General features: G+C 57.6%; 51 protein-coding genes and 1 pseudogene (1 of these 52 running past the window's edge). 9 read left to right on the top strand and 43 right to left on the bottom strand.

Going from position 1 to position 57,671, the window contains the following annotated elements:
• From HMPREF2751_RS01075 to HMPREF2751_RS10560, 4 genes are all read right to left on the bottom strand, one after another.
• Positions 1-560, bottom strand: the 5' end (the start) of a protein-coding gene (locus HMPREF2751_RS01075) for a uracil-xanthine permease family protein (RefSeq protein WP_224433128.1). It extends 784 nt beyond the left edge of the window; the window shows 560 of its 1,344 coding nt (coding positions 1-560); the start codon lies at positions 558-560; its stop codon lies beyond the left edge, outside the window.
• A gap of 116 nt (positions 561-676) precedes the next feature.
• Positions 677-2,284 carry a GTPase HflX gene (gene hflX / locus HMPREF2751_RS01070; protein WP_070595184.1) on the bottom strand — a complete coding sequence of 536 codons (1,608 nt, stop codon included), beginning with the start codon at positions 2,282-2,284 and terminating at the stop codon, positions 677-679.
• Positions 2,285-2,779: 495 nt separating this feature from the next.
• On the bottom strand, positions 2,780-4,765 hold the full coding sequence (feoB, locus tag HMPREF2751_RS01065; protein WP_049189639.1) for a ferrous iron transport protein B: 1,986 nt from the start codon (positions 4,763-4,765) through the stop codon (positions 2,780-2,782).
• 43 nt (positions 4,766-4,808) lie between these two features.
• Positions 4,809-5,066, bottom strand: coding sequence for a FeoA family protein (locus HMPREF2751_RS10560; protein ID WP_080969561.1), 258 nt, complete (start codon positions 5,064-5,066; stop codon positions 4,809-4,811).
• 280 nt (positions 5,067-5,346) lie between these two features.
• Between HMPREF2751_RS10560 and HMPREF2751_RS01060 the strand changes: the two genes are divergently transcribed.
• Positions 5,347-6,126, top strand: a complete 780-nt coding sequence (locus HMPREF2751_RS01060) for a hypothetical protein (RefSeq protein ID WP_049189638.1) — start codon at positions 5,347-5,349, stop codon at positions 6,124-6,126.
• A 60-nt stretch (positions 6,127-6,186) separates the two neighbouring features.
• Here the strand turns inward: HMPREF2751_RS01060 and dapF are convergent, their stop codons facing one another.
• The 3 genes from dapF to HMPREF2751_RS01045 form a co-directional block, all read right to left on the bottom strand.
• Positions 6,187-7,110, bottom strand: a complete 924-nt coding sequence (gene dapF, locus HMPREF2751_RS01055) for a diaminopimelate epimerase (RefSeq protein WP_049189637.1) — start codon at positions 7,108-7,110, stop codon at positions 6,187-6,189.
• Between the two features lie 31 nt (positions 7,111-7,141).
• Positions 7,142-8,044, bottom strand: coding sequence for a tRNA (adenosine(37)-N6)-dimethylallyltransferase MiaA (gene miaA / locus HMPREF2751_RS01050; RefSeq protein ID WP_049189646.1), 903 nt, complete (start codon positions 8,042-8,044; stop codon positions 7,142-7,144).
• 67 nt (positions 8,045-8,111) lie between these two features.
• Positions 8,112-8,816 carry a class III extradiol ring-cleavage dioxygenase family protein gene (locus HMPREF2751_RS01045; RefSeq protein ID WP_070595182.1) on the bottom strand — a complete coding sequence of 235 codons (705 nt, stop codon included), beginning with the start codon at positions 8,814-8,816 and terminating at the stop codon, positions 8,112-8,114.
• Positions 8,817-8,977: 161 nt separating this feature from the next.
• On the opposite strand from HMPREF2751_RS01045, the gene HMPREF2751_RS01040 reads away from it, so the two are divergent.
• Entirely contained in the window at positions 8,978-10,342 is a 1,365-nt protein-coding gene (locus tag HMPREF2751_RS01040) for a DUF349 domain-containing protein (RefSeq protein WP_049189635.1), read from the top strand.
• A gap of 164 nt (positions 10,343-10,506) precedes the next feature.
• Here HMPREF2751_RS01040 and HMPREF2751_RS01035 read toward each other — a convergent pair whose 3' ends face one another.
• The 5 genes from HMPREF2751_RS01035 to HMPREF2751_RS01015 form a co-directional block, all read right to left on the bottom strand.
• Complete coding sequence (locus HMPREF2751_RS01035; RefSeq protein WP_241482392.1) at positions 10,507-11,256, bottom strand: Rv2732c family membrane protein; 750 nt, start codon at positions 11,254-11,256, stop codon at positions 10,507-10,509.
• On the bottom strand, positions 11,249-12,796 hold the full coding sequence (gene miaB / locus HMPREF2751_RS01030; RefSeq protein WP_070595180.1) for a tRNA (N6-isopentenyl adenosine(37)-C2)-methylthiotransferase MiaB: 1,548 nt from the start codon (positions 12,794-12,796) through the stop codon (positions 11,249-11,251). The genes HMPREF2751_RS01035 and miaB overlap by 8 nt, the downstream gene beginning before the upstream one ends.
• A 106-nt stretch (positions 12,797-12,902) precedes the next feature.
• Positions 12,903-13,511: a regulatory protein RecX gene (locus HMPREF2751_RS01025; protein ID WP_070595178.1), complete on the bottom strand. Its 609-nt coding sequence runs from the start codon at positions 13,509-13,511 to the stop codon at positions 12,903-12,905.
• Between the two features lie 43 nt (positions 13,512-13,554).
• Positions 13,555-14,658, bottom strand: a complete 1,104-nt coding sequence (recA, locus tag HMPREF2751_RS01020) for a recombinase RecA (RefSeq protein WP_049170952.1) — start codon at positions 14,656-14,658, stop codon at positions 13,555-13,557.
• 316 nt (positions 14,659-14,974) lie between these two features.
• Entirely contained in the window at positions 14,975-15,208 is a 234-nt protein-coding gene (locus HMPREF2751_RS01015; protein WP_005509697.1) for a DUF3046 domain-containing protein, read from the bottom strand.
• Between the two features lie 79 nt (positions 15,209-15,287).
• Between HMPREF2751_RS01015 and HMPREF2751_RS01010 the strand changes: the two genes are divergently transcribed.
• From HMPREF2751_RS01010 to HMPREF2751_RS01000, 3 genes are read left to right on the top strand one after another with little or no spacing between them, the layout of a single operon-like run.
• The gene (locus HMPREF2751_RS01010; RefSeq protein WP_016422610.1) at positions 15,288-15,905 is read left to right on the top strand and encodes a biotin transporter BioY; all 618 of its coding nucleotides are present in this window, start codon (positions 15,288-15,290) and stop codon (positions 15,903-15,905) included.
• 34 nt (positions 15,906-15,939) lie between these two features.
• Positions 15,940-16,641 (top strand): energy-coupling factor ABC transporter ATP-binding protein, encoded by a 702-nt coding sequence (locus tag HMPREF2751_RS01005; protein WP_016422609.1) that lies wholly within the window; start codon positions 15,940-15,942, stop codon positions 16,639-16,641.
• A complete protein-coding gene (locus HMPREF2751_RS01000; protein WP_049170855.1) occupies positions 16,638-17,258 on the top strand; it encodes an energy-coupling factor transporter transmembrane component T family protein in 621 nt (206 codons plus the stop codon). The genes HMPREF2751_RS01005 and HMPREF2751_RS01000 overlap by 4 nt, the downstream gene beginning before the upstream one ends.
• Before the next feature lie 5 nt (positions 17,259-17,263).
• Here HMPREF2751_RS01000 and HMPREF2751_RS00995 read toward each other — a convergent pair whose 3' ends face one another.
• The 11 genes from HMPREF2751_RS00995 to dapB all read right to left on the bottom strand — a co-directional run bounded on the left by HMPREF2751_RS00995 (position 17,264) and on the right by dapB (position 29,933).
• Entirely contained in the window at positions 17,264-18,091 is an 828-nt protein-coding gene (locus HMPREF2751_RS00995) for a PspA/IM30 family protein (RefSeq protein WP_005509356.1), read from the bottom strand.
• Between the two features lie 141 nt (positions 18,092-18,232).
• Positions 18,233-18,667, bottom strand: a complete 435-nt coding sequence (locus tag HMPREF2751_RS00990; protein ID WP_070595175.1) for a helix-turn-helix domain-containing protein — start codon at positions 18,665-18,667, stop codon at positions 18,233-18,235.
• 51 nt (positions 18,668-18,718) lie between these two features.
• Positions 18,719-19,261, bottom strand: a complete 543-nt coding sequence (locus HMPREF2751_RS00985; protein WP_070595196.1) for a CinA family protein — start codon at positions 19,259-19,261, stop codon at positions 18,719-18,721.
• 24 nt (positions 19,262-19,285) lie between these two features.
• Positions 19,286-19,852, bottom strand: coding sequence for a CDP-diacylglycerol--glycerol-3-phosphate 3-phosphatidyltransferase (gene pgsA, locus HMPREF2751_RS00980; protein WP_016422605.1), 567 nt, complete (start codon positions 19,850-19,852; stop codon positions 19,286-19,288).
• A 31-nt stretch (positions 19,853-19,883) separates the two neighbouring features.
• Entirely contained in the window at positions 19,884-21,017 is a 1,134-nt protein-coding gene (locus HMPREF2751_RS00975; RefSeq protein WP_016422604.1) for a TerC family protein, read from the bottom strand.
• Positions 21,018-21,253: 236 nt separating this feature from the next.
• Positions 21,254-24,550 (bottom strand): DNA translocase FtsK, encoded by a 3,297-nt coding sequence (locus HMPREF2751_RS00970; protein ID WP_070595173.1) that lies wholly within the window; start codon positions 24,548-24,550, stop codon positions 21,254-21,256.
• Positions 24,551-24,655: 105 nt separating this feature from the next.
• Entirely contained in the window at positions 24,656-25,273 is a 618-nt protein-coding gene (locus HMPREF2751_RS00965; RefSeq protein WP_049170848.1) for a TIGR03085 family metal-binding protein, read from the bottom strand.
• Positions 25,274-25,362: 89 nt separating this feature from the next.
• Positions 25,363-27,444: a ribonuclease J gene (locus tag HMPREF2751_RS00960; RefSeq protein ID WP_070595171.1), complete on the bottom strand. Its 2,082-nt coding sequence runs from the start codon at positions 27,442-27,444 to the stop codon at positions 25,363-25,365.
• Complete coding sequence (gene dapA, locus HMPREF2751_RS00955) at positions 27,444-28,349, bottom strand: 4-hydroxy-tetrahydrodipicolinate synthase (RefSeq protein ID WP_070595169.1); 906 nt, start codon at positions 28,347-28,349, stop codon at positions 27,444-27,446. Before dapA ends, HMPREF2751_RS00960 begins: the two co-directional genes overlap by 1 nt.
• A 58-nt stretch (positions 28,350-28,407) precedes the next feature.
• Complete coding sequence (gene thyX / locus HMPREF2751_RS00950; protein ID WP_016422599.1) at positions 28,408-29,160, bottom strand: FAD-dependent thymidylate synthase; 753 nt, start codon at positions 29,158-29,160, stop codon at positions 28,408-28,410.
• A 20-nt stretch (positions 29,161-29,180) separates the two neighbouring features.
• A complete protein-coding gene (gene dapB, locus HMPREF2751_RS00945; RefSeq protein ID WP_070595167.1) occupies positions 29,181-29,933 on the bottom strand; it encodes a 4-hydroxy-tetrahydrodipicolinate reductase in 753 nt (250 codons plus the stop codon).
• Positions 29,934-30,197: 264 nt separating this feature from the next.
• Between dapB and HMPREF2751_RS00940 the strand changes: the two genes are divergently transcribed.
• Positions 30,198-31,586, top strand: a complete 1,389-nt coding sequence (locus tag HMPREF2751_RS00940) for an MDR family MFS transporter (protein WP_246823122.1) — start codon at positions 30,198-30,200, stop codon at positions 31,584-31,586.
• A gap of 32 nt (positions 31,587-31,618) precedes the next feature.
• Here the strand turns inward: HMPREF2751_RS00940 and galK are convergent, their stop codons facing one another.
• The 7 genes from galK to HMPREF2751_RS00905 all read right to left on the bottom strand — a co-directional run bounded on the left by galK (position 31,619) and on the right by HMPREF2751_RS00905 (position 41,575).
• Positions 31,619-34,030 carry a galactokinase gene (galK, locus tag HMPREF2751_RS11015; protein WP_083280582.1) on the bottom strand — a complete coding sequence of 804 codons (2,412 nt, stop codon included), beginning with the start codon at positions 34,028-34,030 and terminating at the stop codon, positions 31,619-31,621.
• A 9-nt stretch (positions 34,031-34,039) separates the two neighbouring features.
• Complete coding sequence (locus HMPREF2751_RS00930; RefSeq protein WP_049170832.1) at positions 34,040-34,321, bottom strand: hypothetical protein; 282 nt, start codon at positions 34,319-34,321, stop codon at positions 34,040-34,042.
• A gap of 16 nt (positions 34,322-34,337) precedes the next feature.
• Positions 34,338-35,999: a sodium:solute symporter family protein gene (locus HMPREF2751_RS00925; protein ID WP_172954607.1), complete on the bottom strand. Its 1,662-nt coding sequence runs from the start codon at positions 35,997-35,999 to the stop codon at positions 34,338-34,340.
• A gap of 278 nt (positions 36,000-36,277) precedes the next feature.
• Complete coding sequence (locus HMPREF2751_RS00920; RefSeq protein ID WP_049170826.1) at positions 36,278-37,234, bottom strand: aldose 1-epimerase family protein; 957 nt, start codon at positions 37,232-37,234, stop codon at positions 36,278-36,280.
• A gap of 157 nt (positions 37,235-37,391) precedes the next feature.
• The gene (locus HMPREF2751_RS00915; RefSeq protein WP_048733516.1) at positions 37,392-39,659 is read right to left on the bottom strand and encodes a polyribonucleotide nucleotidyltransferase; all 2,268 of its coding nucleotides are present in this window, start codon (positions 39,657-39,659) and stop codon (positions 37,392-37,394) included.
• Positions 39,660-40,168: 509 nt separating this feature from the next.
• Positions 40,169-40,438 (bottom strand): 30S ribosomal protein S15, encoded by a 270-nt coding sequence (gene rpsO, locus HMPREF2751_RS00910; protein ID WP_016422594.1) that lies wholly within the window; start codon positions 40,436-40,438, stop codon positions 40,169-40,171.
• Positions 40,439-40,579: 141 nt separating this feature from the next.
• Positions 40,580-41,575, bottom strand: a complete 996-nt coding sequence (locus tag HMPREF2751_RS00905) for a bifunctional riboflavin kinase/FAD synthetase (RefSeq protein ID WP_042388641.1) — start codon at positions 41,573-41,575, stop codon at positions 40,580-40,582.
• 64 nt (positions 41,576-41,639) lie between these two features.
• Here HMPREF2751_RS00905 and truB point away from each other — a divergent pair, with 64 nt between their 5' ends.
• Positions 41,640-42,626 (top strand): tRNA pseudouridine(55) synthase TruB, encoded by a 987-nt coding sequence (gene truB / locus HMPREF2751_RS00900; protein ID WP_016422592.1) that lies wholly within the window; start codon positions 41,640-41,642, stop codon positions 42,624-42,626.
• A gap of 16 nt (positions 42,627-42,642) precedes the next feature.
• On the opposite strand, the gene HMPREF2751_RS00895 is transcribed toward truB, so the two are convergent.
• The 9 genes from HMPREF2751_RS00895 to rimP form a co-directional block, all read right to left on the bottom strand.
• The gene (locus HMPREF2751_RS00895; protein ID WP_049170823.1) at positions 42,643-43,356 is read right to left on the bottom strand and encodes a 4'-phosphopantetheinyl transferase family protein; all 714 of its coding nucleotides are present in this window, start codon (positions 43,354-43,356) and stop codon (positions 42,643-42,645) included.
• Positions 43,335-44,711, bottom strand: coding sequence for an MATE family efflux transporter (locus HMPREF2751_RS00890; RefSeq protein WP_080969546.1), 1,377 nt, complete (start codon positions 44,709-44,711; stop codon positions 43,335-43,337). The genes HMPREF2751_RS00895 and HMPREF2751_RS00890 overlap by 22 nt, the downstream gene beginning before the upstream one ends.
• 4 nt (positions 44,712-44,715) lie before the next feature.
• Positions 44,716-45,777: a DHH family phosphoesterase gene (locus HMPREF2751_RS00885; protein ID WP_049170820.1), complete on the bottom strand. Its 1,062-nt coding sequence runs from the start codon at positions 45,775-45,777 to the stop codon at positions 44,716-44,718.
• Between the two features lie 42 nt (positions 45,778-45,819).
• Complete coding sequence (gene rbfA / locus HMPREF2751_RS00880) at positions 45,820-46,251, bottom strand: 30S ribosome-binding factor RbfA (protein WP_016422588.1); 432 nt, start codon at positions 46,249-46,251, stop codon at positions 45,820-45,822.
• Positions 46,252-46,612: 361 nt separating this feature from the next.
• Positions 46,613-47,341: a hypothetical protein gene (locus tag HMPREF2751_RS00875; RefSeq protein WP_048733528.1), complete on the bottom strand. Its 729-nt coding sequence runs from the start codon at positions 47,339-47,341 to the stop codon at positions 46,613-46,615.
• A 20-nt stretch (positions 47,342-47,361) separates the two neighbouring features.
• Positions 47,362-50,070 (bottom strand): translation initiation factor IF-2, encoded by a 2,709-nt coding sequence (gene infB / locus HMPREF2751_RS00870; RefSeq protein ID WP_070595163.1) that lies wholly within the window; start codon positions 50,068-50,070, stop codon positions 47,362-47,364.
• A 129-nt stretch (positions 50,071-50,199) separates the two neighbouring features.
• The gene (locus HMPREF2751_RS00865) at positions 50,200-50,592 is read right to left on the bottom strand and encodes a YlxR family protein (protein WP_016422585.1); all 393 of its coding nucleotides are present in this window, start codon (positions 50,590-50,592) and stop codon (positions 50,200-50,202) included.
• A gap of 171 nt (positions 50,593-50,763) precedes the next feature.
• On the bottom strand, positions 50,764-51,750 hold the full coding sequence (nusA, locus tag HMPREF2751_RS00860; protein WP_016422584.1) for a transcription termination factor NusA: 987 nt from the start codon (positions 51,748-51,750) through the stop codon (positions 50,764-50,766).
• On the bottom strand, positions 51,747-52,319 hold the full coding sequence (gene rimP / locus HMPREF2751_RS00855; RefSeq protein ID WP_016422583.1) for a ribosome maturation factor RimP: 573 nt from the start codon (positions 52,317-52,319) through the stop codon (positions 51,747-51,749). The genes nusA and rimP overlap by 4 nt, the downstream gene beginning before the upstream one ends.
• 101 nt (positions 52,320-52,420) lie before the next feature.
• Between rimP and HMPREF2751_RS00850 the strand changes: the two genes are divergently transcribed.
• Positions 52,421-53,386, top strand: coding sequence for a DUF4439 domain-containing protein (locus HMPREF2751_RS00850; RefSeq protein WP_049189652.1), 966 nt, complete (start codon positions 52,421-52,423; stop codon positions 53,384-53,386).
• Here HMPREF2751_RS00850 and HMPREF2751_RS00845 read toward each other — a convergent pair.
• Positions 53,383-55,155 (bottom strand): proline--tRNA ligase, encoded by a 1,773-nt coding sequence (locus HMPREF2751_RS00845; RefSeq protein WP_016422581.1) that lies wholly within the window; start codon positions 55,153-55,155, stop codon positions 53,383-53,385. The genes HMPREF2751_RS00850 and HMPREF2751_RS00845 overlap by 4 nt on opposite strands.
• A 60-nt stretch (positions 55,156-55,215) precedes the next feature.
• Here HMPREF2751_RS00845 and HMPREF2751_RS00840 point away from each other — a divergent pair, with 60 nt between their 5' ends.
• On the top strand, positions 55,216-55,953 hold the full coding sequence (locus tag HMPREF2751_RS00840) for a YaaA family protein (RefSeq protein WP_042389272.1): 738 nt from the start codon (positions 55,216-55,218) through the stop codon (positions 55,951-55,953).
• Here the strand turns inward: HMPREF2751_RS00840 and HMPREF2751_RS00835 are convergent.
• From HMPREF2751_RS00835 to HMPREF2751_RS00825, 3 genes and pseudogenes are all read right to left on the bottom strand, one after another.
• Positions 55,950-56,231 carry a hypothetical protein gene (locus HMPREF2751_RS00835; RefSeq protein ID WP_016422579.1) on the bottom strand — a complete coding sequence of 94 codons (282 nt, stop codon included), beginning with the start codon at positions 56,229-56,231 and terminating at the stop codon, positions 55,950-55,952. The two genes, HMPREF2751_RS00840 and HMPREF2751_RS00835, sit on opposite strands and share 4 nt — an antisense overlap.
• Positions 56,224-57,315 (bottom strand): uroporphyrinogen-III C-methyltransferase, encoded by a 1,092-nt coding sequence (gene cobA, locus HMPREF2751_RS00830; RefSeq protein WP_049170808.1) that lies wholly within the window; start codon positions 57,313-57,315, stop codon positions 56,224-56,226. The genes HMPREF2751_RS00835 and cobA overlap by 8 nt, the downstream gene beginning before the upstream one ends.
• A 10-nt stretch (positions 57,316-57,325) precedes the next feature.
• Positions 57,326-57,671 (bottom strand): annotated as a pseudogene (locus tag HMPREF2751_RS00825) (cobyrinate a,c-diamide synthase); the annotation flags it as partial.

The raw sequence follows: 57,671 nt of genomic DNA, 5'->3' as shown, positions 1-57,671 counted from the left end.
GGCTGAGTGGCGAAGTTCTCCGTGGCGGCAGGCGCCAGGTTAAGTCCGATGAGAGCGACGATGGCACCGGTTACTGCAGGTGGCATCACTGCATCGAGGACACGCTTGCCGGCGAACTTTACAACGCAGCCAACGAGCATGAGCGCGATGCCGGCGCAGAGCACGACACCGAGCTGAACACCAATACCCTGCGCCTGTGTCGCGGTCAGTGGTGCGATGAAGGCAAACGACGAGCCCAGGTAAGAGGGCAAGCGGTTTCGGGTGATTAGCAGGAAGACAATCGTGCCGATACCCGAGAACAGCAGTGTGGTATTGACTGGGAAACCAGTCAACAGCGGCACCAGAAGAGTTGCACCAAACATGGCAATGACGTGCTGTGCGCCAATGCCAATTGTACGAGGCCAATCGAGGCGTTCGTTGGGAGCCACCACGGCTCCCGGTGCAATCTTTCGACCGTCACCGTGAATATCCCAACCGAAAAGACGGCCACGTTCGGCGTTTTCAGCAGGCGGATTTGCGGAGGTTCCCTGTTGGGTCTCCGCGTCAGAAGTAGAATTCATGGTTGTAATGCTAGTGGATGCCCACCGCAGATCACGCCACGGATACCGCATTAAACCCAGGACTGCCGGAGCTCTTTGTCGCTCTCCCTATTCCAACTCCGCTCTCCCTTTTCCGACTAGGCGTCGTTGCTACTATCCTCATTCGCATCCGCCGTGAAGTGAGGATCCGCTGCAGGTTCGATGCGGTATGCCGACAGTTCATCCGCGAGGCTAGTGGGCAAACGCACATCCATCTGGGTGCCTTGCTCTGTCCATGTCTCCGACAGCACGGTCGCATCTTCGTGGAGCATGGAGACAATATTGCCCTTGTCATAGGGGATCAACATGTGGACGTGAGACTCCAGCTCATTGAGTGCAAGCTCGAGTCGGGTCTCCAGTTCACCGATCCCCTCACCCGTTCGCGCAGAGACAAAGACCGCATCATCGAGCTGGTGGCGCAGTTGCGCCAGAGTGATGCCATCGGCCTTGTCCACCTTGTTGACTACCAACAGCTCGGGCGGAATCTCGGCCTTTTCTTCCTCCGCGATTTCGTTGATGACTTTGTTGACAGCCTTAATCTGCTCCAGCGGGAATGGGTCAGAGGAGTCTACGACGTGCATGATGACGTCGGCTTCGAGCACCTCTTCCAAGGTCGAGCGAAAAGCTTCAATGAGCTGCGTCGGCAAGTGGCGAACAAATCCGACCGTATCGGTCATAATCACCGTGCGACCGTCGCGAAGCTTGGTGCGACGAGTCGTCGGATCCAGCGTCGCAAACAGCGCGTCTTCCACCAGCACACCAGCGCCTGTCAGTGCGTTGAGCAACGAAGATTTACCCGCGTTGGTGTAGCCGACAATTGCCACGCGCGGCAGGTGTCCAGCCTTACGACGTGCGCGTTTAATCTCACGCGCAGTCTTCATGCCAGCTAATTCCTTGCGGATTCGCGCCATATCTTGGCGTAGGCGCTGACGATCGGTTTCGATCTTAGTTTCACCCGGACCACGCAGACCCACGCCGCCGTTGGAGCCCGCGCGACCACCAGCCTGACGCGATAGGTTGCCGCCCCAGCCGCGCAGACGCGTGTACAGGTACTGCATTTGTGCCAGCGAGACCTGCGCCTTGCCCTCCTTGGACTTCGCGTGCTGAGCAAAGATATCCAGAATCAGCATGGTGCGGTCAATAACCTTGGCGTCAAGGCGATCCTCCAGCGCCACCAATTGACCGGGAGACAGTTCACCGTCGCAAATAACTGTATCTGCGCCGGTAGAGGCGACAATATCGCGAAGCTCGTTGAGCTTGCCAGATCCCACGTAAGTACCAGGGTCCGGCTTATCGCGGCGCTGCAGCACCATCTCTAAAACTTCCGAACCTGCAGTCTCTGCCAGTGCGGCGAGCTCCTCCATCGCCACTTCAGCTTCCTGAAGGGTCCCGGATGTCCAGACACCGAGCAGCACCACGCGTTCCAGTCGGAGCTGACGGTACTCGACCATCACTTCTTCAGACTCAGTATGTGCTACTGACCTGGTCAGCCGGCGCAGAGAGGAACGCGCCTCCAAATCCAAATCACCGACGGTAGGTTCCCTTTGCGTGCCGACGTTCGTTGCGAACGCATCCCCGGAGGCACTATCGGCGTTCTCGCCAGCGGCATTAGCGTCGATGAAAAAATCGTCCATCTCGTGCGAGGTGCGAGCTTGCTGCGACGTTTCGTCGCTGACCTCATCAAAGTTGTTGGAAAAATTCGTCATACTAGCTGCTATTGTCACATGACAAGCCAAATTCTCCGCATTGTGTGCGGAGAATACCGAGCCGAAGCTCAAGACTTAGGCTGCAGAAGGTGGCCTGCGTGTCAGAACCAGTGCGACCGGACCACTATTAGAACTACCGCCAGCACACGTACCGCTGTCGGACATTCCACAGTTGGAACAACCTCCGCCTGGGCACATGCCACCGAGGGATTCCCGTCGCAATTGGCCGGTGTGTTCCATGCGGTCAAGGATGAGGTCTACCGTTGCTCGCTGCAGGCCGGTGATTTCGCAAATTTTGCGTCGGGAGCTAATGCCCTGCGCGATTGCATCCTGAACGGCTTCTGAAGGCCGACGAGTAACCGTCGTATTCTTCCTGGCTCTAAAGAGTCCCACGGCGATAGCTCCTTTCCGTATCGCGATTCTTGTTGGATCTGATTTCTAGTTCGCAAGTGTGCCCTAGTAGCTTTGCCGAAGCTACTAGGAATCAACGAGGCTTTACAGGAACAGCTTTAACCCTTGGAAAACAATCACGGCCAGTGCCCATGCAACGACCAGCTGCGCTAGCAAACCGAAGCCCGTCCACTTCAAGCCGATCTCTCGACGTTGTGCCGCGAGCGTAGCCACGCACGGTGTGTAAGCCAGCAGGAAGATCATATAGGCCCAGACTGCTGCCAATCCGTGTCCATCGGATGCATTGTCAAAGTCACGTCGAATATTCTCCGCGAGCGGGCTGGAGGCCTGTTCGCTCGAATCGGAGTCGGTGACGTCCTCCACTGCATAGGTCTGTGCCCAGGTAGAAATGACGGCTTCCTTGGCCACAAAGCCCGTCACCAACGGACCTGTCAGAGACCATGTACCGAAACCTGCCGGGTTAAACACAGGAGCAATAGTTTCGCTGACTGCACCGTATGCGGAGTCCTGCGGTGCTAGATTTTCATCGGCAAAGGAGTGCCCGGAGACAACCGGAATAGACATCAGTAGCCATACGACGATGACGGTGCTGACGATGATTCCACTAGCGGTCTGCAGGAATCCCTTCAGACGCATCCACATCACAGATAGTGCCAGCCGTGCGGTCGGAAGCTGGTAGGTTGGCAGGTCAATGACCAGCGGTTCCGACGGCATGGTGCGCCACAGGGTCTTACGCAGTGCAAGGCCGGTCAGAACGATCAGCAGAATCGAGATCACGTACATAGCGAAGACGACTGTGCCCGCGTGTTCCGGAAAGAACACCGCACCCAACATGACATACACGGTCAGGCGCGCCGAGCAGGAGGTAAACGGAACCAGTAGAGCCGTCAAAATGCGGTGGCGCGGATTACTCAGCACACGTGTTGCCGAGATTGCTGGCACATTACAGCCAAAGCCGACGATGAGCGGAATAAATGCCTTACCCGGAAGACCAATTGCACGCATGACACGGTCCGCCACCACGGCTGCACGCGCCATATACCCTGAATCCTCGAGTACTGCGAGGCACAGGAACATGAGTGCCATTAGCGGAACGAAGGTCAGCACCATGCCGACACCACCGATGATGCCGTTTACAAGCAGCCCGGTGACAATCGGATGATCCCATCCCACCGCTTCTAATCCACGGGTAACCAAATCTGCGAAATTACCGGTAATAAGGGTTTCCAAACCGTCCTGCAACGGTGCTGCTACCGTCGTCGTGATTTGGAAGACTGCCCACATAACTGCCAGGAACACAATCGGTCCGAGCACCGGATGGAGGACCACGTTATCAATGCGGTCGGAGAAAGTCTGGCGATCTTCCACCCCGCCCGTAGATGCCGCAACCGCCGCATCAATCGCGGCAAAGCGTGCGTCGTCCAGGCGTTCAATCGATTCACCATCGGCCTGGCGAATCGGTGACGACACCGAACTACATCCGTCCAGAGCCGCTGCTACCGCGTCGGCCAACCGCGCCATTCCCGCTTTACGACGGGGATCCAGCGCCACCACCGGCATCCCCATAGCTGACTGCAATGCGTCCGGATTCACATCGATGCCCTTGGCCTTGGCAACATCTAGTTTGGTCAGAGCCAGAACGATGCGCTGGGGCTGTTCCGCCAATTCCGCGGCCATGTAGAGGCCACGGCCCAGTGCCGTGGCGTCGACAACGACAACGACGAGATCCGGGCGTTCTTCTTCTGGTTTCTCGATGAGCATCTCGCGAGTGAGCTCTTCGTCCGGACTCATGGCATCCAGCGAGTAGGCACCCGGGAAATCGATGACATCGTACTCAGCGGCATCGGTCTTCCACGCGCCACGGCTGACCTCCACGGTCGTACCAGGCCAATTGCCCATCTGCGCTTTCGCACCAGTCAAACTATTGAACAGTGTTGACTTACCGGAGTTCGGTGCGCCGACTACTGCGACAACAGGTGCACCATCCTTTGCTGGTGCTCCGCCGCTGCATGCGTGGCAGCTGGGCGTGGATGCGAATTTTCGCGTTGAGGAATCCGTAGGTGTTGTCATTGTTTACTTTCAGGAGGGAGGTGAGAAAAGAGATGTAGGGGACCTAACCCACGACGGACATCTTGTGCAGCGTGCTGGCATCGATGGCGTAGCGCGTTGCGCCAGCATGGACGATTCGCCCACCGCCGCTGGTACTCCGTCCCACAGTGACACTCATTCCAGGGCGAAGCCCCAGTTGCGAAAGCCTGCGGCACAGGCGCTCATCCACATGCGACGTTCCCAGAGTGACGGTTACCCCCACCGGGACGTCGGCAAGCGACTGAATGTCATCCGACTGTTTTCGAGACCGTAATCCGAGCATGAGAAACCTCGCTTATATAGATAAGAATTAAGCTAAGCAAATGGTGTTTACGGAGATGAGCTTACTCTTAGGCATGCCTAAATGGAATAAACCCGGCACACCTAAGGAAAGTTATTTATGCCACACTTAACCTTTACCTATTTAGTGTGGCAGAATTGTTAGCCCCATCCGAATAGTTGCCGCGGCGTGAAGGAATGGTTCTAGGTACCCCAGAGCACAATGCGCTCACGTGCGATTCGTTAGTTCGCAGATGAAGATATGGGAAGTATCATCGAAAAGTATGACTACTGACTTGCGAAGCATTGGCATGGACTACCCCAGCTGGCGAGACGCGATGGAAGCCGCGATTGCCAGTGACAATCTGTCGGTCATCGGCGAGGTCCGCGGTGGCCAGCTGGTCCGTTTCGAAGATTCCTCTGGTGCGCGTCTGCACATCCTGGGTGTTGAACCATTTTCTACCTACGCCGGCTTCGCGGGCAGCCCGACCGTCACTGCCCATGTATCCAGCGTGGACGATGTCTTGGCGCTCGTGGAAATCGTCGAGGATGATCCCTCCTCGGATAACTTTGACAAGGTCATCGAGGTCGCTACCTGCCTGCTGTCACAGGGGCCAATGATTGTTGATGCCGGAACTCAGACTTTTGAGCATGTCGCGCTATCAGCTCTAGCAACTGATTTCACCCTCGACGCATCCATCGAAGAGTACGAGAAGCGCACCGGGGCAACCCCGACAACATTGGACTTCGAAGGTGCTAAGGCAATTGTCGGAGATCAGGTCGGGAAGGCATCGCCTAGCGCAACCGTGAAACTGGCTGGTGTTATCAATAACTCCCGCAAGCATGTCAATGAGCTAACCGGCAAGAAGTTCTGGGTGCTCAACCTTGCTCTGCCGACTCCTATGGACGTACTTGTCCCCGGCGGCGACGAAGCTCCCCAGCCAGGCATGGTCGTTTCCGGTACTTTCTCACTGACCGGTGAGATCATTCCGCCTCAAGGTTGCGGAGGCGGCTGTGGCGATGGCGGCTGTGGTTGTGGCGACGGTGGCTGCGGCGGACACTAGTCCGCTGATTCCCCACCGCTTCCACTACCCCGCTAGTGCTCCTGCAGCAATAGCTACCAGTCACAGGGCTTCCAGCTCAATATCGCCGAGCGTGTGAATCACGCTCGGCCCGGTCAAGGTCGCCGAGAAGTCCCCATCCGCATTGCTGGCCTTGTGGACATCCACAGTCACCACACCGCCGGGCACCTTGACTGTCACAACCCCCTCAGTCCGGCCGGCATCGGCCAGCGCGGCAATAGCTGCCGCAACCGTACCGGTGCCACACGAGCGGGTCTCACCAACTCCACGTTCAATTACTCGCATGGACACCGAATCACAGGCATCCAGCGGGGTGACAATTTCCACATTGAGGCCGTTCGGGAACATGGCTTCGTCGGCACGCACTGGCTTCGCGACACTACCCGCCGCTTCCAATTCCAGCTCCGCCAGAGCGGCGGCATTTAGGCCAGGCATGACGCAGGCCAAATGCGGATTTCCCACGTCGACACCAATCCCGGCGAATTTCTGGGCATTGTTGCCCGAACCAATGAACGCAGTAGCGAGGCCGAGGACTTCCGGCTGGCCCATATCCACCCCAACGACCGCGTGCCTGCGGCTGTGCTCATCAATCGAAACAGCGCGCAGCCCTGCTCGAGTGCCCACCCGCAAAGCTCCGTCGACGACACTGTCCGGGCTGTGAATCGCGGCAATATAGTGTGCAAAGACGCGGACACCATTCCCGCACATCTCGGCAATAGAACCGTCACTATTGCGGTAGTCCATAAACCAATCGTCGGCTTTAACGCCCTCCGGCAATGCCGCCAAAACACCGGCATCGACGAGTTTCCCCGCTCGGGCAACCCGCAGGACGCCGTCAGCGCCAAGACCCCGCTGTCTATCGCACACTGCTGCGACCAGTGATTCGGTCAATTCGATGGACACCAAATCATCTGGAAAAATCAAGAAATCGTTTTGCGTACCGTGGCCTTTGGCAAATGAAACCATGCCCTTGATGCTAGCGGGAGGTCCGAATCTCTTACAGACCAAGTGCGGAAAACGCCTGTCCCGGCACGTCACCGGCAGCGTCTAGCCACATGATTCGATGATCACGGTTGAACCAGGAGCGCTGACGTCGCACATACCTGCGCGTACCAGTAATCGTGCGTTCACAAGCCGTATCCAGGTCGTAAACCCCATCGAAGTAGTCCAGCACCTGTGCATAGCCGATCGCGCGACTAGCGGTCACACCTTCGCGCAACCCTTGCGCAATCAAACTCTCAGTTTCTTCCACCAGGCCAGCGGCAAACATGCCCCGCGTACGCTGTTCTATCCGCGGATTTAGCCATTCCGCCTGCGTGCGCAACCCCAATATGCGAGTGTTCCACCGCGGTGGCTTATCAATCGACGGCTTCGACGCTGCAAAAGGTTTACCTGTCAGCTCGATGACCTCCAAAGCCCGGACAGTGCGCCGCGGGTCGTTGGTTTCAATAATTGCCGCCGCATCCGGATCAATCTCTGCCAACCGATCGTGCAACGCCGCCGGACCAATCTCGTCTTGCACTGCCTCCCACTTCGCACGTACCTCAGGGTCCGTAGGTGGGAACTGCCAGTCGTCCACCAACGCCTGTACGTACATCATCGACCCGCCGACAAGGATGGGGACTTTCCCCCGCGCGCGAATGGCCTCAACATCCGCGACCGCCTCACGCTGATATGTCGCTACACTCGCCGGCTGCGTCACGTTCAGCACATCGAGTTGGTGGTGCGGAATCCCCCGCCGCTGGTCCACCGACAGCTTCGCTGTTCCGATATCCATTCCTCGATAAAGCTGCATCGAATCAACATTGACGACCTCACCGCCAAGCTGCTCCGCAAGCACCAGCCCCAAATCCGACTTTCCCGACGCCGTCGGCCCTACCACCGCAATCGGCACCGGCAAGCTCTCACTCTCGAAAGCCGTCACTACCCAGTTCACACTCCTGCACAAAAACTAAAAACGCGAGCTCCTACTTCGCAACACACTGCCAGCTGGCCACGTGGTAACCGATGCCGTAAGGCGCCCCGTCATAGTAAGAACGCTTTACGACGGTCATTCCAGACCCCGTCCAGCTTTCAGCAGCTTTACTCAGCTGCTGCCATAACTCGGCCGCGTACGCGCCGGGAGCTGGAAACACAATATTTTCCACGTTAATGCTTGAGCAGTCCTGACCAGCAATCAGACTGCACAGCGCATCAACCTCCGCTGCACCTTCAATTACGCCGACCGGGGAATCGTCCGCAAGGCCGAATGCGCCGTCGACAAGCACAAGCAGGCGCGTGTGACCGGCAGCGATTGCCTCAGCGATAGAGTCGAAGCACGTTGCCTGAATGACGCGGCCAGTGGGTCCTTCAGAATTCCGTCGCGCGTAGTCTTCGATAAGCCAGCGTCCCAGCAGCTCAGGTAATTCGGTTCCGCCTGACACCGTGACATCAACCCCATACGGAGAAAAACTGCCGGGTGCGCTGGTCTGGTGCGGGGACTTCGCTTGCATCCTGCCAGTGATAATAGCGACCGCGCCGGGCTCCCCGGGTTCGTCATGTCTCCACAGCGTCGCGACCGTTTCACGGGCATGACGGCGCAATTCCGTGGCGGTGGGCGCAAAACCACCCAGCTCCTCGACGATGAGAAGCGCACGCGGAACGATAACAAGCCGAGGCAAACGCGAATTCACGTCCTCAACGCTACCGTGAGGGGCTAGTCGATGCCTTATTCCGGCGGTGTTACGCGCGCTGTGCCAAAATTTTTGGGATACTCGAGCACATACCGTAAGTGTTTGATGGCAGCCGTGTCGCGCGGCAGTTCTGCATGAAGATTGGAAGAGGTTTACCCACTATGACCGGTACCAGCAATTCCCCTAAGCCAGGTCCACGCCCGGGTCCACGTCCGGGACCTCGACCAGGCGCAATGCCGGCTCATCGTAAGGCCCCTGGAGCTACTCCAGCGCCTGCGGGGTCGGCCGCTGTGGCACATGCCGTCCACAATGATCCAAAGAAGTTTGGCCGCATTGATCAAGACGGCACTGTTTGGCTGGTCACCAGCGCCGGCGAGCGCAATATTGGTTCCTGGCAGGCCGGCACCGTAGAAGAGGGTTATGCCCACTACGGCAAGCGCTACGAGGATCTGGCCACCGAGGTCGAGCTACTGGAATCTCGTGTAGTCTCCCACCCGCAGGAGGCAAAGACCATTTCTCACAACGCAGTTGAACTGCGTGAGAGCCTTGCCACCGCCACGGTTCTCGGCGATATCGATGCGCTGGATAAGCGCCTTGCAGAGGTCATTGCCACCTCCCACGTCGCAGAGGAGAAAGTCGCTCACGACAAGGCAGAGCGCCGTAAGAACGCCATCGCACGTAAGGAAGAGCTCGCCGCAGAGGCCGAGGAGCTCGCAGAGAACTCCACCGAGTGGAAGGTCGCCGGCGACCGTATCCGCGAGATTCTCACGGAGTGGAAGCAGATTCGCGGCATCGACCGCAAAACTGATGATCAACTCTGGCGCCGTTACTCTCGCGCGCGTGATTCTTTCAACCGCCGCCGCGGTGCCCATTTTGCGGAACTGGACCGCAACCGTGCGGCTGCTCGCCGCGTTAAGGAGGACATCATTGAGCGAGCTGAGGCCCTGAAGACCTCCACTGATTGGGGTGGCACCGCTGCTGCCTTCCGTGACCTGATGGCTGAGTGGAAGGCCGCTGGTCGAGCCCCACGCGAGGTCGATGACAAGCTGTGGGCGCAGTTCAAGGCCGCCCAGGATGAGTTCTTTGGTGCTCGCAACGCGGTCAACGAAGCTCGAGACAAGGAGTTCGAGGAAAACGCTGCGGCCAAGGACGCACTGCTGGCTGAATACGAAGACCGCATTGATCCGTCCAAGGGCCTCGATCACGCTCGCAACGAACTGCGTCAGTTGCAGGAGAAATGGGAGGCCATCGGCTTTGTGCCGCGTGGTCGTGTGCGTGAGTATGAAAACCGCATTGGCGCACTGGAAAAGCGCGTCTCCGATGCTGCCGATTCGCAGTGGCGCCGTACCGACCCCGAAGCACAGGCTCGCGTCCAGCAGTTCGCCAACCGCGCAGCGGAGTTTGAGCAGAAGGCCGCCGAACTCGAGGCGAAGGGCAAGGCTTCTCAGGCCGCCAAGGCTCGGGAGCAGGCCGAACAGTGGCGACAGTGGGCAGAGCAGGCCGCGGAGACTCTCAAGGAGCTCTAACAGAAGCTAGTTGTGTGTCGGGGAAGCAGGTTCTCGCTCTCCGGCGTCCGCAACAGAATCCTGGCTCAGCTACGCGCTGGCAACGCGTCGATGGTTAAAAGTAAGGGGCTCTCTTCCGGAATGGAAGAGAGCCCCATACTTACTGCGCTAGTTAAAAAGTCTCACTACTCGTCGCTGACCTGTTCGTCCTTTTCGCCGGTCTGCTGAGAGACATTATCCGCGCTACTGCCCTGCTGGACACGATTGCGTCGGCGAGCGCGTTCACGGCGGTCGTCGACGACCTCAACATCCGTAGTCGTATTCGGGGTCAGGCCCGCCCGCAGGTAAACCTGCTGCGCGCGCAGTACCGGATCGGTGTCAGCGTGCTTGCGACGTTTCGTCGCGATTGCGAGCTGCTCCTTACTACGTCGGAAAGCGATGAAAGTCACGGAGATGGCCAGTAGAAAACTGCAGAAAATACCGAGCATCAGGCCGAAGGAAATACCCTCGCCGGCCAGTTCCTGTGGACGAGACTGACGCATCCAACCAGCGAAGACTGAGTAGACCATCTGAATACAGGCAAAAAACCAGGTGACGAATGCGAGAATCGTCGTCCGCGTAATCAGCGTGGCAATAGCTAGCAAGACACCTACCACCACGAGAATGGAGTAAATTCGCTCCGGTCGAGTCGTGAAGTACTGATGCGCAACATCCGTATCCAGCAACACATCAAAGCCCAAAACAACGCCCGAGTGCGGAAGGAAGAAACTCGTAATGAGGCCGATGACGGCAACCATCATCGGAATCACTGCACGGCCGAGATCCAGCTCGCCAGCGACCTTGCGCTCCTGAACCCGCAACGCCTGCGCGGATTCCACCGACTGCTCGCTAGTGGATTCCATATCACTTTCCGGCGAAGCCTTGTCACTACTCACAGCCGCATCCCTCACTTACACTCGTTTTCTCCGGGCGCCCAATCTTTGGCAAGCCCAGACCAACTCCAATCGGAGCGGTCGTCGGAGTCTGACCGACCTCTACATTATCCCCCGCCTTAGTGCGGCGGTGTGTGAGCACTCCGGAGTCGGCAATGAGGAAGTGCGGTGCGAAGTCGGTCACGCGTACTGTCACGTAATCACCTGGGCGAATCTTGCGGTCGACGACGCCTGGTTCGCTTTCCGACGGGCTGAAGTGCACCAGGCGGCCATCCCGACTCCGACCTGACATGCGATGAGTCTCCGCATTCTTACGGCCATCGGACTGGCTGACCAGCAGCTCGACTTCCCGGCCGACTAGCTTAGCGTTTTCTTCCTCGGAAATACGCTCCTGAAGCGCTAGCAGCCGACCATAGCGTTCCTTCACAACCTGTGGTGGAACCTGATCCGCCATGGTTGCCGCCGGAGTTCCCGGGCGGGGCGAGTATTGGAAGGTGAACGCCGAGCTAAAACGAGCCTTTTCCACCACGTCGAGAGTTTGCTGGAAGTCCTCTTCAGTCTCGCCTGGGAAACCGACAATGATGTCAGTGGTAATGGCCGCGTCCGGCATTTTTTCCCTAACCTTCTCCAGAATTCCCAGGAATTTCTTGGTGCGGTAGGAACGGCGCATGTCTTTCAGCACTCGGTCGGAACCGGACTGTAGTGGCATGTGTAGCTGATGAACCACATTCGGTGTCTCCGCCATAGCGTCGATGACATCATCGGTGAACTCAGCTGGGTGCGGAGACGTAAAGCGCACGCGCTCCAACCCCTCAATCTGGCCGCAGGCGCGCAACAACTTGGAAAAAGCCGAGCGGTCGCGTTCCATGTCAGGGTCGGCGAAGTTAACACCATAGGCGTTGACATTCTGTCCGAGGAGGGTGACGTCAGTAACGCCCTGCTCCACGAGTGCCTGTACCTCAGCGAGAATCTCGCCCGGACGACGATCGCGTTCCTTACCACGCAAACTGGGGACGATGCAGAAGGTGCACGTGTTATTGCAGCCTACGGAAATACTCACCCAACCTGCATAAGTGGATTCACGCTTGGCCGGCAGCACCGAGGGAAATTCTTCCAGCGCGTCCTTAATCTCGACTTCAGCCCGGTCATTATGAGCGGCGCGTTCCAACAAAGCTGGCAACGAACCCAAGTTATGCGTGCCGAAGACTACGTCCACCCATGGGGCCTTCTTTACGACGACGTCCTTATCCTTCTGGGCCAAGCAGCCACCGACGGCAATCTGCATGCCTGGGTGAGCATCCTTGACCGGTTTGAGCTGTCCCAATGTGCCATAGAGGCGATTGTCCGCATTCTCTCGAACGGCACAGGTGTTGAAAACGACCAGATCAGGATTATCGCCTTCTGCAGCCGCTACATAACCGTTTTCTTCCAGCAAGCCAGACAGTCGTTCCGAGTCATGGACGTTCATCTGACAACCGAACGTACGTACCTCATATGTGCGAGGCGAAGACTGCTGCTGAGAGTTCAAAGAAGGGGTAGTCACGGCAGTTTAGGTTAGCTGTTTATGGCCCATTTCCCCAATCAGCGACCCCTTTAAACCTGACGGGTCCGCAGCCGGCGTGCTAATCCGGCGTGCGGTGGCACCGGCGCTAATCTGTGTCCTCTTCGAGTTCCCGGTATCGCTCTTCTAACTGATCCCGAGCAATGCTCATGGACAATTCAGAGGGGAAACCGCGCCGCGCCAGCACACCGACGACTTTGCGTAAATCCTTTTGCTTGGTGTTGAAGTCAGGTGCCACTGTTTTAATAGTGGCCGCTTTCTTCGCCGCTAGCTTCCGGGCGACTTCTTCTTCCGCGTTGTGCGTAATCTGCTCCAACGCATCTGCACGAAGCGAAGCATCAATGCCCTTTTCCTGCAGCTCCCGGTTCAAAACCATCTTCGACTTGCCGCGACTGGCAAAGCGCTGCCGCACCCATTCGGATGCGAAAAGCTCGTCATTAACCAATCCACTTCGGGTCAGGTCATCAACGACTTCTTCAATCATCGAGGTTGGAAACTCCTCGACTGCCTCGAGCCTTTCTACGAGTTCCTTGCGGGAACGCATTCGCTGATCGAGCAAGCGCAGTGCCTTAGCACGAATCGGGGCCTTGGATTCCTCACGACCCGCATCGTAGAGCGAACCACCGTCAGCTTCCGCAATCTGCTGAGCAAGCTTTTCGATAGTCTCCCGCACATCGCGGCCGTTACGATCCTCCACGGTCCTCTCTTTTCGTGTGTCGCGGCACTACGCCGTGAGCTAGCTAGTCTTCCAAATCATCGAAGTCGATGTCCGGCACGACATCGACAGGGGCATCGATATCGGTCTCATCCTCGACCTCCGCGAATTCCCCGACACCGAGCTTCTTCTTAATCTTGACTTCGATTTCCTGGGCAATTTCTGGATTCTCGCGCAGGTGCATACGAGCCTTTTCCTTGCCCTGACCCAACTGATCGCCCTCGTAGGTAAACCACGAACCGGACTTCTTGACAATGCCGTTATCAACGCCCATGTCAATCAACGAGCCCTCACGCGAAATGCCCTCGCCGTAGATGATGTCAAACTCTGCCTGCTTGAACGGCGGCGACACCTTGTTCTTGACTACCTTCAAGCGCGTGCGGTTACCCACCGCATCCTGGCCGTCCTTCAACGTCTGAATTCGGCGTACGTCACAGCGAACGGAAGCGTAGAACTTCAGTGCTTTACCACCCGTGGTGGTCTCAGGAGAGCCGAACATGACGCCAATCTTTTCACGCAGCTGGTTAATGAAGATGGCAGTGGTGCCGGTGTGGGACAGCGCACCAGTCATCTTGCGCAGCGCCTGACTCATCAACCGCGCCTGCAGGCCAACGTGGGAATCGCCCATTTCACCGTCGATTTCAGCCTTCGGAGTCAACGCGGCCACCGAGTCAACCACGATGATGTCAATAGCACCGGAACGCACCAACATATCTGTAATCTCAAGTGCCTGCTCACCGGTATCTGGTTGGGATACCAGAAGGTTGTCCGTATCTACTCCAAGCTTGCGCGCATAAACCGGATCCAGCGCATGCTCCGCATCAATAAATGCGGCAATACCGCCCTGCCGCTGCGCCTCTGCAATAGCATGCAGTGCGACTGTGGTCTTACCTGAGGATTCTGGACCATAGATTTCTACGATACGACCACGCGGGAACCCGCCCAGGCCCAAGGCCACGTCGATAGCGATATTGCCGGAGGGAATAACCTGAATTGGAGGACGATTGTCGTCCCCCAGGCGCATAACTGCACCCTTACCAAAGTCCTTCTCAATGTTCGCCAGAGCTACATCGAGCGCCTTCAGGCGATCATTGCCCTGGTTCGAAGCCGTAGCCTTCTTACGAGCCATAGTTCGTTGTTCTTCCTCATTGTCATTGTCGCGGTCATTGTCGCGTACGGTATCGGGTTCTGGAGCCGTACTCAGAGAATGTGTCTCCCGATTTTCATCCAAAACAGAAACTTCGCTCACACTTAATTAGGCGCGAAACTAGCCGTTCCGGTTCCAAATTGGTCCGCGACACCTCTACTGCCGGTTACACCCGGAAGTTATACCGAATCAGACGGATTGACTTCATCAGCACTTTCGATAATATGCGAAACCCTGTTCGAATGGCAACGACACGCAAGAGCCGTCGGCAAGCATTCACCGTCGTCTACGCCGGAACCTATTCGTCAGGACCGTACCAGCGGTCTTCAGGAATATCGTGTTCCCTACACAGCGCCCACCAGATATCCCGAGGTTCGACCCCGTCCTCGAGCAGTTCCGCGGGAGTTTTTCCATATTCCATCAGTACGTGGGAATGCAACAGCCACGGGCCGTGCTGAGGCCCAAATTCGTGGTTGACGAAGTTGTGAAAATCGGCCAATCGCATGAGACCAACGTACAAGATACCTGTCACTGATACCTACCTGGGCGCCTTTTTGCATAGACGAATCCCCGGTCCCCTGCCTGAACAGTGCTCAACTCAGGGGTTTAAGATGAGAGCTGTGAATAATTCCAAGGTGTATGACCTCACTATTATCGCTGCTTTCGCAGCACTAATCATCGTGCTCGGCGGCATTGCCATTCCCGTTGGCGGCCTCGGCGTGCCAATCGTGCTACAGAACATGGGCATCGCACTGGCCGGGATGATTCTCGGATTCAAACGTGGCGGCCTCGCCACTACCCTGTTCCTGGCTGTTGGTCTCGTGGGTGTCCCAAACATGGCGGGCTGGAAACCACTTCTCGCCGCACTCCCCGGCCCTACCGTGGGTTACATTGTCGGCTATTTAATTGCCGGTTTCGCAATCGGCGCGATTGCCCAGCAAGCACCACGGGCGAAGGTTTCACGAATCAGCGTCTTCATCGGCGCAGGCCTCGTCGGAGTTCTACTACAGTACTTCTTCGGATCTGTCGGATTGACTTGGCGTATGGGACTTAGCTTCACCGACGCACTGATTACCAACGTCCCGTTTATCCCAGGCGACGTGGCAAAGGTTGTCGTAGCCGCGCTTATTGCTACTGCCGTACTGCAGGCTTTCCCTGATTTGCTTCCCGACGCTGCCAACCGTAAGCAAAGTCGTTTGGTTAAGGAAGCAGCCACCTCGGGCAATTAACCCCACAGAATTAGAAAGGGTCTCGAGTCGCACTATGCCCACCATCGCTTTTGACCGCGCGTCCGCAACCTATTCGGGACGCCAGATACTGAAGCCGACCACGCTAACTCTCACAGAGAACCGCATTGGCATTATCGGCGAAAACGGTGGCGGTAAGTCCACGCTGGTGCGACTCATTAACGGCCTGGGCCCGGTCACTGGTGGCACGGTCACGTATGAGGGCATGAATGTCGCAAAGCAGGCAAAGGCAATTCGCAAGAATGTCGGCTTCATCTTTTCTGATGCGGATAACCAAATTGTGATGCCGACAGTCGCAGAGGACATTGCCTTTTCACTACGCAAGCGAAAACTGCCAAAGGATGAGCGCAACCAGCTGGTGCAGGAAGCTCTTGAGCGATTTGGGCTCGCCAATCATGCTGACGCCTCGCCACACTTGCTCTCGGGTGGACAAAAACAGCTACTGGCGCTGGCGGCAGTGTTAATTCTTAATCCCACGACCATTATTGCCGATGAGCCCACTACGCTCCTCGACTTGCGCAATCGTCTCCACATTCGGAGTATTTTCGCCCAGCTTGAGCAGCAAATTATCGTGGTCACTCATGATCTGGATTTTCTTATGGACTTCGACCGGGTTATCCGCGTAAGCGCAGGAGAAATCGTCGACGACGGTGCGCCGAAGGAAGTTATTGACCGATACGTCAGCGATATGACTCGTGCGGAAGAAGGCCGCTCATGATTCATCCAGCCGATGTCCCGTTAGGGCTTTACCTAAACCATAAGTCGCCTGTGCACAGGCTCCCGACGGCCCCCAAACTCATCATTGTCATCGCATTTTTATTGCTCACCGGGATTCTCGTGGATACCTGGCTAGGCGGGGCGATTGCCCTGGCAATTGTCACCCTCGCTTATGCGGTGGCCAAGGTGCCACCAATGGTTGCTTTCCGACAGCTCCGTGGAGCCGTAGTCATTTTGGCGCTGCTTTCGCTTCTCCTGTGGTGGCGCGCCGGGGGTGAGCAAGCGCTGACGACCTTCCTCGCGCTTCTCGCCGCAATCGCAGCGGCAATATTGCTAACGCTGACGACCCGCGTCAGCGACATCATGGATACTTTGACCACTGCGATGCAGCCGTTCGCCCGTTTCGGCCTACCAGTCGACACCATCGCGCTCGCACTATCGCTGACGCTGCGTATGATTCCGCTTCAGGTTATGGCCGCTGCCGAGGTACTGGAGGCTCGAAAAGCACGAGGGGCTGCCGGCTCAATCATTGCCTTCGGCGTACCTGTGGTCATCCGAACCATTAATCGCTCGAAGGCAATGGGTGATTCGCTAATCGCACGTGGTGAAGGTGAGTAGGAGAATTAATTGCCCTCACGCAGCTGGCGCATGCGCTCAGCAACAGCAGGGTCAACGTTGGAGGCAGCGCTTCCCTCGATGGACTTCTGAGCCTCGCCACCAGAGAGCTCGTTGCCACCGTTCATTTCTGCGCGGATTTGCTCCAGGCGAGAGTGCCCAGCAAGCTGAACGCCTGCGGCCTCTACCTCAGCCATACGCCCCTGAACCGAGTTCTGAGCTAGCTCGGCCTGACCAAGAGCGTTAGCGTAACGACGCTCAATCTTGTCACGAACCTGATCCAGATTAGGTGTAGCCCCCGAAGAAATCTGATTCATCGACTGCAGGGACTCAGAGACTTTCTCCTGCATCTTTGCTTGCTCCAGCTGGCTGAGGAGCTTTGCGCGCTCCGCGACCTTCTGCTGCAGCTGCATGGAATTACGCTCGACGGCCTTCTTAGCCTGAGCCGCCTGCTGCAGCGACTGATCGTGCAGAGCCTTCAAATCTTCTACCGACTGCTCAGCAGTAACCAACTGAGCTGCGAAAGCCTCAGCTGCGTTCTCATACTCCGTAGCCTTGGCAGTATCCCCCTCAGCACGAGCCTTGTCAGCGAGCTGCAATGCCTGACGAGTGTTCCCCTGCAGCTTCTCAATCTCAGCGAGCTGACGGTTAAGGCGCATTTCCAGCTGGCGCTGATTACCAATCACCGCCGCTGCCTGCTGCGATAGTTCCTGGTGCTGCCGCTGGGCATCCTCGATAGCCTGCTGAATCTGCACCTTCGGATCAGCGTTTTCCTCAATCTTGGAATCAAAAGCGGCCATCAAGTAATTCCACAGCTTTACAAATGGATTAGCCATAGCGTCCCATACACCTTTCTTATTGCAACTACCTCAAAGCAGGTCTGTGCTTATCGCGCACCCAATCTTAACTAAAGCCGAGCGTCTTCGGGTGCTAAGTACCGGAGCAATGGAATGAAATTCCATCGCCGCAACCAATTTCTACATCGCTGCCAATTCTGGGCTCGCCGAATGCAGGGCCATCGCTGTGGCTGCTTCCATCATCAAATCCGACACCGTCACACCAAGCGCCGCGCATACCGACGCCAGCAGCTCAGATGAGACTTCTTTCCGTCCACGCTCAAGCTCAGACAAATAACCAGGGCTAATAGCCGCATTTTCAGAAAGCTCACGCAGCGTCTGTCCACTGCGCGAACGGATATCACGCAGCGTCTCCCCCAGTGCCTCTCGCAGGAGTGGCTCACGGGATTCTCCCCGTTCCGCCAAATCCTGTGCCGTTAACTTTGCAACCGATCCAGGCTGCTCCCCTACAGCCACCCGCGCCGACGGTGCTGTGGCATCCATGGAAACTTCGAAAGCGGCAGCGCTATCTACCTCTGGGTAGCGAATGGTCATAAGTGCAGTATTGTTGGTCATCACTTTCTCTAACGCTTTAGAAGGCCGACCTGTTCCCAATTTTCAAAAATTCTACTCACCGTCGAGATTCTGCAACAACAGTTCTAACGCCAATACCACTGCTTGACGACGAATCTCCGCGCGCGAACCCTCTTTATTCACCGGCAACCTAACAGCGGTTACCCCATCAAGGTACGAAACTCCTGGCGGTTTCAGACCACACCAGACTTCACCTACTGGGTGCCCATCCTGCATCGTTGGACCAGCAACGCCAGTTAGCGAAATCCCCCAGTCCGCCACTGTCTTATTCGCCACTCCAAGTGCCATATACCGGGCCGTCAACTCGGACACGGGGCCATATGCGGCCAAAACATCCTTTGGCACGTCGGCAAGCAACGCCTTCGTGTCAGTGGCGTAAGTGACCACGCCACCGCGGAGAACGGCGGAGGCTCCCGGTACGGAGGCAACTGTAGCGCAGAGAAGACCTGCGGTAAGTGATTCTGCGGCTGCAAAAGTCTCGCCACGAGCCGTAAGCGTTTGGACGAGTTGAAGCGAAACGCCATCGACACCGTCAGCGTTTTCGTCGCTCTGGGCGAGGCGTTCGACTGTGTTCACAGCTTTACCCTCCACTTAATTTCTCTACGAGACCTTTCGCGCATCCACAATGTACTGGATACCAGTACCGACGGTGACGACAATGGCGGCAACCATCACAATCCAGGACGGCCAGAACAACCAGTCCACTGGCATCAGGAAGAGCCCCACTGCTACAGACTGCAGGACCGTCTTTATCTTGCCGCCCCGAGAAGCCGGAACAACACGCCCCTGACGCAGGGCGAACATACGCCAGATGGTGATGCCACCTTCGCGAATCACGATGATGACAGTCACCCACCACGGCAGAATGTCGATGATGTTCATACCAATCAGCGCAGCCAGCATTAGAGCCTTATCGGCAATCGGATCGGCAATCTTGCCAAAGTCGGTAATGAGGTTACGGCTACGTGCGAGGTGCCCGTCCAACTTGTCAGTCGCCATCAGAAGCGCGAATACGACAAACGACCACCAGCGCCAATTGGTGGCTTCGCCGCCCTCCTGAAGAAGTACCCACAGGAACACCGGTACTCCGAGGATGCGAAGCACGGTCAGGAAATTGGGCAAGTTCCAGTTGGAAACACGGCTTGTATCAGCACTTGGAGCAGTCACAGTTGTTACCTTATCTCACAATCGTGTTCGATTAACGCCCAGGCTCGTTCTTACCGGTGTGTGAACCGTTAGTTTCGCTTCCGGCCGACGTTGACCCCTCACTGACAGAAGTAGAGGAGGCGTGAGAGCCGAGGCCATCGCGGCTTCCATCATCATCGTGGTGAACACGCGGAAGGGCAATCGCACCCATGTTTTCATCACGCTTGCTCTTGAGCCACGATGCCAGGACAGTCACCACCAGAACGATGACGATGACCGCCAGCGACGCCCAGGTCGATACTTCAGGCACCGACACGTTCTCACCGCTGTTGATAAACGGCAGGTTGTTTTCATGCAGTGCGTGCAACAGCAACTTCACACCAATAAAGGCCAGGATGACACCCAGGCCATAAGCCAGGTACACCAAGCGATCCAGCAGACCGTCGAGCAGGAAGTACATCTGTCGCAACCCCATGAGAGCAAGGGCATTTGCAGTAAAGACGATATATGCCTCATCCGTCAGGCCGTAGATAGCCGGGATAGAGTCAAACGCAAACATCACATCGATAAAACCGATGGACACCAGCGCGATGGCAAGTGGAGTCAAGTAACGCTTGCCGTTTTCCTTAACGGTCAGCTTGTCCTTGTTGTAATGGTCCGAAATTGGGACGATTCGACGCAGCCATTGAATCAGCTTCATATCCGACGGATCGGGTTCCGGCTTATCGACGGCTTCGTCGTACACCGTCTTGATAGCCGTGTAAATCAGGAAGATTGCAAACAGGTAGAAAACGTCAGACCACTTGGCAATAACTGCCGCACCAGCCCAAATGAACAGGCCTCTGAATACCAGCGCCATCGCAATACCGAACAGCAAAACCTTTTGTTGGTACTGGCGCGGAATCTTGAATGCGCCGATGATGAGTGCAAAGACAAATAGATTGTCTACGCTGAGCGCCTTTTCGGTGATATAGCCCGATAGAAACTCAATGCCTCGGTGGTGATCCCATAACAACCACACCATTCCGCCGAAAATTAATGCCAAGACTACGTAGAAAGCGGTCCAGATGCCGGCTTCCTTCATAGTTGGGTTATGCGGCGTGCGAACGTGTGCATAGAAGTCAAAGGCGATAAAACCCATGACGACCACAATGGTGATAATCCATACCAATGCGGGGACATGCATATTAAAAAAAGACCTCCGGTCGTGCGAACATGAACCGGAGGTCTCTCCTGCTTCTGCCATAGTGGCAAAAGTGACGGCACCGGGATTCGATGTGCGCAAGACGAGTCTGTGCGTCCAATCCGTGCTGACGATAACCGTCACGGGCTAGCGGAAAACATCCACTTTTACCGGGGATACTCCCCTCCACGTGTGCCGACTATACACGCAATCAGAAACGGCGGTAAGGCTGGGTCGTCCTACGCCATAGACTGATTCGGATCAGCGTCGACTACGTTTACTTCTTCCTTAGGAGCATCCTCCGGGTTTGCGCCCTTGATCATCCACTTAATGGTTTCGAGCTCCTCTGGTTTGACCAGCACCTCACGTGCCTTAGATCCCTCTGACGGTCCAACCACTCCGCGAGTTTCCATCAGATCCATCAGTCGACCGGCCTTGGCGAAACCGACTCGCATCTTGCGCTGCAACATCGAGGTCGATCCGTGCTGTGCGGTGACCACCAGCTCGACTGCCTGAAGCAAATCTTCCAGGTCATCTCCGATATCGGGGTCAATGTTGCGCTCAGCCTCAGCACTCTTATCCTCCGTGACACCCTCGGTGTAATCCGGCTCGGCCTGCGCCTTAGCTGCATCGACTACTGCCTGAATCTCTTCGTCTGTGACGAAGGCCCCCTGAAGACGTCGCGGCTTGCCTGCACCCTGTGGGATGAACAGGCCATCGCCCATACCAATGAGCTTTTCAGCACCGCCCTGGTCAAGAATGACGCGGGAGTCCGTGAGCGACGAGGTAGCGAATGCCAGTCTCGATGGCACGTTCGTCTTAATCAAGCCGGTGACCACATCCACAGACGGACGCTGCGTAGCCAGCACCAAGTGGATACCGGCAGCACGGGCCTTTTGCGTGATGCGCACAATCGCATCTTCGATATCGCGGGGTGCGGTCATCATCAGGTCTGCCAACTCGTCAACGACACAGACAATGTACGGGTACGGACGGTACTCGCGCTCCGAGCCAAGTGGGGTCGTAATCTCACCGGACTTGACCTTACGGTTGAAGTCCTTGATGTGACGGACGCGGGCGGCCTTCATGTCCATGTAGCGCTGTTCCATCTCTTCAACCAGCCACTGCAGAGCCGCCGCGGCCTTCTTCGGCTGAGTGATGATTGGCGTAATCAGGTGAGGAATCCCCTCATATGGAGTCAGCTCGACCATCTTCGGGTCCACCAGAATCAGGCGGACATCCTCCGGGGTCGCACGAGTCAGCAGCGAAACCAACATCGAATTTACGAACGCGGACTTACCCGAACCGGTCGAACCGGCAACGAGAAGGTGCGGCATTTTCTGGATGGAGTGCGAGATAAACTCGCCCTCAATATCCTTACCGAGACCGATCAGCATCGGGTCATCGTTCGCAACGGTCTTGGGCGCGTTGAGTACGTCGGCAAGCCGAACCATCTCACGGTCGTTGTTCGGCACCTCGATACCAACGGCCGACTTTCCCGGAATCGGAGTCAGTAAGCGGACATTGTCGGTCGCTACCGCGTAGGCAATGTTGGACTGCAGGTTCGTGATCTTCGAGACCTTCACGCCCGGGCCAAGCTCGACCTCGTAGCGAGTCACCGTCGGACCGCGAGAGAAACCAGTCACCGCAGCATCGACCTTGAATTCTGCGAATACTTCAGTAATCGCCTCAATCATGCGGTCGTTCGTCGCCGTACGTGTCTTGGGACGCTCACCTGGAATCAACAAATTAGTCGATGGCAGGTGGTAGTCAGATTCCGGCGTGCGTGCCGACGAACCGGAAGTACCCTCGGCATCCTTTTCCAATTCAGACTTCGGAGTTGTGGCCGGAATCTTAGAGGCATCGATACCAGAACGAGCGGCAATGGCATCCATTGTGCGGCGGGTAGCCTCAGACACTGCATCCCGCGAATCATCGACAGACGACTCGCCCTGCGGCGCGCTCGCCGGCTCTACGGCCTCAGGTTGAACAGCGGGCTGTTTCGGAGCTCGGGAATCGGAAACACAATTCCGTTCGCTGTTATTAGCTGCAGCAGCCTCCTGCGTCGGGTACTCGGAGTACTCGTCATAATCCTCGTCGACAGCGTGGTAGTTCGTGCCCCCGACAGCTGGAATAGTCGATTCTGTCTCAGCGGTGTCGCGATGTACTGCATCCGACTGAGCTTCCTCCACGTACTCAGCTGCCGGAAACGCCGGCTCCACTGGGGAAACTCGATTGGAGTGCGGTGCCCCATTCCGGACATCGAACACTGTGGTCTTTGCCGAATCGTAGTCGACATCCTCAACCTGACGGGCACGTCGCGGAGCCTGTCGGTTCCTCTGCGGCTCTTCGTCCAAAAGATCGTAGAGGTTACCGTCAGTATCCGGTTCGTCGTAAGGCACGGGTTCGGGTGCGGATATACGGCTATCCGCGCCACGGCGGGACGCTCGGTAAGCAGGGCGACCGGTCGAACGAGACGAGGAATGTTGCGTGCGGCTGCTGTGGCTTGGGCGACGCTCAATTAGCTGCGTCGGCTGGTCAAAGTCCTCATCGGCATATGCGGTATCGGAATCCCAGCTCGCACGACGTTCCAGCATGTCATCGACATTGCCGTAGGGATCGTCCGATTCCGGCTCGTCGCCGGCACGACGCGAAGACCACTCGGAAAAGTTGAAGTATTCCTTAGTGGCATCGATAAGCTGGCGCACCGTCGCGCCAGAGAGCACCAGAGCGCCGTAAAAAACGATACCCAGCAACAAAACCACGGCGACCCACGAGGTAAACCCGGCTGCTAGCGGCGAACCGATATAACCACCAATTGCGCCACCAGCTGCACGTCGCCCCTGCCAGTCCGCAGGACGACCCGAGCCGATATGCACAATTGCGAGCAGCCCCACCACGATCAGCGAAGCTCCAGTGATGGTAGGTGTCAGACGTTCACGGCGCGGCATAGCATCCAGCATCATTAATACGGAAACAACACCGAGCAGCACCGGAAGTACAAAAGCGCCGATACCAATGAGCGTGCGCACTGCCGTTTCAATGAACTCCCCCACTGGCCCTGCCAGGTGGAACCATGTCGAGCCAGCGAGCACAATCGCCAACGCCAGCACGAGTAGTGCGAGGCCATCCTTCGATCCCGGTTCGCCACCCTCATCGAAGTCTGCGTCGAACTCGTCAGCTGGCACGGAGGCCGGTGCCGGCGGTTCAATTACATCGTCATAGCCGCTAGCTGCTTTACGACGCTTCCTACGGGGCTTCGTCGAAAAATCGGCGTCTCTTTCGCGCCGCGACATATTCTCCTCTTCGTTTCGCTTATTTTTGCGACCGCTGACCCGCCGGGCAAGACCGGCCACGCCGCGGGCAGTTTCAGTCCAGGCGCTGGCCAAGCTATTGGCCACGAACGACATGGCGCTAGGAGTGCGCTCGAATTCCTCCGTGGCGCTGTGCACGGGGTATCGCCGCGTGGCATCTGTCTCCGCAGAGCGGGAAGATCCACGACGATTGTCAGTTCTGGTTCGGCTGGTCGCAGACATGACCATTACCTTACAGCTAACACCGGATCGTTTTCACATTAGTCACACGCGTGTCATTGTTTAACAGGCGTGCTGTCGCGACCGTCCAGAACTGAGAACGTGATTTTAAAGACTGTTGCGCTTGATGCCCGATTCGTCACCGTCGATGGTGACGCGTACCTCGTCACGGCCATAGAGCCACAGCACCAGTTCCCCGACGCTTCCGCGGACAGTCACAACTGGAGCACCTTTAGCACTGTTGTCGATTAGGGTCACCGCAACTCCGTCGTCACGCATTAGCACCACGGTCGAGGTCGAACCGCGCAACATCATACGGCCGGCAGTAGTGACCAGACGCCACAGGTCCGACACTCCGGAGGGCGGCAGCTGACGAACGGTCCAGCCTTCCTGGGCACGACGGACATCCTCGTGATGGACGAAGTTCTCCGCAGCGTTGACGTAGCGGTCTGCCCAGTTCATTGGATTCCATCGCGGAGCACCACTACCCCACTTCCCCACCACTTCGACGTAGGGCATTCGATTGACCTCAGCGGTAACAGCATCGAGGCGGTCCGAAAGCGCCTTGACGAACATCCCGCCCGCGGCATCCAGACGGTTTTCACGAATGTACAGGTGGTTGGCAAGATCCCGGGTCGTCCACCCCTCGCACAAGGTCGGGGCGTCGGGGCCGACGCTGAGCAGTAGATTAGCTAGGTCTTCACGTTCCCGTTCAGCAAAAGTCATAGCTCCAGCCTAGACCAGGCACGGAGAAGCCCGCATCCACACGGTTGTAGGTGGATGCGGGCTCTTACGCTAAAAGACGCTCTAGAAATTTAGATACTTTCGCGCGACTCCTGGATTTCCTCATCGGTAACCTCTTCGGCTGCCTCAGAGGACATCGGCACGATTGTCGGAACAACCATCGGGCTGCGACGCCACTTCTGGTTAATGACACGCTCGGTGCGGCGACGAACTTCCTGAGCCATACGGTACGGGTTGTTCTCGCCACTGCCAGCCAGGTCAAAGAGAGTATCGTCAACGACCTGCTCGACGGTTTCGAGCACTTCCTTGGCGTCGTCCGAGTAACCGCGAGCCTGAGCCCGTGGCTTCTCCAACGGGCGGCCAGTGCGGTTATCAATGACGGCTGTGACGGTGATAACACCACCTTCACGCATTTCAGCACGGTCTGCCAGCACGTCAGCGTCGACGTCACCCATGGTGACGCCATCGACGTAGAGGTTACCGACCGGAACCTGGCCAACTACACGAGCGCGGCCATCAACGAGGTCGACTACCACACCGTTCTGAGCCAGGACAACGTTCTCTGGCTTCACGCCAGTGGACACAGCCAGCTCCTTGTTGGCACGGAGGTGGCGCCACTCACCGTGAATCGGCATGACGTTCGACGGACGAGCTGCGTTGTAGAGGAACAGCAGCTCGCCGGCAAAGCCGTGACCGGAGGTGTGAACCTTCGCATCCTTACCGGTGATAACCGTGGCACCAATTTGGGCCAGCATGTTGATAACGCCGAAGACTGCCTCTTCGTTACCGGGTACCAGCGAAGAACTGAGGATAATCAGGTCGCCATCACGGACGGTGATCTGACGGTGCTCACGGCGGGCCATGCGAGACAGCGCAGCCATTGGCTCACCCTGCGTACCGGTAGTCACCAGCACGACCTTGTGGGGCGCCATGCGAGCGGCCTCGTTCATTTCCACAATGGTATTTTCCGGAGCGGTCAGCAGCCCCAATTCCTGCGCGATGCGCATGTTGCGAATCATAGAGCGACCGTTGAAGGCAACCTTGCGGCCAGCCTTAACAGCTGCGTCGATGACCGCCTGCACGCGGTAAACATTCGATGCGAAGGCCGCGACGATAACGCGCTGCTTGGCATCCATAATCAGACGGCGCAGAGTTGGAGCCAGCTCCGCCTCGGATCCCGAGAAGCCCGGAATCGTAGCGTTGGTGGACTCACACAAGAAGAGGTCGATTCCCTCATCACCGTAGCGGCTCAGCGCCGGCAGGTCAGTCGGCTTTCCGTCCGGCGGGGTCTGATCCATCTTCACGTCACCGGTGTGGACGACCATGCCGGCTCCGGTCTTAATGACGATGCCAAGGCACTCCGGAATCGAGTGGTTGACATTGAAGAAACGCAGATCGAACGGGCCACGCTGAATGTGGCTGGTGTCGTTGACCTCGATGACCTTCGGGCGCTGACGGTGTTCCTGTGTCTTGGCCTGAATCAGTGCCAGGGTAAAGCGAGAAGCAATAATCGGGATGTCCGCGCGCTGCTTGAGCAACCAAGGGATAGCACCGATGTGGTCCTCGTGACCGTGGGTGACCACGAGAGCTTCCACGCGATCCCACTTGTCTTCCATGTAGGAGAAGTCAGGCAGGATCAGGTCAACACCCGGCTCATCCGAGCTCGGGAACAGCACGCCGCAGTCGACGATGATCAGGCGGTTCTTGTACTCCAACACGGTCATATTGCGACCGATTTCGGAAATACCGCCCAGTGCAACCACGCGCAGGCCGTCCTTGGGGGCCTTCGGCGGTGCAGGAAGACGCTGGGTCAAGTCCGCACCCTGCATCGACTGGACTACGTTACGACGGTTGCCACCGCGTCCGCCACGGCCACCCCTCGAACTATTTCCGCGATTACCTCCACGGCCACCGCGACCACCGCGGGAACCGCGGTTGGAAGAATTCGAGGAACCTTGGGACTTCTTAGCGTTACCGGAGTTCTTACGCTCACCGGAACGCTGCGAGGACTTCGAGCCGTTGGATTTAGCTCCACCCTTGTCGGAACCCTTGGATGCAGAGTTATTGGACTGCTCTGCTGCAGCCACGTCGGACTCGGAAGGCGGACCAGCCTTACGAGTTACCTTGCGGGCGCGATTGCGTCCTTCAGCCACTACAGAACACCTGCCTTCCGCATAGCTTCTTCAAGCACCTCAAGCTGCTGGTCATTTGCTGCAATTTGCGGCAAGCGTGGATCTCCTATCTCAATGCCCTGCAGACGCAGAGCGGATTTAGCAAAACTTACACCGCCAAGTGCAGCCTGAGCGGCAAACAGCGGAGTCATCTTCGCGTGGGCAGCCTGCGCACCAGCAAGGTCTCCCTTGTCAAAGCAAGAGCGCACCTCAGCCAGCAGCTGCGGGGCTGCATGTCCAATAACGGAAATAAACCCGGTGGCGCCAATAGACAGCCACGGAAGGTTCAGCACATCGTCACCGGAGTACCACGCCAAATCAGTATTAGCGATAATGCCGGCGGCAGCTCCCAAATCCCCCTTGGCGTCCTTAACAGCCTGGATTCTCGGGTGCTCCGCCAACCGGTAAATGGTATCAACTTCAATCGGAATAACCGAACGCGGTGGAATGTCATACAGACACACCGGCGCCTCGGTTGCGTCAGCCACTGCCGTAAAGTGACGGTACAGCCCCTCCTGGGACGGCTTGGAGTAATACGGCGTGACGACGAGCAGCGCATCCGCGCCCGCCTCCACAGAAGCCTTTGCCAGCTCGATGGACCCGGCCGTGTCATTGGTGCCGGCACCGGCCACGAGCTTAACCTCGTCACCCATCTCTGCACGGACAGCTCGGAGAAGCTCAAGCTTTTCCTCAACGGTCGTAGTAGGCGACTCGCCAGTAGTACCGGCCAGAATGAGTGCATCGCAGCCGCCGTCTACAAGGTGCCCAGCGAGCTGCACACCTGCCTTGACATCGAGGCTTCCGTCCTTATCAAAAGGGGTCACCATAGCTACGGCGACAGTGCCGAAAATGTCAGCACCGCGAGTTGACGCAATTCCTGTGCTCATTGTTGACTACCTTTTCTTAAAAATCTCAATCGACTATATCTTCACACTGTACGTGCGATTACCCCTCGAAGGCGTAAGGACTCGACGCGACGACCGACCCATCCTTCAGAGTGTTGATCTCAAAATCCCCAAAAGCAACAGGAGCGCAGCGCTGCAGCTCCCGCAGACATGCCACTGCCAACTCCCGAATTTCAGCATCGGCATGCTCGGTCGCACGCATCGAAATGAAGTGGCGCCAAGACCGGAAATTACCAGTAACCACGATTCGAGTTTCGGTGGCATTGGGCAAAACCGCCCGGGCTGCCTGGCGTGCCTGCTTTCGCCGCAAGATAGCGTTGGGCTCGTCGGCCCACTTTTCTTCCAGTGCGTCTAATAACTCACCATAGGCGAAACGGGACTGATCAACCGCGCTTTCGAAAACTCGCAACAGATCCGGGTCCTCCGCAATTGCGGGAGGAACCACAACATTGTTGGAACTGGCCGGCACAAACCGCTGCGACAACTGCGAAAAGGAAAAGTGACGGTGCCGCGTGAGTTCATGTGCACACGAGCGCGACAGGCCACGAACATAGATGCTTGCACTTGCGTGTTCAAAAAGTGAGGTGTGGCCTACCTCGAGCACATGCCGCAGATATCCCCTATTCGTCGCAGTTCGCGGATTAGGCTTGTCCCACGTTTCATAACAAGCCCTGCCGGAGAACTCAATCAATGCTTCCCCACCATCGGCATCGCTATCAAAGTCGATGTCCTCCGGCGGGAAGAAGTTGGTCGCGGCGATTAGCTGCGCCTTGAGAGTGACATTTTCAGACACTTTTAGTTAACTCCCGGCTATTAAAGACCCAGGAACGGCTCCAGTCCCACAGTCAGACCCGGAAAATCCTCAATCTTACGCACTCCCAGCAGTACGCCCGGTACGAAGCTGGTACGCGAGTAGGAGTCCTGCTTAATGGTAAGCGACTGTCCTTCAGCACCGAAGATAACGGTCTCGTGAGCCACCGAACCGGTCATACGGACTGCGTGCACCGGAATGCCCTCGACATCGGCGCCGCGAGCACCATCCAGAGTCTGCTCAGTGGTGTCGGGCTGCTCCCCCATGCCTGCTTCCTTGCGAGCACGGGCAATAGCCTCAGCAGTGTGGATAGCGGTGCCCGAGGGGGCATCCTTTTTAAAAGGATGGTGCATTTCGATAACTTCAGCGGAATCGAAGTACGGAGCGGCTAGCTCCGCCATCTTCATCGTCAGTACCGCGGAGATTGCGAAGTTCGGTGCAATAAGAACATTGGCCTCACCGGCGGCGTCGTCAAGCCAGCGCTGCACCTGATCGAGGCGCTCCTTGGTAAAACCCGTAGTACCCACGACGGCGTTGATGCCATTCTTAATGCAGAACTCAAGATTGCCCATCACAGCGTCGGGCTGAGTAAAGTCAACAATGGTCTGCACACCAGCGGTGACAAGTTCATTCAGGTCATCGCCAGAGTCGAGACCCGCTGCCAGCTCCAAATCGTCGGCGGCTTCGACTGCCTCGCAGATGGTGGACCCTACCTTGCCCTTGGCGCCAAGTACGCCGACCTTGATATTGCTCACAGCTATTGTCCTTTCCCAACGGGTTTATCTTTCTCCCTTACCTTAGAATGTGTTGGCCAACTTGTGTGCCAATGCCCCCGTCCGCTTTGCCTTTTTGTCGACTTACGACGGGGTTTTTGTTGCGCTAAGATTCCATATCTTCGACAATTACCTATTTCTGTACCGATATATAGAAAGAGACTTCAATTGGTTTCTGAATCTGAAGATTCCGAACTCAGCCCAAGTTCGGAGGCACCACAGGCCGATGCGCCCAAAAGTGCTTATATGGCCATTTACGTGCTACTAGCTGCGGCATTCATGGCTATCTTGAACGAGACGGTCATGAGCGTCGCAATTCCCGTCGTCAAGGCGGACCTCGGAATCAGCGCAGCTACCGCAGGCTGGCTGACAACATCGTTCCTACTGACCATGGCAGTTGTCATTCCGGTCACTGGATTTCTCATTTCGGCAGTGCCGTTCCGCATTCTTTTCGCGGTCAGTCAAGGACTATTCGTCGTGGGCACTCTCATCGGTGCTTTCGCGCCAAACTTCGCGATCGTTCTGCTCGCACGCATTGTCCAAGCGTCCGGTACCGCAGTGCTGCTGCCGCTGCTGATGACCACGGTGCTCAACGTAGTACCGGAGCATGAGCGCGGGCGCATGATGGGACGAATGAGCGTGGTCATCGCTGTCGCGCCTGCTATCGGACCGACCATCTCCGGTCTCATTCTGGAGATTGCCAATAACAATTGGCATGCGCTTTTCGACACGATGTTGCCGCTCGGCCTAATTGTGCTGGTAGTGGGCGTCATCCTCGTTCCCAATATTGAGGAAAACTCCGCGAAGCCCATCGATATCCTCTCGGTGTTCCTCAGTGCCGGCGCATTCGGCCCGCTGGTGTACGCGCTGAGCCGCGTAGGCGCAGAGTTTTCGCTTATCGACGGAATCCTGTGCGCAGTCGGCATCGTGCTGTTGGTGTTCTTCATCATGCGCCAGCGCCGCTTGGCACCGCACAACCGAGCTCTGCTGGATCTTCGAACCTTCCGCACAAAGAGCTTTAGTCTGTCCACAATCATTCTGACCATTGGTTTCATGCTGATGTTCGGTGTGATCATCATTTTGCCGCTCTACCTCAATCTGCGAGGTGTCGACGTCAAGACTATTGGTTTGATTGTGATGCCTGGTCCACTGGTTATGGGTCTGATGGGACCGGCTGTCGGCCGGCTCTTTGACAGCTATGGTCCGCGCCCACTGGCAATTCCCGGCTCCATTGTCCTTGCCCTCGGTCTTTTCGGGCTCGGCTTCATCTCAGCATCGACTCCGCTATGGTGGATTGTCGCCTGCCACATCGTCCTTGAGATTGGCCTGGGGCTGCTGTTTACTCCGCTGTTTACATTCGGTCTTGGTGATCTTCCGAAGCGCCTCTACCCGGATGGCTCAGCAATTATGAACACGCTGCAGCAGGTTGCCGGCGCTGTCGGTACTGCACTGTTTGTGGCACTGTCAGCTGTTATTGCCGCTGGCCTGTCCAGCACTGGTGCGCCAGCTCCTGCCGCCGACGACTTGATTCGTGGCTATAGCATTGCGATGTTTACCGCCGCGGGATTTGCCGTGGTGCTAATCTTCCTCACCACGCTGCTCAAGCCGCAGCGGAAGGAGATTGCATTGCAGTAGCCCCCCCCCAAGACCGGGGGGGGGAATACCGCCTAAACTAGGCGGCTTGCTCCCGGCCCGGGATTTCCAACGAAAAACTCCGGTTCCGGCATTCCTCTGTCACGGAAGGCCGACGCAACTGCATTCGCTGCAGCACTGACACGGTCGTGTGGCAGCAGCGCAATGGCACTGCCGCCAAAGCCACCGCCAGTCATTCGGGCACCAAGCGCCCCCTGCTCAAGCGCTACGTCCACAGCAAGATCCAGCTCTGGACAGGAAACTTCGTAGTCATTCCTCAGCGAAAGATGGCTTGCCACCATCAACGTGCCAAAGGCCTCGAAGTCCCCCTCGGAAAGCTTTTCAATCGCCTGTGCCGTCCGGTCAATTTCGGTAACAACGTGACGTACTCGGCGCGCCACGGTATCAACCCATTGATCCCTATCTGCCTCAGCTGGGACGTTCTCCTTCGCCCAATTGATAGCAGCACCAACTGCATCATCCAGACCGCGGAAATCAGATACCCCAAGACCATTTGTCACGGCATCGATGATTCCGCGACGCGTCGCATACTGACCATCCGAGAGACTATGCCGAACGTTGGTGTTGATTACCAAAACCTCTAGGTCCTCGTCTGCGAAAGCAGCCTTTACAAGCTGGTCAGAACTCTTCGCAAAATCAATGACCAGTGCGTGGTTTTCCTTGCCCTTGATGGAAATACGCTGATCCAGACCGCCGGTAGAGGCACCAATGACCTCATTTTCTGCGCGGATAGCCGCCTCAACAATTCCCTGCTGCTCTTCATCGTTTGGTGCGCGCCCGTGGACGAGCTCAAAGGCTGCAACGCCGACAGAACACTCCAGAGCGGCGGAGCTGGAGAGCCCGGAACCGATCGGAACATCGGAGGAAATCGCAATGTCAAGGCTTGGACAATCCGCGGGCAACAGCCCTGCCTCACGCATAGCCCAGATAGTGCCAACTGCGTATCCCGTCCAATTTGCAGGAGAGTTCGGACCGACATCGGACATTGCGATAGCAACCGGCTTGTCACCGTCTGCGGCGTCGTCCTTGTCCATCAAGTCCGAAACAACTCGCACTGTCCACGAGTCACCAGCAGCCTGGGCACCCACCGCTGCGAAAGTACTCTGTGCCAACGCGAATGGCAGACAGATACCACCGGCATAATCGACATGCTCGCCAATCAGGTTGACTCTGCCTGGGGCGCGGAAGACGCCCTGTGGTTCCGAACCGAAACTGCGGCGGAATTGCTCAGTTACGTCAGATACCGCCTGTTTATGGGAGCGAGTGGGAAGCCAGCGAGTCTGGCCAACTTCCCGGAAGCGGTCAGCGATTGCCTCCGGGGTCGTGTCCGAAATCCAGGCTCCTTGCCCGGACTCTGAACCCGCGAGGAACTTCATGCGTCCTGCAGAGCGCATCATGGAATAGAGCTGCAGGTGGAGGCGGCCAAACTGGTGATCCTCGCCTACCGGAGCTTGGTTCCATGCTGCGATGTACGGCGTTTTGTCGATGCCGGGGAAGAATCGGTCAATACGTCGCAGCAGGTCAAGGTACATTGCTGTCAGTTCGTCCTTCTCCGCATCGGTCAGCTCCTGAAAACTACCGACAGCGCGGTTAGCCATAATCATGACTTCGACTGGCCACTTAGCTGCAGCTGGGACGAATGCGGTGAAGTACTCCCCTTCTGCGATGATCCGTCGACCTGAAGCCTTTTCGGCCTCCAGGACATCCTCAAAGAGGTCACGACCGGTGGTTTCGAAGTGGGCTTTCGCGCGTGAAACAATGGCTGCCGCACGTGGGGGCAGATACGGGTACGAGTAAATCTGCCCATGAGGATGCTGCAGCGTTACCCCAATTTCCTTGCCCCTGTTTTCAAAGGGGAACACCAACCTCACACCTTCGAGCTTGCTGAGTTCCGCAGTGCGGTGCGCCCACGCTTCAATAACGGTGCGAGCACGAGTAAAGGTCAGATCCCGGAAGGAGTCCGAAACATTCGGGGTAAAGCAGACAACCTCGCACCGAGCCAAGGCCGGCTTCCGCGGGAAAATCTCGGCGCCGTCGACAGTTTGGGCAAAGTCATCCGGAACTTCCATGTGCATGGAAAGCGAAGGGAAGCGGTTTTCAAAAACCACCACGTCGTAGTCACTGGCAGGCACCTCTGTGGGAAGTTGTTCCGGCAGCGTCGGAGCTAGTGGGTTCTCACCAGCAGGAGGCATAAAGGTGCGGTTCATGCGGTGCGCCGCGTAGCAGTACCAATCACCTGTCAGCGGATCTTGGCGCAGCTCCGACTCCGTAATCGCCTGTGGCAAATCACGTTCGTCGGTTAACTTTCGAGTCTTTTTGCCCGAGACATAGTCCGGTTCATCGTCGAAGTAGATTAGCTCGCGACCGTCGGCAAGCGTAGTGCGCGTTACCGAAAAAGCGTGAGAAGGCTGGTCATCGGTTGTCATTTTTACTCCTTATGATTCTTCGACAACCGTTGGGCGCAGTTTTGCCCAGGCATAGAAAACGATTGCAAAGAGAAGCAGGGCTATGCCGCTGTACAGGTTATACATCGGCTCTTTGGCAACACTGGTCTCCGGGTTAACTCCAGGATCGAGGAACAGCCACGACAGCAGCAAAATGATGCCGTAAAGACCAAGCAGCGCCCCAATGACATTGCGAATGTCAAAGGCACCTGCTTTCTTATTACCGGTGCTGATAGTCGCTTCTACAGTTGAATTGTTGTGTGTCCGTGACATGATTTCTCACTAGCTCCTATGCGAAAACGATGTTAAGAACTACGGCCATCACCAGGCACAAAATACCCAGCGGAACAGTTCGCTGTAACAATGGCAGCTCTGCCTCAGCAGCGTCTGTGAAGTGAGCCTTCGGCGTGACGGACTTGACGAAGCCCACCAGCTCCTCATCGGGTTTCGGCGTTGTCATGAGCGAAACGACCACAGCCACCACAATATCGACGACGAATGCCACGGAGGCGGCAGCGAACGCAGTGCCTTGCCCCGGCAGCTCAAAGATGGTTGCGCTTGCCGACGTGAACTCGGAGATGTACCAGTACAAAATCGCAGCACCCGTTCCTGCGAGCAGAGACGTCCAACCTGCTGTCGGCGTCATGCGCTTCCAGAACATACCGATAAGGAAGGTAGCGAACAACGGTGCGTTGAAGAAGCCGAATAGCGTCTGCAGGTAGTCCATGACGTTGCCGAAATTATCGGCAATCAATGCGGTGAACACTGCGATGCCGGTCGCGCCAATGGTAGCGATACGACCAACCTTGAGGTAGTAATCATCTGCTCGATTTTTGACGACGTAGGTCTGCCAAATGTCGTAGCTAAAGACTGTGTTGAACGCGGAGATATTCGCCGCCATACCTGCCATAAAGGCTGCTAGTAGCCCTGCAATAGCGATGCCCAGCAGGCCGTTGGGAAGCAAATCTCTCATTAGGTACAGAATTGCGTCGTTAGGCTTGGCAGTCTGATCCATGATGGGTGCGACAGTCGCGCCGGCGATCATGCCCGGCAGCACCACGATGAACGGAATGAACATCTTTGGAAACGCGCCGATAATTGGAGTCTTGCGTGCGGCCGACAGCGAATCGGCTGCCATGGATCGCTGAACCTCCACGAAGTTCGTTGTCCAATAGCCAAAGGACAGCACGAATCCCAAACCGAATACCAATCCGATGACTGAAACTACCGGGTTGTCAAAACCAGAAATATCCGTGCCCGGCCAGGTGTGGAAGTGCGATTCAGTGGCAACTTTTTCCTTAAGCCCCGACCAGCCGCCGACGCTGTGCAGACCGATTAGAGTCAGTGGCATTAGAGCTGCGACAATCACGAAGAACTGAAGTACCTCGTTGTAAATCGCTGCGGACAGTCCGCCCAACGTGATGTAGGACAGCACAATGACTGCAGCGACGACCAATGTCAGCCACAGTGGCCAGCCGAGTAGCGCATTGACCACTTTGGCCAGCAGCAAAAGGTTGATACCCGCGATGAGCAGCTGCGCGACGGCGAATGAAATCGCGTTGACAAGGTGCGCTCCGGGACCAAAACGACGCAGCATGAATTCTGGTACTGAGCGAACCTTGGAGCCATAGTAAAAGGGCATCATGACAATGCCCAGGAACACCATGGCGGGAACCGCACCAATCCAGAAGTAGTGCATGGTCTGGAAACCGTATTCCACACCATTTGCGGACATACCGACGATTTCCACTGCGCCTAGGTTGGCTGAGACGAACGCCAACCCTGTCACCCAAGCCGGCAGTGAGCGCCCAGAGAGGAAGAAGTCAATGGAGCTGGACACTTTGGCTCGTGCAGCCCAGCCAATGCCTAGGACGAATAGGAAGTATAGGGCAACAATGGAGTAATCCACCCATGATGCCTCGAGCCGTAGGGCTGATTGCGCCACTATCACGACGGCCTCCTCACAATTAGGGAGTCAAAACGTATTCAGGAAATGCACGAATTGGGATTTCTTTTTCTCGGCACCTGGCTGGTGCACGCCCATCAAGGCCGTGAAAGTGGCTCGACCTACCCCGAAGTGTGGGGCCAGATAGCCACTATCCGGAACAAAAGGAAGACCTATTCTTTTACATTCGTCCCCAAGTGTATTTTCCATTCTTAATTCCAGGTGAATTAATTAAGAAGGTTTTAACCCGATTGAGGGGGCTGCACTCTTCTGCGCTGGGAAAACTATTTTCCGCCCGTTTCCGCGCGCAGTCCCATGGCAAGAGTTGTTGTCTCTCCAGCCTGAACTCGCAGCAAACCGGTACCGGAGCGTAGCGCATCCGGCGGACATGTCATTGGCTCCACCGCAATCGCATTCCCGTGCCCAGGAAATCCTTCTCGTCGTCCAGCGTCGGCAACATAGACCTGGAAGAAGCGGAATTCATCATCGGCCCAGAGCACAGCACCCTTGCCATTTGGTCCAACCAAATGTGCTTCACGACGGCACGGTGAGTGACTCCCCGCTGCCTCCGCGGCAGCAAAGAAGCAGTGATCCAGCCACAGTCCATCCAGGGATACCCCCTCTCGAAGGCTGGGAACCACTGTCTCCGCTGGCACCGCTGGGCCGGCGGGCAAGTTTCGAATTGGCTCCAGTGGCAGGTTGTTATCAACGGGCAACCGTAGTGTGCAACTGCCGAAGTCAGCGCCCAACGCGCTTAAATAGGGATGCCAGCCCAGACCAAACGGGCACTCCCTATCGCTGCGATTATGCACTGTGAACTCCGCCGATAGGCCATCTGCAGACGTGACTTGCCAGCGCACGGTCATACCGAGTTCCCAAGGCCAGCCCGGTTGCGGCTCAACTTCCACGCCCAAGGTGACGCTGCTGTCATCAGAATCGACCACAGACCAAACGCGATCTGCAACAAATCCGTGAATAGCATTCGCCCGGGACGGCTCCGAAATATCTAGTCGATGGACTTCCCCATCAAAGATGAATACTCCGTCAGCGACCCTGTTCGGCCACGGAGCCAGGAGCGTACCTGCGGACAACGGTGGATTGAACCCTTTGGGATAGTCAGTCAGCAGTGGCAGGCCACAGTACTCCAGTGATCTCGGTCCACCACCGAACTGGGAAATACTTGCGACATAGCCACCGGCCGCAATGTCGATGAATTCATGATCGTGCGCGACAAGTTGCATGCGCAAATTACCTTCCACGTGGGTTCGAAAATTAATCCCTTCGAAACCCGAGATTAACCCAAAACAAAAGCGCGGTTAGGTCAATTTGTGACCTAACCGCGCCATCGCTACACGCGTTGTTGGAGGCTACCTAAAGCACATCCTCCGTCGCCAAGCATTAATCGTCTTCGACCGGAACCAGCGAGATCTTGCCGCGGTTGTCGATATCAGCGATTTCGACCTGAATCTTGTCGCCGACATTGATGACATCCTCGACCTTCTCGATGCGCTTGTCGCCACCGAGCTTGGAGATGTGGATCAGACCGTCACGGCCCGGAGTCAGGGAGACAAAAGCACCGAAAGCGACAGTCTTCACGACAGTGCCCAGGTAGCGTTCGCCGACCTTCGGCAGCTGCGGGTTAGCAATGGCATTAATCTGCTCGATTGCAGCGTCCGCGGCCTTACCGGAAGTTGCCGAGACAAATACGGTGCCGTCGTCCTCGATAGAGATATCAGCACCGGTTTCCTCGGTGATGCCGTTGATGGTCTTGCCCTTCGGACCGATGAGCTCACCGATCTTCGAAGCCGGAACCTTAACGGTGGTGATCTTCGGAGCGAGACCACTCATCTCGTCCGGAGACTCGATGACCTCAGCCATGGTGGACAGGATGGCCAGACGTGCATCACGAGCCTGGGACAGAGCATCGGCCAGAACCTTCGACGGAATACCGTCGAGCTTGGTGTCCAGCTGCAGTGCGGTAATGAAGTCCGCAGTACCAGCGACCTTGAAGTCCATGTCACCGAATGCGTCTTCGGCACCGAGAATATCGGTCAGTGCGACGAAGCGGTTCTCACCGTCAACCTCGCCGGAAACCAGGCCCATGGCGATACCGGCAACCGGAGCCTTCAGCGGCACACCGGCGTTGTACAGCGACAGAGTCGAAGCACAGACCGAGCCCATGGAGGTCGAACCATTGGATCCAAGCGCCTCGGAGACCTGGCGAATGGTGTACGGGAACTCCTCGCGGGACGGCACGACCGGCAGCAAAGCGCGCTCAGCCAGTGCCCCGTGACCAATCTCGCGGCGCTTCGGAGAGCCAACACGACCGGTCTCGCCGGTGGAGTACGGCGGGAAGTTGTAATGGTGGATGTAGCGCTTGGAGGTAACAGGAGTCAACGAGTCAATCTGCTGCTCCATCTTCAGCATGTCCAAAGTGGTGACACCCAGAATCTGGGTCTCGCCGCGCTCAAACAGCGAAGAGCCGTGGGCACGCGGAATCAAGCCGACCTCAACGCCCAAGTCACGAATGTCGGTGACACCGCGACCATCGATGCGGAAGCCCTCAGCCAGAATCTTCTCACGGACAATCTGCTTCATCACTGCGTTGTATGCAGCGCGAATCTGCTTAGATGCAGCTTGCTCGTCGACATCATCGGATACGAAGCGCTCCAGCAGCTGCCCCTCGACGTCCTCCATGTACTCATTGGTGGCGTCATCTCGTTCCTGCTTACCCGGAATGGTGAGCAGCTTGGCCAGCTTCTTAGCGGACTTCTTCTCGACTGCGTTAAAAATCTCATCGCTGTATGCCGGGAACAGCGGGAACTCCTGCGTTTCCTTCGCTGCGCGCTCAGCCAGACCCTTCTGTGCCTCACACAGAACCTTGATGTGCGGCTTTGCTGCCTCGAGGCCAGCGGCGACGATGTCCTCGGTCGGCGCCGGTGCACCGTCAGCAATACGCTTGACGACGGTCTCCCCTGCTCCGGCCTCCACCATCATGATGGCGACATCTTCGACGTTCTTGCCGCGACGCTTGCGGGTGACGATACGGCCAGCGACGACCATCTCGAACAGAGCCTGCTCGTGCTGCTCCTCGGTCGGGAAAGCGACCCATGCACCCTCTGGGTGCTTGTCATCAGCAACGAGCGCGATGCGGACGCCACCGACAGCGCCGGAAACCGGCAGCCCGGAAAGCTGAGTTGCAGCTGACGCGCCGTTGATTGCGACAACGTCGTAACGGTCCTTCGGATCCCAGGACATGACGGTGACAACAACCTGTACCTCGTTGCGCAGGCCCTTGACGAAGGTCGGACGCAGCGGACGGTCAATCAGACGACATGCCAGGATGGCATCGGTAGACGGGCGGCCCTCACGGCGGAAGAACGAACCCGGAATCTTGCCCGCAGCGTACATACGCTCTTCAACGTCGACGGTCAGCGGGAAGAAATCAAAGCCCTCGCGGGGCTGGTTGGAAGCGGTGACGGTGGACAGGAGCATGGTCTCCTCGTCCAAGTAGGTGGTCACCGAACCATCGGCCTGACGAGCCAGCTGGCCCGTTTCAAAGCGAATGGTGCGGGTGCCGAAATCACCATTGTCGATGGTGGCAACGGCCTCGGTAATACCGAAATCCTCATCAAAGAAAAATTCAACAGCCTTGCTGTTGGCCATAGGTTTCTTACTCCTAGAAATAGCGGCGATCATCGATGTCGCCTGTAAAAGATCGAATGAACTTCGTTTGCGTCACGCATTCTACCAGCTAACGCGGAAAGTTCTCGTATTGGACGGATCGGAGATCTCTCACTGCATCTGGGTTCTTGCACCTACGCGGGGTTCTAGGAGTTTGCGGGGCGGGGGGCACTTATCGATGACTTTTCTTGACTCATCGATGGTTTACCGTGTCTTATCGACGAATTACCGTGTCTTATCGATGGTGCCCCGGCACTTATGCGCACGCTTTCGATCAGCCCCTCCACCTGTCGATGAGGTATTCACTTGTGGCCACGCTACAGCGCATCGATGAGTGAATACCACAACGACAAGTGATCAAAAAAAAAGACCCGCCGTGAGCTTCCATCCAATGGAAACCCAAACGGCGAGTCTAAAAAGCTTAAAAGCCTTGAATTAACAGAGCAACTTACACCAATGAAGCTCTGACAAACAGGACCTTAAGGAGAACCTTAGCGACGCAGACCCAGGCGCTCGATCAGCTTACGGTAGCGCTCAACGTCGTTGTCCTGCAGGTACTGCAGCAGGCCCTTGCGGCGACCGACCAGCAGCAGCAGACCACGACGGGAGTGGTGATCGTGCTTGTGGAACTTCAGGTGCTCGGTCAGCTGACGAATACGTGCGGTCAGCAGTGCAACCTGAGCCTCCGGGGAACCGGTGTCGGTCTCGTGCAGGCCGAACTCCTTGAGAATCTCAGCCTTTTCTGCAGTGTTCAAAGCCATGTAAATCTAACTCCTTGAATCAAATTATGGTCGTTTTTTCAGTCCACATTCTCGGCTTTCCCGGAACCAAACAGCGTCTGGCAACTGGTTCCTCGCAACTGCTTGTGGACCGCAGTCACAGCCGACGTTTTACTTTAACAGCTAATCGGTCTTAGCCAAAATGGCTTCGGTGTCTGCCACGTCCTGGTTCATCCGGTCAATGAGCTCCTCGACCGAGTCGAACTTCTCCATGCCGCGAATCCGGTCGACAAACTCAACCTGCCCAGCGGTGCCGTAGAGGTCCGCATGACGGTCAATCACGTAGGCCTCGACCGTTCGATCAGTGTCTCCAAAGGTCACATTAGTGCCCACCGACACGGCCGCTGGGTAGCGCACCCCAAACTCGATATCGCCCTTCGGGTCCGGCTCCGGGCGGGCTGCCGTCGGCTGAACCGTGAACCATGCCGCGTAGACACCATCAGCCGGGATTGCCAGGCCCTCAGCGAAGTCAATATTGGCGGTCGGAAAGCCCAGCTGCGCTCCTCCACGCCCCTGACCTGGAAGAACATCACCATCGACACGGTAGAAGTACCCGAGACACGAGGCGGCTGCGGACACCGCACCGTCGGCAAGCAAACCGCGAATACGTGTCGACGAAACACGTTCGGTCGAGTCCGCGGCAGTGACGTCGAGAAGGTCGACGATGGTGACGTCGACCCCACACTTACAGCCGTGCTCCGGCATAGTCTCGGCGGTACCTGCGGCCTTCTGCCCATAGGTGAAGTTCTGGCCAACGAAGACGGCCTGTGCATTCAGCTTGTCGCGGACAACGGTGCGTACAAAGTCTTCTGCGGGGATGCTGGAGAAGTTCTTGTCGAAAGGCACGACAAGCATGGCATCGATTCCCTCCGCTTCTGCCAGCTCGGCGCGACGGGACACGGTGGACAGTGCCGGCGGCACCTTATCCGGGGCAAACAGCGCTACGGGATTGGGATCGAAAGTCATCAACAGCGACTTCACGCCACGAGCGCGAGCGTCACTGACCGCAGCAGCTATCAGGCGCTTATGCCCAAGATGAATACCATCGAACACTCCGATGGTTACGACCGTGTCCCCCAGGTCTTCGGGTGCATTGTCCAAGCCATACCAAATCTCCACAAAGAGCCAGTGTAACTGGTCACCGTTTAACACACCGCATATAGCGCAACATAGGATTGCGTCTATGACCGACTTCGATCCGATTGCAGACTCCGGCATTGTTATCGTCGACAAGCCCCAAGGCTGGACAAGCCACGATGTAGTGGGCAAACTCCGTCGCATCTTCCGCACCAAGAAGGTCGGCCACTCCGGTACCCTCGACCCAATGGCCACCGGTGTGCTCGTCCTCGGCATCGGCCGCGGCACCCGTTTCCTGCCACATGTCCACGCCGACACGAAGTCCTACCAAGCCACCATTCGACTCGGCGCTGCCACGCTTACCGACGACGCCGAAGGCGAGTTGCTCTCCGAATCCTCGGCGGCATCGGTGACTGATGAAATGGTTCGAGCGGAAATTGCGAAGTTCACCGGCACAATCATGCAAAAACCCGCGGCGGTATCAGCGGTGAAGATTGACGGTGTCCGCGCCTACGAGCGCATCCGCCGTGGTGAGAAGGTCGATATCCCTGCGCGCCCAGTGACGATCACCCGCTATGAGGTTCTGGACATCCGCCACGACTCCGATCCTTCGCGCCCCGGGGAGTGCATCGATATCGACGTGGAGGTCGACTGCTCTGCCGGCACTTTCATCCGCGCCCTAGCTCGTGACTTGGGGGATGCACTGAGAGTCGGTGGTCATCTCACTGCTCTGCGGCGTACTGCCGCCGGCGTTTTCACTATTGATGAGGCGTTGACTATCGACGAGCTCACGGCGAAGGCCGAGCAGTTCGACACCGCCCATCCAGAAATTGCGGAGATGCGACGCCCAGTCCCGGAGCGCGCCGCTTCCTTGCTGCCGATGAGTCTGGACGAGGCCTGCCTGCGTTGCTTTGATACCCGCGAAATTACTGAACAGCAGGCGGCTGATTTGGCTCAGGGCAAGTGGCTGGAGCCGATCGGAAAACCTGGAGTCTATGCGGCGGTGTCACCAACGGGAAAGGTTCCGGCGCTGCTCACAGAATCTGGCAAACGGGCTAAGACGGTCTTCGTGGTGCGCCCGGCCACGCTGTGACTACCTCTCAAGGATTTTAAGACTGCTCGAGCCACACCGCGGTTGCAACGATGCCTGCACCGCGAGCCCAGAAGCCTTTTACTCCGCAGAAGGCGTCGGGAATCTCACGGTGAAACGTTAGCTGTAAAGGTCCGCCTGTGAGTCCTCGGGAAAAACCTCGCGCTGCTATCCGTTTCTTTCGCAGTTGGACGGAGACTTCGTCGAAGTCTAGCCACTGCCCGACTATCGGCTCCCAGAGTTTGTACATTGATTCCTTGGCGCTAAATTGCACCAGCGGGTCAAGGCGTGCTTCGTCAGTGCGCAAGACTGCCTCGATGATTCCTAACTCTAGAGTCTGCTCGACCTCGACATCGATGCCAATCCCCTGCAGCTGTTCAGCGCTCGCGGACACGGCTGCCACGGCCCCGTCGCAATGGCTAATTGACCCCACGACTCCTCGCGGCCACAGCGGCGCTCCGGTGGTCGACATGCCAATCCCATGTGGGGCAGGCTCTCCTAGCCGTTGCACCGCCTCATGCGCAGCGAGGCGCCCTCGGGTGAAATCACGGATTCGAACAGGTGCTGCACTATCAGACAGCCTCAACTCAGCGCTACGGAGCTGCTGCAATTCCGCATCACTAAACGGACGCTCGGCATTGGAGTCAATAACTAGCCGGCTACCGGCGGGCAAATGCCTGGCCAGATACTCCTGGACGTCGGCAAGCACACTCATGCGCTGATGCCGTACCATTTCTCTCCACGGAAACGGGTAGCGACAAAGATTAGTCGCAGAATCATGAAGGCCAAGAGACCGCACCACACGCCGGTCAGCCCCCAGCCAAATGCCTGCGCCAGCCAGACCGGTGGGAGGAATCCGCACAGGACCGCGCTAACGGTGGCGTTACGGAGGAAGGCTGCGTCGCCGGCGCCGAGCAACACGCCATCGAGCGCGAAGACGACACCGCCGATAGGAATCATTGCGACAAGAATCCACCATGGTCCGGCGGTGACTGCGTCAATCACGCCTGTTGCGTCGGTAAAAATGCGGACGATGCTGGCATTACCTACTGCGAAAACAGCCGCTAGGCCGAGGGCAATGACGCTTGACCAGACCGTCACGCGCTTGCCAGTCCAGCGGGCAACGGCCGTGGAGCTACCGCCCAACGCTGCACCGACGAGCGTCTGTGCAGCAATCGCTAGCGAGTCGAGCACCAACGAAATCAGGTTCCACAGTTGCAGCATGACCTGGTGCCCACCGAGCGTGGTCGGCCCAACGCGGCCAGCAACCGCTGCGGCGGAGAGGAACGCTACCTGGAAGGACAAGGAGCGAACGATGAGATCGCGGCCGAGGACCAGCTGGCTTTTGATAATGGCGCCATTCGGGCGCATGGAAAGCTTGCGGCTAGAGCACTCTTTGAAAAGACTGCGGAGGAACAGTCCGCCGGTAATCAATTCGCCGAAGAGAACGGCCAGCGCAGAGCCCTCGAGGCCGAAGGCGCGGACCAGCGGCACAATCACAATGGCGGCCGGAACAAGGCCTGAGAGCACAAATAGCAGCGGCGCGCGGGTGTTTTGGATACCGCGCAACCAACCATTTCCAGCCTGCGCAATCAACGTCAGCGGAATGGCGAAGGCAGCAACTCGCAACCACTGCCCGGCATCATGAGCGACCTCCGGATGAGGAGCTAACCAACCGGTAAATACTGGTGCCAACCCCACGATGATGGCAAAGAGGCTAAGGCCCACAAAGATGGCGACCCACGTCGCTTGCAATCCCTCTTCAACCGCCTCGTCCACGTTGCCCCTGCCAAAGGCTCGCGCTGATCGGGCGGTCGTGCCGTAAGCCAAGAAAGTGAGCTGCGTAGTTACCACGGAAAATACCGTCGAACCAGCGGCAAGCGCCGCAAGCTGGACAGCTCCAAGCCGACCAATGACAGCCGTATCCAGCAGCACATAGAGTGCGGGCGCGGCAAGAACACCCAACGCTGGCAGCGCCAGCGAAACGATTGCGCGAAGGCTGACATCTGACTTCGCACTGTGCCCGGTTCGCTCTATGCCAGTTTGCTCAATCTCAGTGCGCTCCTGAGTTTCTCGCGAGTCCGACAATCCCCTAGGCCTCGCTCGTGCCTCGGCGTGCCTGGGCTGCGACATCGCTGGTGTCCAGGATGGCCTGCAGCAGCTCATCCTTGCTGCACTCCCGAGTCAGACCGGCGGCACGCTCGTGGCCACCGCCGCCAATTTCCAGGGCGACCTGGGAGACATCGACAAGCTCGCGAGAACGCAGCGAGACGGCCCACTGGTTTGGCTCATACTCCTTAAGCACGGCACAGACGTCGGCCGCATTAGTCGTACGCACAATGTCCACGACCGATTCAATCTCATCGTGGCCAACTTCGGCGGTCTGGTCGTGCTCAATGACGACGTGGATTAGGCCAGCGCCGTCGCCCCACTCGGGCACCAATGTCGCGGTGGAAAGCACCTTGCCCAGGAATGGAAGGTAGGCAAACGGATGTTCTTCCAGCAGCTGTGCACCAATCGTGCGCGGATTGAGCCCCTTATCCAGCAGGCGCGCCGCTGCAGTGTGCATGCGGGAATGGCCGAACTGGAACGATGCGGTGTCCGTCAACAGCCCTGCATAGAGAGCATGAGCCATCGGCGTGGTCAGCTTGATACCCCAGACACCAAAGAAGTCCAGGAGCACCATGGTCGAGGACTCTGCGCGTTCGTCAACCATGTTGACGGACCCAAAGCGAGTGTTGGTCGCGTGATGGTCAACATTGATAACGCGGTCGGAGGCCATCACGCGATCTTCCAGCGCACCGAGGCGCCCCGGGCTTGCGCAGTCGACAGTCACCCACGTGTCAATGTCTTCATCCAAGTCCGTGTACTCGACAAATCGCTCCCATCCGGGGATGGTCAACAGCGACTTGGCTGGCAAATCGCTCTCACCGTAGCTGGCTACAGCCGAAATGCCACGCTGTACAAGTGCCATGACCATCGCAGATGCAGCACCAATCGCATCCGCATCGGGGTGAACATGGGCAATGACGCCGACCTTCTTGGCGTCGGCAAGCATATCCTGCATCTGCTGAATCGGCTTGGACATGCGGCGATTAATCGCCTGGGAAAGCTGGTGAGCTGCCTGCTCCTGAGCCTGCGGAGAAGTGGTCACGTGGGTGCCCCTTTCATCGATAGATGTGGCCGGTGGAGAGTTTTACTCCTCGTCGCGGTATGGGTTGGCATCGCCTGCGGGCTTTGCGTTTCTAGCCTGCTCAGCCAATTCCGCGTCGCGCGCGCGAGTCTTATCGAGCAGCTCCTCAAGGTGCGCGGAAATCTCCGGCACCGTGTCAACCTCAAAAGCCAGCGTCGGTGTGTAGCGCACACCGGTGCCACGACCGACCAGGGAACGTAGCTGCCCCTTCGCCTTTTCCAGCGCTGCTGCTGCCGACTCGTAGTCCGGTTCCTCGTCGAGCGTACGTCCGCGCACAGTGTAGAAAACTGTGGCGTCGTGCAAATCGCCGGTGACGCGGCAGTCGGTGATAGTCACAAACTCCAGCCGCCGGTCCTTAATCTCACGCTCAATTGCGCTGGCGACAATCTCCTGAATACGCTTGGACAGCCTGCGCGCGCGTGCTGGATCTGCCATTTTTGGCTACTCCCTATCTATCTCTACCTGTGCGTAACGATTCGTAGCTAGACCCCATTTAGCGTGGGGCCTGAAGTGCCCCTTCGCTGACAAAGACCCATTTGGGATCCGGCAAAACGGTTCAATACAAAGGACTGCTAATACTAACACGCAAAACACTACTCAACTTCGAACCGCATGTTTCGCGACTTCGCCCGCACCCGTTTACCGAGTGCAGTCAATTGCTTCGCCGCACGCTCGCCCTTTGTTATTAACCCATTAATCATCACGACAACACTGCCACCACCATCGATGTCATCGACGGCATGGGGAGTCGCTACTACGGAATTGCGCAGCTGAAACGCAGCCTACCCGTACGCTCTTAACGGCGCTCCACGAAGTTGTACATCGGTAACCCATTAACATGGGAGCAGTCAGGCAGTGAATCCATCACACTATCCTGCAATGGTGTTTCTCCCTCGATGCCGAAAATCCATTTAACCGCAGCATTACCTAGCTCCAGCGGATGGAAAAGGTAACTTACCTCACCATTTTTATCCTTGGGCGCCACACTGCCATGGGTTTGTTCCCATTCAGCCACATCCGTCGGATGTAGTACCTCGACGTGTTCACCGTTAGCGAACGGTACCTCAAAATCCAACAGTCGTCCAGAGCTGAAAAACCGCTGCATGTCAAAATCATAGTCTTCGCAGCTTGCTTCTAATTCCCTGGTAGGAGTCTTATAGTGGCAGAAATCGACAACACTATTGATGCACAGTGACCAACTTTCGCGAGGATCGTTCGCCAACGCTGGGTCCTCAATAAGGTCGTATACGTCGTCGGTCCCGAAAAGCAGCGTTGGCCCAAACGCTACCGCGTGGAAGTACCAATTATGACCATCCTCAATGGTTTCTTCGGAATCAAAGGCGAATTTCCCTGGCCAAATCTTGTCCAATTGCGCAAGAGTCTCCTCTGCGCTCGCAGGAGGATAATTCAAAATATTCGTTCGCGGCAGTTCATCTGAGAGTGCAAAGAGATTAGTTTTGAAGCCCATAACGAACACGATACGCAAAAAGGCGCTCCCCGAAGGGAGCGCCTTATCAAAGTTCACGCAGTGTTTAGCTTACGTTGCTACGTGCGCGGAACCTCGACCATCTCGTAGACCTCGATAACGTCGTCCACCTGGATGTCCGGGTAAGACAGCACCATACCGCACTCGTAACCGGCTGCGACCTCGGTAGCATCGTCCTTCTCTCGCTTCAGCGACTCGATAGTCGCCGAATCCGTAATGACGTTGCCGTCACGAACCAGGCGAGCCTTCGCGTTGCGGCGGACCTTGCCGGACTCGACCATACAGCCGGCGATGAGGCCAACTGCGGAGGACTTGAAGATGGCGCGAATCTCTGCACGACCAATCTCCTTCTCCTCGTAGACCGGCTTGAGCATGCCCTTCAGAGCAGCCTCAACATCCTCGATAGCACGGTAAATCACCGTGTAGTAGCGGATGTCAACGCCCTCAGCGTTGGCAACCTCTGTGGCCTTACCCTCGGAGCGAACGTTGAAGCCGATGATGACGGCGTCAGACGCAGCAGCCAGCGTGACGTTGGTCTGAGTAACAGCACCGACACCACGGTCGATGATGTTCAGTGCGACCTCGTCGTCGACCTCGATCTTGAGCAGGGCTTCTTCCAGTGCCTCGACGGTACCGGCGTTGTCGCCCTTCAGGATCAGGTTGAGGGTGTTGGTCTCCTTCAGGATCTCGTCCAGGTTCTCCAGGGAGACGCGCTTGCGACGACGTGCTTGCAGCGCATTACGACGACGTGCGTCGCGGCGGTCTGCAATCTGGCGGGCCGTACGATCCTCGTCAACAACCAGGAGGTTGTCACCAGCACCCGGTACGGAGGTCAGGCCGAGCACCTGAACCGGACGGGAAGGACCGGCCTCATCGACGTCGTTGCCGTACTCATCGACCATGCGGCGAACACGACCATATGCGTCACCGACAACGATGGAATCACCGACGCGCAACGTACCGCGCTGAACGATAACGGTTGCCACCGGACCACGGCCACGGTCAAGGTGAGCCTCAATGGCGACACCCTGAGCGTCCATATCCGGATTGGCGCGCAGATCCAGCGAAGCATCGGCAGTCAACAGCACTGCTTCGAGAAGCTGATCGATGTTGAGACCTTGCTTAGCGGAGATATCGACGAACATAGTGCCGCCGCCCCACTCTTCGTCAGTGAGACCGTATTCAGTCAGCTGACCACGAATTTTCTGCGGATCTGCAGTTTCTTTATCAATCTTGTTGACTGCAACGACAATCGGCACATCAGCGGCCTTGGCGTGGTTAATAGCCTCAACCGTCTGCGGCATGACGCCGTCATCAGCTGCAACAACCAGAATCGCGATATCGGTCGACTTGGCACCACGAGCACGCATGGCGGTAAACGCCTCGTGACCCGGGGTATCCAAGAAGGTAACCTTGCGCTTCTCACCGTCGAGCTCCACCGGCACCTGGTAGGCACCGATGTGCTGGGTAATACCACCGGACTCGTGGCCACCGACGTTGGCCTTACGAATCGTGTCCAACAGGCGCGTCTTACCGTGGTCGACGTGACCCATCACAGTTACCACTGGCGGGCGCTGCTCCAGGTCCTCATCGTCGCCCTCGTCCTCACCGAACTGGAGGTCGAAGGACTCGAGGAGCTCGCGGTCCTCATCCTCAGGCGAGACGACCTGGACCTTGTAATCCATCTCGTCGCCGAGCAGCTGCAGGGTCTCGTCGGAGACCGATGCAGTTGCCGTCACCATTTCGCCGAGGTTGAACAACGCCTGGACCAGCGATGCTGCATCGGCGTTAATCTTCTCAGCGAAGTCAGACAGGGATGCACCACGTGCGAGGCGAATGGTCGTGCCCTTACCGTTGGGCAGCTTAACGCCGCCTACCACGGATGGTGCCTGCATTGCCTCGTACTCGTTGCGCTTCTGACGCTTCGACTTACGTCCGCGACGCGGGGCGCCTCCTGGTCGCCCGAATGCACCTGCAGTTCCACCGCGACGTCCGCCGCGACCACCGCGCGGTCCGCCACCCGGGCCACCCGGGCCGCGACCACGGCCGCCGAAGCCACCGCCACCGCCACCGCGGCTTGCCTTTGCAGGCATCTGCCCCGGGTTCGGGTGCGAAGGCATCATTGCCGGAGTCGGACGATTGCCGCTCGGCTTATTACCGCGGCCCTGTCCACCCTGCGGGCGAGGGCCACCCTGGCGTGCTCCCGGTTTCGGGCCCGGACGGCCGTTTCCACCCTGCGGGCGAGGGCCACCCTGGCGTGCTCCCGGCTTCGGGCCCGGACGGCCGTTTCCACCCTGCGGACGCGGCATGTTGGACGGCCGCGGTGCCGGACGGGAGGATCCGCCGGTCGAGAATGGGTTGTTCGCCACACGCGGTGCGCGTGCGCCTGGCTTCGGCCCTGGCTTCGGGCCAGCAGGCTTCGGCGGGCGTGGCATTTCTTGTCCCGGCTTCGGCGAACGGGACGGTGCAGCTGGCTTGGCACCCGGCTTTGCCGCCGCTGGTGCAGCAGGCTTAGCGCCTGGTTTTGCAGCTGGCTTGGCACCCGACTTAGCAGCAGCCTTGGTAGTTGGGGCCTGGGCAGACGCGTCAGCACCTGCGCCAGCATTCTTCTCTTCGTAGACCTTCTTCATCTTCCTGACGACGGGTGGTTCCACCGTCGAAGAAGCGGTCTTAACAAACTCGCCCTGAGCCTTCAGCTCGGCGAGTAGTTCTTTGCTGGTGACCCCGAGCTGCTTAGCGAGCTCATGGACACGTAGCTTTCCGGACACTGCTCTCCTCACTAGTGGGGGCCGAGCAGCGCCCGATGGCGGATTTGTCCGCGCACCGAGAGCGCCTGCAGGGCTCCCTCTTATCTATTGCCGTTCATCGCTGATGCTTCATCGTGTGCTCATCAGTGTTCAGGTCTTTCTGTTGTCATTTTTCCTGCCTCCCTGCTTAGCGACACGCACATCGTCAGCGGGGGCGAAACCCTCCGCCGCTTCGTAGTGCGTGGCGATAAACTGTTTAACCGGAAACGCATCTACCTGCGTAGATACCTTCAGTGCGCGGCCAAATGCACGGCGCTTGTCGGCGATCTCCCAAGCCTTTAGTGTTGGGGTGATCCAGGCACCTCGCCCCTGCATCCGACGATGCGGATCAGCAACGACGGCTACTGAGCCATCTGAACGGGTGGTGGCGACAATGCGTAGCAGCTCCGAGCAATTGTGGCGCTGCTTAGTTGCAATACAGGTACGTGTGGGTGCAGGCGTATGAGTTGTCGAATTCGGGTTTAGCACCCGCGAAGTCGTCATACTCCTGACGCACCCACCTTCCTGCTAAGAAATTCAGCGCGAAAATTCGCATAGGAAAATCACGCCTTGTCGTTTGGCCACCTCCCAGCATAACCCGAAAAGGCGGAAAAGTGCCAACCCCCTAGGCACTTTCCCGCCACTTTCGCAACCGCTGGGACGCTGACGTTGTGTCTACTCCGCGTCGGAGTGGATATCGATTCGCCAGCCGGTCAGACGAGCCGCCAGACGGGCATTCTGTCCCTCCTTGCCGATAGCAAGAGAGAGCTGGTAGTCGGGCACCACAACGTGTGCACGGCGCTCGTCCATGTCCAGAATCTTGACACTAACTACCTTGGCGGGCGCCAGCGAGTTACCAACGAACTTCGCCGGATCCTCGTCGTAGTCGATGATGTCAATCTTCTCGCCCTTGAGCTCATTCATAATCGAGTTCACACGCTGACCGCGGGGCCCAATGCAGGCGCCCTTAGCGTTGAGGCCCTTGACCGTGGGGCGTACAGCAACCTTGGTGCGGTGACCGGCCTCGCGCGCAATGGAAATCAATTCCACTGCCCCATCGGCAACTTCCGGAACTTCAAGTTCGAAGAGCTTACGAATGAGCTCCGGATGCGTGCGTGACAGGTGAATCGCAACACCGCGCGGTGTCTTGTTCACACCGACGACGTAGCACTTGATGCGGTCACCGTGCTTGAGTTCCTCACCTGGCAGCTGCTCAGCCGGCATCAGAATACCGTCTCGGCCGTTGGCCTCCGAACCGATGTGGACGACGACAATGCCCTTTTCATTGGCATAGACATCGCGCTGGACCACGCCGGAAATGACCTGATTAGACAGGTCTGCGTATTCGTCGAGAACCTTATCGCTCTCCGCATCCCGCAGACGCGAAAGGATGGTCTGACGAACAGCGAATGCAGCGGTACGCTCGAAGTCCTCCGGAGTGTCGTCCCATTCGGAGATGAGATTGCCCTCGTCGTCTCGCTCCTGGGCAAAGACTATGACGTCACCGGTCTCACGGTCGATTTCGACGCGCGCATACTGTGCCGGTGCGGTGGTGTTACGGTAGCTTTCACGCAATGCTCGGGCGACCAGTCCCAGCATTTCGTCGACAGGAATACCCTTTTCCTTTTCCAAGGTTCGCAGGGCAGCTAGTTCAATCTTCACTTGTTATCCTCCAGCCTGGTCAAGGCATCGTCATAGTCTAGTCCCGCAAAATCCTTCTCGGCTGCGGGCGGATTAGAGAATTCAACTTGTACCACTGCACGGGCCACATTGGTTAATTGGACACGCTGGCCAACAGCCTTCAAACGTCCCTTTGGCCCCTTAGAGGTAACGAGAATGATGGATTCTTCATCCGGCGACAGCGCACCAATGCGGGCTGCAATCGCGGAACCGTCGGCAAGCGAAATCTCCGCAATACGACCACGGTTACGACGCCAGTGCCGAGGCTGGGTCAGCGGTGCGTCAATACCAGGAGTGGAAACTTCCAAGGTGTAGCCCTGAGCGCCGAAGTCCGCTTCACCACGTGCCTCCGCGGCATCCAGAGCCGAAGATACTTCATACGTGGCCTGTTCCAGAACATCGAGGTCAGGACGCTCATCTGCGTCAACTAACACAATGACCTGTGACTTTGCGCCGGCGCGAACGACCTTGACATCTTCCACATCCAGGCCGATTTGTGCGAGCGCCGGGCTCACAAACTGTTCAATTTTCTCGGGTGCGGGTATCGCCATAGTCGTAGAGTCTACAGGTCAAGTACTAGGAATTGCGCACCTGGGCGCTTTCCACATACCGCATTGACACAAAGTGCCGCCCGCCGTGGCACCATAGTGAGGTGATTGTTGAACCTCCCTCCCCCAGTTTTGCTTCCGCATCGCATCGCACTCGTACTCTCTCGCGCCGTGGCTTCCTCGCTGCTGCCCTCGCCGTGGGATCACTTCCTGCGCTTTCCGCGTGCTCGCATCTGGTGGCACCGCGCCCCGATTACGCCATTGAGGTTCTCCATGCGCTGGCGGCGCGCGATGCACAGTCGCTTAGCGACGCCAATCCTGACCTCGCAGCGGTGCGCTCCGCGCAGGTTACCGAACTGGATAAGGAAATCACACGCGCCTGCGGCACCCACAAGGACGGTAAACCTGTCGATGAATGTGGCTCGGACGTAGCAGTCCCAGGATCCCTGGTTACCGGTTCCGACGCGAAGCTACTGCTCACGGACTCGCGAAACAATCCCGTACTGACGAATGCCCTGGATTCACGCACTGCATTGCGGGAGGAGCACACTGCGCGCCTCGCCACGGCTGTCGATGGCGGTATCGTCCTCGCTCTGCGTGTTGCGGGCGCTGAGTGGGAGGAGCTTGTCCCATTGATTCCCAGTGACAGGGATGAAATCTCGGGTGCCGAAGAACAGATGACTAAGGCACTGCAAGCCGAATACATGATGATTTACGGTGTCGGCGTAGCCGCACCACGTGTCGGAGGCGATACCACTACTGCACTTTTGGCCCGTGGCGAGCGCCACCGAATTTTGCGCGATCGTGCCCGACTAATTTTGGAGGATTCCGACGTTGAGGTGCCGGAGAGCGCACCTGGCTATATGCCGGAAGGCGCTCCTTCGCCAGATACGGCACCCGTCGATTACATGATTGCATTGGAGCGCTATTGTGCCCAGGCGTGGGAAGACGTATTGCTCGCTGCTAATAACCCTCGGATGCGTATGTTCGCGCTGCAGGCAGCTGGCGTGGCTGCCGCCGGAGCGGCAGCGCTAGGTGGCAACAACTTGGAGCCGTTGCCCGGGCTCTAAGCCTTGCGAACCAGCTCCGCGACGTGAGCTGCAATGCCGTCAGCGGCGACCTCGTCGGTCTCGTTGGTCAGGCGGTTACGCAGCTCCACCTTGCCGTCCGCGTAGCCACGGCCAAAGATGACCACAAACGGCATACCCAGCAGCTCGGCGTCCTTGAACTTCACACCGGGGCTGACCTTCGGACGGTCGTCGAAAAGCACCTCAATGCCCTGCTGGCTGAGGTCTTCCGCCAGCTGTTCAGCGGCCTCAGCTGCTTCGGCGTTCTTGCCGGCCACAGCGATGTGAACCTTGTACGGTGCCGCGGCAACTGGCCACTTGAGGCCCTTTTCATCCAACTGCTGTTCCGCGAGGACAGCGACCAGGCGGGACACGCCAATGCCGTAGGACCCCATCGTCGGACGAGCACGCTTACCGTTGACATCGAGGATGTCGATTTCAAAGGCGTTGGTGTACTTGCGGCCCAACTGGAAAATGTGACCGATCTCGATTCCGCGCTCGATCTTTAGCGTGCCATGCCCCTCCGGAGCCGGGTCGCCGTCACGCACCTCTGCGACATCGCAAATACCATCAATCTGGAAGTCGCGACCAGCGACCACATCGACGATGTGCTTGCCTTCCTCGTTGGCTCCTGTAATCCAATTTGTGCCCTCCGCCACGCGGGGGTCAGCTAGGACCTTCACACCGCGATCGGCGAGCCCCTGCGGGCCGACGTAGCCCTTGATCAGGAAGTCATTGGCTGCGAAGTCCTTGTCCTCCAGCAAGCGCGCCTCACCCGGTTCAAATGCGACTTCAAGACGCTTTTCATCGACCTCACGGTCACCGGGAACCAGGATTGCGGTGAGCTGTTCCGGCAGGGCGTTGCCCTCCTTATCGACCTTCTTCGGGTCGACGGCGACGAGAACGCACTTCAAAGTATCGGCAGCAGTGACCTCGCGTCCGAGGTCCGCACCATTGGCCCAATCAACAAGTGCTGCGATTGTGGTGCAGTTCGGAGACTCGTAAACCTTCGCCTCCGGTTGTCCCTCAATCGGCTGCGGTTCAACTGCCGGAATCTTCACGGCTTCCACATTGGCGGCGTACTCACCGTCGGTGGAGACTACGAAGGAGTCTTCGCCACTTTCGCTAACAGCCAGGAACTCCTCGGAGGCCGAACCGCCCATAGCGCCGGAGGTGGCGTGGCAGATTTCGTACTTAATGCCCAGCCGGTCAAAAATTCGCTGGTAGGCACCGCGGTGCTGCTGATAAGAATTCTCCAGCCCCTCGTCGTCCATGTCGAAGGAATAAGAGTCCTTCATCACGAACTCGCGGCCACGCAGAATACCAGCGCGCGGGCGAGCCTCGTCGCGGTACTTGGTCTGAATCTGAAACAGCGTCGTCGGGAAATCCTTGTAGGAGCTGAAAAGATCCTTGACAGCCAGCGCGAACATCTCTTCGTGCGTCGGCCCCAGCAGGTAGTCCGCGCCCTTGCGATCCTTCAGACGGAACAGCTCGGGGCCGTATTCGGTCCACCGATTCGTCGCCTCGTACGGTTCACGCGGGAGCAGTGCAGGGAATGCCAGCTCCTGTGCGCCAATGCCTTCCATCTCCTCGCGCACAACCTTCTCTACGTTGCGCAGAACCTTCAAGCCCAGTGGCAGCCAGGAGTACACACCAGGGGCAGTTCGCCGGATGTAGCCGGCACGGACGAGCAGCTTGTGGCTAGGGACCTCGGCGTCAGCTGGATCCTCGCGCAGTGTGCGCAGGAACAGCTGGGACATTCGCGTAATCATGAATGCTGATTTTACCCGTCGATCATTCTTCGCAACATGCGGGGCATTACTATGGTGCCCATGCTCGTAGTCCTACCCCCCTCTGAAACCAAAGCCACTGGTGGCAGCCATCCCGCAGTAGACTTTTCCTCGCTGAGCTTCGGCTCCCTCAACCCCATCCGCGAGCGCATTGCAGCCGATCTCGTGGCGCTAAGTGCGAACAGGGAAGCCGCGATGGAAACACTGAAGCTGGGGCCACGGCTTGCTGACGAAGTCACAGCTAATGCCGCGCTCCTAGAGTCGCCGACCATGCCGGCTCTCGAGCGTTATACCGGGGTGCTCTACGACGCACTCTCCCCCAGCGATTTGCCGGAAACCGGCCGTGCTCGACTCGCCATCGGGTCAGCGCTCTTCGGTGTCATTGGCGGGGACGACCTCATCCCCCACTACCGTCTCTCTGGTACGGTCAAGCTCCCCTTCGCGGATCAGCCTGCCGACGCGGCTCCCACAATGAAGCGCCGTTGGGGTACCGCCATCACCGAGGCTCTCAATGATGTCGACTTCCTCATCGACCTTCGTTCCGGCACCTACGCCAATTTGGGCAAAGTCAAGAGCGCGACAACGATGACCGTGCTCACCGCCGAGGGCAAAATCGTCAGCCACTTCAACAAGCACTACAAGGGCCTATTTGCCCGCGCCATCGCCCTTTCCGACACGACACCGACCTCCCCCACAGAGGCCGTCGACATCGCACGCGCCGCAGGATACGACGTCTCGCTTGACGACGACACCCTCATCTTCCGCGTCCCGGAAAACTAAATGTCGTCGTTGTAGCGCTTTCGGCCTGCCACAATGGCGGCAATCAGAGCGATAATAGCGATGAAAATGCTGTCGTATCGCGATCCTTCTCCGCCGAGGAGAAGGAGTCGGAAGATGATCATGGTTCCGAGGTAGAACACCAGGAAGGTCGCAGCGCCCATCCAGATGGCGCTACGCAGCTGATCGTCGGCAAGCAGTCGGGTAACAAGCCCTGCCTTTTGCTGCTCTGGCTCACGCTTCCTCGACTTGTTGTTGCTCAACTTGTTGTTCTTACTCATCGCCCTCATCCAGACCGGCGACTTCACCGATGACGATAACCGCGGGCGGCTTGATTGCCTCTTCGACCATTTTCTCGCCAAGCTCGCCGAGTGTGCAGCGTAGCGACCTCTGATTCGGCAGCGTGCCGTCCTGGATGACCGCAGCCGGAGTCTTCGGGCTGCGGCCGGCCTTCATCAGAGCCTCGGCAATCTTTGGCCCGTTCTTAACTCCCATAATGATGGCAATAGTGCCGTGCATCCGGCCCAGCGCATCCCAATTGACCAGCGATTTCCTGTGCCCCGGTGGGACGTGACCGGACACAACAGTGAATTCATGGTTGACGCCACGCATAGTAACTGGGATGCCAATCGTCCCCGGTACCGCCAGTGCTGAAGTAATACCCGGCACAACGCGAACCGGTACCCCAGCCTTCTGCAGCTCCTGAAGCTCTTCAAAACCGCGGCCGAAGATGTACGGATCGCCACCCTTGAGCCGGACCACAAAGTAGCCCTCACGGGCACGATGAACTAGCAGTTCATTGATGCGCTCCTGAGCCATGGCGCGGCCGTAAGGAAGCTTGCCGGCATCAATAATCTCGACATCCGGCTCCAAGTCACCGAGCAGCGACAGTGGACCGAGGTGGTCTGCAACGACAACGTCGGCAAGCCGGAGCAAGCGACGCCCCTCAACGGTAATCAGACCGGGGTCGCCCGGGCCACCGCCTACGAGTGCGACCTGACCAGCGAGGTCCCCAGCGCGCGACGCGCGACGGCCGGTCAGCGCCACAGGAGTAAGCGGGCTGGAAGCCCCGGTTTCATCGTCGACGAGAATACCTCGGCGGTGTCCCTCTAGAGTCACCTCACGCAACAACGCCTCGTCACAGCAGACCATGAGAGCCTTGCCCCAGCTCATCGCCTCGGTAAAACCGGTGCGGGTCAAAGTAATACGGCCGTCTGCAGCCCAGGCCTCAATCGCAGTTGTTACTTCCCCACCTTCACACACAGTGACATCAGCGCCAGAGTCCAACAGCCGAGGAATCACGCGCTCTGCAGCCGTGGAACCGCCAATCACCAACACACCGTAGTCTTTGAGAAGCAAACTCATAGCTAACACTTTACCCGGCGCACGAAGCGACAAAGCGACTGACGTTCCCCGGCGCACCCGCCGGATGAACATGCAGGTAACCGGCATGAATCCGCCCAGACTCGGAAACGAAGCCGTCGCGAACTGTTTCGCCTTGATATCCACGCCAACCCCAGGCTGGTTGCCACCCGGCCGCAGCAGCGACACTTGCGGTGTCATCGGTGAGGGCTGTCTTGTGGAACTCGTGACCGCGCACGCGCGTTCCTACCGGGCACAGCACAGAATCAGTCAGCGCCACAGCCTCCCGGTACCCCAGCTTCAACCGTGCCATGTGCGCTCGCCCCGGGATGATGCCACACATACGGCGCCCACCGAGA

Origin of the sequence: Corynebacterium sp. HMSC063G05, from assembly GCF_001810555.1 — a bacterium.
GTDB classification, from domain to species: Bacteria; Actinomycetota; Actinomycetes; order Mycobacteriales; family Mycobacteriaceae; genus Corynebacterium; species Corynebacterium jeikeium_D.
The sequence above is the reverse complement of the archived record's forward strand: the minus strand, read 5'-3'. Positions and strand labels throughout refer to the sequence as shown.

Coding starts and splice junctions, on each gene's coding strand:
- rimP (WP_016422583.1), bottom strand. CDS start 52,319: ATGGCGATACCCGCACCCGAGAAAATTGAACAGTTTGTGAGCCCGGCG.
- HMPREF2751_RS00865 (WP_016422585.1), bottom strand. CDS start 50,592: ATGACGACTTCGCGGGTGCTAAACCCGAATTCGACAACTCATACGCCT.
- cobA (WP_049170808.1), bottom strand. CDS start 57,315: ATGAGTTTGCTTCTCAAAGACTACGGTGTGTTGGTGATTGGCGGTTCC.
- HMPREF2751_RS00970 (WP_070595173.1), bottom strand. CDS start 24,550: ATGTCTGCGACCAGCCGAACCAGAACTGACAATCGTCGTGGATCTTCC.
- HMPREF2751_RS00975 (WP_016422604.1), bottom strand. CDS start 21,017: ATGCATGTCCCCGCATTGGTATGGATTATCACCATTGTGGTCGTCATG.
- HMPREF2751_RS00895 (WP_049170823.1), bottom strand. CDS start 43,356: ATGGTACGGCATCAGCGCATGAGTGTGCTTGCCGACGTCCAGGAGTAT.
- rbfA (WP_016422588.1), bottom strand. CDS start 46,251: ATGGCAGATCCAGCACGCGCGCGCAGGCTGTCCAAGCGTATTCAGGAG.
- HMPREF2751_RS00990 (WP_070595175.1), bottom strand. CDS start 18,667: ATGACCAACAATACTGCACTTATGACCATTCGCTACCCAGAGGTAGAT.
- rpsO (WP_016422594.1), bottom strand. CDS start 40,438: ATGGCTTTGAACACTGCAGAAAAGGCTGAGATTCTCAAGGAGTTCGGC.
- HMPREF2751_RS00965 (WP_049170848.1), bottom strand. CDS start 25,273: ATGACTTTTGCTGAACGGGAACGTGAAGACCTAGCTAATCTACTGCTC.
- HMPREF2751_RS01005 (WP_016422609.1), top strand. CDS start 15,940: ATGCCCACCATCGCTTTTGACCGCGCGTCCGCAACCTATTCGGGACGC.
- HMPREF2751_RS00920 (WP_049170826.1), bottom strand. CDS start 37,234: ATGCAACTTGTCGCGCACGATCATGAATTCATCGACATTGCGGCCGGT.
- HMPREF2751_RS10560 (WP_080969561.1), bottom strand. CDS start 5,066: ATGCTCGGATTACGGTCTCGAAAACAGTCGGATGACATTCAGTCGCTT.
- HMPREF2751_RS00995 (WP_005509356.1), bottom strand. CDS start 18,091: ATGGCTAATCCATTTGTAAAGCTGTGGAATTACTTGATGGCCGCTTTT.
- HMPREF2751_RS00845 (WP_016422581.1), bottom strand. CDS start 55,155: ATGATTACGCGAATGTCCCAGCTGTTCCTGCGCACACTGCGCGAGGAT.
- feoB (WP_049189639.1), bottom strand. CDS start 4,765: ATGACAACACCTACGGATTCCTCAACGCGAAAATTCGCATCCACGCCC.
- truB (WP_016422592.1), top strand. CDS start 41,640: ATGACCGACTTCGATCCGATTGCAGACTCCGGCATTGTTATCGTCGAC.
- hflX (WP_070595184.1), bottom strand. CDS start 2,284: ATGACGAATTTTTCCAACAACTTTGATGAGGTCAGCGACGAAACGTCG.
- galK (WP_083280582.1), bottom strand. CDS start 34,030: ATGACAACCGATGACCAGCCTTCTCACGCTTTTTCGGTAACGCGCACT.
- HMPREF2751_RS00840 (WP_042389272.1), top strand. CDS start 55,216: ATGCTCGTAGTCCTACCCCCCTCTGAAACCAAAGCCACTGGTGGCAGC.
- HMPREF2751_RS00835 (WP_016422579.1), bottom strand. CDS start 56,231: ATGAGTAAGAACAACAAGTTGAGCAACAACAAGTCGAGGAAGCGTGAG.
- HMPREF2751_RS00940 (WP_246823122.1), top strand. CDS start 30,198: ATGGCCATTTACGTGCTACTAGCTGCGGCATTCATGGCTATCTTGAAC.
- HMPREF2751_RS00930 (WP_049170832.1), bottom strand. CDS start 34,321: ATGTCACGGACACACAACAATTCAACTGTAGAAGCGACTATCAGCACC.
- dapF (WP_049189637.1), bottom strand. CDS start 7,110: ATGGTTTCATTTGCCAAAGGCCACGGTACGCAAAACGATTTCTTGATT.
- HMPREF2751_RS01010 (WP_016422610.1), top strand. CDS start 15,288: ATGAGAGCTGTGAATAATTCCAAGGTGTATGACCTCACTATTATCGCT.
- recA (WP_049170952.1), bottom strand. CDS start 14,658: ATGGCTCGTAAGAAGGCTACGGCTTCGAACCAGGGCAATGATCGCCTG.
- HMPREF2751_RS01060 (WP_049189638.1), top strand. CDS start 5,347: ATGACTACTGACTTGCGAAGCATTGGCATGGACTACCCCAGCTGGCGA.
- HMPREF2751_RS00915 (WP_048733516.1), bottom strand. CDS start 39,659: ATGGCCAACAGCAAGGCTGTTGAATTTTTCTTTGATGAGGATTTCGGT.
- HMPREF2751_RS01000 (WP_049170855.1), top strand. CDS start 16,638: ATGATTCATCCAGCCGATGTCCCGTTAGGGCTTTACCTAAACCATAAG.
- dapA (WP_070595169.1), bottom strand. CDS start 28,349: ATGAGCACAGGAATTGCGTCAACTCGCGGTGCTGACATTTTCGGCACT.
- HMPREF2751_RS01040 (WP_049189635.1), top strand. CDS start 8,978: ATGACCGGTACCAGCAATTCCCCTAAGCCAGGTCCACGCCCGGGTCCA.